Source organism: Pusillimonas sp. NJUB218, from assembly GCF_003788685.1.
Taxonomy (GTDB): Bacteria; Pseudomonadota; Gammaproteobacteria; order Burkholderiales; family Burkholderiaceae_B; genus Neopusillimonas.
Map to the genome: position 1 here is coordinate 512,249 of NZ_NQMK01000001.1, position 54,108 is coordinate 566,356.

General features: G+C 56.8%; 43 protein-coding genes and 1 tRNA gene (1 of these 44 running past the window's edge). 37 read left to right on the forward strand and 7 right to left on the reverse strand.

The window, feature by feature from the left end; all coding sequences use genetic code 11:
• From CHR62_RS02390 to gcvP, 7 genes are all read left to right on the forward strand, one after another.
• A protein-coding gene (locus tag CHR62_RS02390; protein WP_123659891.1) for a translocation/assembly module TamB domain-containing protein crosses the window boundary here: on the forward strand, positions 1-1,556 show its 3' end. It extends 1,990 nt beyond the left edge of the window; the window shows 1,556 of its 3,546 coding nt (coding positions 1,991-3,546); the start codon falls outside the window, past its left edge; it ends in the stop codon at positions 1,554-1,556.
• A 74-nt stretch (positions 1,557-1,630) separates the two neighbouring features.
• A complete protein-coding gene (gene dcd, locus CHR62_RS02395) occupies positions 1,631-2,197 on the forward strand; it encodes a dCTP deaminase (protein WP_093969670.1) in 567 nt (188 codons plus the stop codon).
• A 10-nt stretch (positions 2,198-2,207) separates the two neighbouring features.
• A complete protein-coding gene (locus CHR62_RS02400; protein ID WP_093969669.1) occupies positions 2,208-4,469 on the forward strand; it encodes an arginine/lysine/ornithine decarboxylase in 2,262 nt (753 codons plus the stop codon).
• Entirely contained in the window at positions 4,451-5,713 is a 1,263-nt protein-coding gene (locus tag CHR62_RS02405; RefSeq protein ID WP_370318034.1) for an NAD(P)/FAD-dependent oxidoreductase, read from the forward strand. Before CHR62_RS02400 ends, CHR62_RS02405 begins: the two co-directional genes overlap by 19 nt.
• 16 nt (positions 5,714-5,729) lie before the next feature.
• Positions 5,730-6,815, forward strand: a complete 1,086-nt coding sequence (gene gcvT, locus CHR62_RS02410; RefSeq protein ID WP_123659892.1) for a glycine cleavage system aminomethyltransferase GcvT — start codon at positions 5,730-5,732, stop codon at positions 6,813-6,815.
• A gap of 85 nt (positions 6,816-6,900) precedes the next feature.
• On the forward strand, positions 6,901-7,275 hold the full coding sequence (gene gcvH, locus CHR62_RS02415) for a glycine cleavage system protein GcvH (RefSeq protein ID WP_093969667.1): 375 nt from the start codon (positions 6,901-6,903) through the stop codon (positions 7,273-7,275).
• A gap of 7 nt (positions 7,276-7,282) precedes the next feature.
• Positions 7,283-10,180: an aminomethyl-transferring glycine dehydrogenase gene (gene gcvP, locus CHR62_RS02420; RefSeq protein WP_123659893.1), complete on the forward strand. Its 2,898-nt coding sequence runs from the start codon at positions 7,283-7,285 to the stop codon at positions 10,178-10,180.
• Positions 10,181-10,260: 80 nt separating this feature from the next.
• Here the strand turns inward: gcvP and CHR62_RS02425 are convergent, their stop codons facing one another.
• Genes CHR62_RS02425 through CHR62_RS02435 form a run of 3 tightly spaced genes read right to left on the reverse strand, consistent with a single transcriptional unit; the run spans position 10,261 to position 12,025 of the window.
• Complete coding sequence (locus tag CHR62_RS02425; RefSeq protein WP_123659946.1) at positions 10,261-10,764, reverse strand: dihydrofolate reductase; 504 nt, start codon at positions 10,762-10,764, stop codon at positions 10,261-10,263.
• Positions 10,765-10,800: 36 nt separating this feature from the next.
• Positions 10,801-11,595 (reverse strand): thymidylate synthase, encoded by a 795-nt coding sequence (locus tag CHR62_RS02430; protein WP_093969665.1) that lies wholly within the window; start codon positions 11,593-11,595, stop codon positions 10,801-10,803.
• 7 nt (positions 11,596-11,602) lie between these two features.
• Entirely contained in the window at positions 11,603-12,025 is a 423-nt protein-coding gene (locus tag CHR62_RS02435; protein WP_123659894.1) for an OsmC family protein, read from the reverse strand.
• A 153-nt stretch (positions 12,026-12,178) separates the two neighbouring features.
• On the opposite strand from CHR62_RS02435, the gene coq7 reads away from it, so the two are divergent.
• The 9 genes from coq7 to CHR62_RS02480 all read left to right on the forward strand — a co-directional run bounded on the left by coq7 (position 12,179) and on the right by CHR62_RS02480 (position 24,613).
• Positions 12,179-12,841, forward strand: coding sequence for a 2-polyprenyl-3-methyl-6-methoxy-1,4-benzoquinone monooxygenase (gene coq7, locus CHR62_RS02440; protein WP_123659895.1), 663 nt, complete (start codon positions 12,179-12,181; stop codon positions 12,839-12,841).
• 517 nt (positions 12,842-13,358) lie between these two features.
• A complete protein-coding gene (locus tag CHR62_RS02445; protein ID WP_123659947.1) occupies positions 13,359-14,465 on the forward strand; it encodes a glycosyltransferase in 1,107 nt (368 codons plus the stop codon).
• Positions 14,466-14,482: 17 nt separating this feature from the next.
• Positions 14,483-15,757 carry a Vi polysaccharide biosynthesis UDP-N-acetylglucosamine C-6 dehydrogenase TviB gene (gene tviB, locus CHR62_RS02450; RefSeq protein ID WP_093969661.1) on the forward strand — a complete coding sequence of 425 codons (1,275 nt, stop codon included), beginning with the start codon at positions 14,483-14,485 and terminating at the stop codon, positions 15,755-15,757.
• Positions 15,758-15,766: 9 nt separating this feature from the next.
• The gene (locus CHR62_RS02455) at positions 15,767-16,792 is read left to right on the forward strand and encodes an SDR family oxidoreductase (RefSeq protein WP_123659896.1); all 1,026 of its coding nucleotides are present in this window, start codon (positions 15,767-15,769) and stop codon (positions 16,790-16,792) included.
• A gap of 1 nt (position 16,793) precedes the next feature.
• Positions 16,794-18,125 carry a murein biosynthesis integral membrane protein MurJ gene (gene murJ, locus CHR62_RS02460; protein WP_233574813.1) on the forward strand — a complete coding sequence of 444 codons (1,332 nt, stop codon included), beginning with the start codon at positions 16,794-16,796 and terminating at the stop codon, positions 18,123-18,125.
• 70 nt (positions 18,126-18,195) lie between these two features.
• Positions 18,196-19,311, forward strand: a complete 1,116-nt coding sequence (locus tag CHR62_RS02465; protein ID WP_123659949.1) for a glycosyltransferase family 4 protein — start codon at positions 18,196-18,198, stop codon at positions 19,309-19,311.
• Between the two features lie 13 nt (positions 19,312-19,324).
• Entirely contained in the window at positions 19,325-21,235 is a 1,911-nt protein-coding gene (asnB, locus tag CHR62_RS02470) for an asparagine synthase (glutamine-hydrolyzing) (protein ID WP_123659897.1), read from the forward strand.
• A complete protein-coding gene (locus tag CHR62_RS02475; RefSeq protein ID WP_123659898.1) occupies positions 21,232-22,353 on the forward strand; it encodes a glycosyltransferase family 4 protein in 1,122 nt (373 codons plus the stop codon). The genes asnB and CHR62_RS02475 overlap by 4 nt, the downstream gene beginning before the upstream one ends.
• Positions 22,346-24,613, forward strand: a complete 2,268-nt coding sequence (locus CHR62_RS02480) for a glycosyltransferase (protein WP_123659899.1) — start codon at positions 22,346-22,348, stop codon at positions 24,611-24,613. The genes CHR62_RS02475 and CHR62_RS02480 overlap by 8 nt, the downstream gene beginning before the upstream one ends.
• On the opposite strand, the gene CHR62_RS02485 is transcribed toward CHR62_RS02480, so the two are convergent.
• On the reverse strand, positions 24,602-25,993 hold the full coding sequence (locus tag CHR62_RS02485; RefSeq protein WP_123659900.1) for a phosphomannomutase/phosphoglucomutase: 1,392 nt from the start codon (positions 25,991-25,993) through the stop codon (positions 24,602-24,604). The two genes, CHR62_RS02480 and CHR62_RS02485, sit on opposite strands and share 12 nt — an antisense overlap.
• A gap of 83 nt (positions 25,994-26,076) precedes the next feature.
• Here CHR62_RS02485 and CHR62_RS02490 point away from each other — a divergent pair, with 83 nt between their 5' ends.
• Complete coding sequence (locus CHR62_RS02490; protein WP_123659901.1) at positions 26,077-27,489, forward strand: FAD-binding oxidoreductase; 1,413 nt, start codon at positions 26,077-26,079, stop codon at positions 27,487-27,489.
• A gap of 44 nt (positions 27,490-27,533) precedes the next feature.
• On the opposite strand, the gene mutM is transcribed toward CHR62_RS02490, so the two are convergent.
• A complete protein-coding gene (mutM, locus tag CHR62_RS02495; protein ID WP_123659902.1) occupies positions 27,534-28,361 on the reverse strand; it encodes a bifunctional DNA-formamidopyrimidine glycosylase/DNA-(apurinic or apyrimidinic site) lyase in 828 nt (275 codons plus the stop codon).
• 84 nt (positions 28,362-28,445) lie between these two features.
• On the opposite strand from mutM, the gene CHR62_RS02500 reads away from it, so the two are divergent.
• From CHR62_RS02500 to CHR62_RS02580, 16 genes are all read left to right on the forward strand, one after another.
• Positions 28,446-30,218, forward strand: coding sequence for a tetratricopeptide repeat protein (locus CHR62_RS02500; protein WP_093969651.1), 1,773 nt, complete (start codon positions 28,446-28,448; stop codon positions 30,216-30,218).
• Between the two features lie 24 nt (positions 30,219-30,242).
• Entirely contained in the window at positions 30,243-30,827 is a 585-nt protein-coding gene (gene lolB / locus CHR62_RS02505; RefSeq protein WP_123659950.1) for a lipoprotein insertase outer membrane protein LolB, read from the forward strand.
• A gap of 7 nt (positions 30,828-30,834) precedes the next feature.
• Entirely contained in the window at positions 30,835-31,788 is a 954-nt protein-coding gene (ispE, locus tag CHR62_RS02510; RefSeq protein WP_123659903.1) for a 4-(cytidine 5'-diphospho)-2-C-methyl-D-erythritol kinase, read from the forward strand.
• Between the two features lie 10 nt (positions 31,789-31,798).
• Positions 31,799-31,875 (forward strand) — tRNA-Gln (locus tag CHR62_RS02515).
• A 126-nt stretch (positions 31,876-32,001) separates the two neighbouring features.
• The gene (locus CHR62_RS02520) at positions 32,002-32,952 is read left to right on the forward strand and encodes a ribose-phosphate pyrophosphokinase (RefSeq protein WP_173862506.1); all 951 of its coding nucleotides are present in this window, start codon (positions 32,002-32,004) and stop codon (positions 32,950-32,952) included.
• Between the two features lie 104 nt (positions 32,953-33,056).
• Complete coding sequence (locus CHR62_RS02525) at positions 33,057-33,647, forward strand: 50S ribosomal protein L25/general stress protein Ctc (protein WP_093969648.1); 591 nt, start codon at positions 33,057-33,059, stop codon at positions 33,645-33,647.
• 119 nt (positions 33,648-33,766) lie between these two features.
• On the forward strand, positions 33,767-34,363 hold the full coding sequence (gene pth, locus CHR62_RS02530; protein WP_123659904.1) for an aminoacyl-tRNA hydrolase: 597 nt from the start codon (positions 33,767-33,769) through the stop codon (positions 34,361-34,363).
• Positions 34,356-35,129, forward strand: coding sequence for a type II CAAX prenyl endopeptidase Rce1 family protein (locus tag CHR62_RS02535; RefSeq protein WP_123659905.1), 774 nt, complete (start codon positions 34,356-34,358; stop codon positions 35,127-35,129). The genes pth and CHR62_RS02535 overlap by 8 nt, the downstream gene beginning before the upstream one ends.
• Positions 35,130-35,164: 35 nt before the next feature.
• Positions 35,165-36,256: a redox-regulated ATPase YchF gene (gene ychF, locus CHR62_RS02540; RefSeq protein WP_093969646.1), complete on the forward strand. Its 1,092-nt coding sequence runs from the start codon at positions 35,165-35,167 to the stop codon at positions 36,254-36,256.
• Between the two features lie 255 nt (positions 36,257-36,511).
• A complete protein-coding gene (locus tag CHR62_RS15970) occupies positions 36,512-36,610 on the forward strand; it encodes an Arm DNA-binding domain-containing protein (RefSeq protein ID WP_370318029.1) in 99 nt (32 codons plus the stop codon).
• 446 nt (positions 36,611-37,056) lie between these two features.
• Positions 37,057-37,374: a helix-turn-helix domain-containing protein gene (locus CHR62_RS02555; protein WP_123659906.1), complete on the forward strand. Its 318-nt coding sequence runs from the start codon at positions 37,057-37,059 to the stop codon at positions 37,372-37,374.
• 105 nt (positions 37,375-37,479) lie between these two features.
• A complete protein-coding gene (hsdR, locus tag CHR62_RS02560) occupies positions 37,480-39,870 on the forward strand; it encodes an EcoAI/FtnUII family type I restriction enzme subunit R (RefSeq protein WP_123659907.1) in 2,391 nt (796 codons plus the stop codon).
• Positions 39,871-39,895: 25 nt separating this feature from the next.
• Positions 39,896-41,371, forward strand: coding sequence for a class I SAM-dependent DNA methyltransferase (locus CHR62_RS02565; RefSeq protein WP_123659908.1), 1,476 nt, complete (start codon positions 39,896-39,898; stop codon positions 41,369-41,371).
• Complete coding sequence (locus CHR62_RS02570; RefSeq protein WP_123659909.1) at positions 41,368-42,408, forward strand: YhcG family protein; 1,041 nt, start codon at positions 41,368-41,370, stop codon at positions 42,406-42,408. The genes CHR62_RS02565 and CHR62_RS02570 overlap by 4 nt, the downstream gene beginning before the upstream one ends.
• On the forward strand, positions 42,401-44,743 hold the full coding sequence (locus CHR62_RS02575) for a restriction endonuclease subunit S (protein ID WP_123659910.1): 2,343 nt from the start codon (positions 42,401-42,403) through the stop codon (positions 44,741-44,743). The genes CHR62_RS02570 and CHR62_RS02575 overlap by 8 nt, the downstream gene beginning before the upstream one ends.
• Before the next feature lie 85 nt (positions 44,744-44,828).
• Positions 44,829-47,867, forward strand: coding sequence for an RNA-directed DNA polymerase (locus tag CHR62_RS02580; RefSeq protein ID WP_123659911.1), 3,039 nt, complete (start codon positions 44,829-44,831; stop codon positions 47,865-47,867).
• Positions 47,868-47,900: 33 nt separating this feature from the next.
• Here CHR62_RS02580 and CHR62_RS02585 read toward each other — a convergent pair whose 3' ends face one another.
• Positions 47,901-48,287 carry a hypothetical protein gene (locus CHR62_RS02585; RefSeq protein ID WP_233574815.1) on the reverse strand — a complete coding sequence of 129 codons (387 nt, stop codon included), beginning with the start codon at positions 48,285-48,287 and terminating at the stop codon, positions 47,901-47,903.
• A gap of 297 nt (positions 48,288-48,584) precedes the next feature.
• On the opposite strand from CHR62_RS02585, the gene CHR62_RS02590 reads away from it, so the two are divergent.
• Positions 48,585-49,466, forward strand: coding sequence for a lipid A biosynthesis lauroyl acyltransferase (locus CHR62_RS02590; protein WP_093969645.1), 882 nt, complete (start codon positions 48,585-48,587; stop codon positions 49,464-49,466).
• Between the two features lie 3 nt (positions 49,467-49,469).
• On the opposite strand, the gene CHR62_RS02595 is transcribed toward CHR62_RS02590, so the two are convergent.
• Entirely contained in the window at positions 49,470-50,924 is a 1,455-nt protein-coding gene (locus CHR62_RS02595) for a 3'-5' exonuclease family protein (protein ID WP_123659912.1), read from the reverse strand.
• Positions 50,925-51,127: 203 nt separating this feature from the next.
• On the opposite strand from CHR62_RS02595, the gene dctP reads away from it, so the two are divergent.
• From dctP to CHR62_RS02610, 3 genes are read left to right on the forward strand one after another with little or no spacing between them, the layout of a single operon-like run.
• A complete protein-coding gene (gene dctP, locus CHR62_RS02600) occupies positions 51,128-52,099 on the forward strand; it encodes a TRAP transporter substrate-binding protein DctP (protein ID WP_123659913.1) in 972 nt (323 codons plus the stop codon).
• 30 nt (positions 52,100-52,129) lie between these two features.
• Complete coding sequence (locus tag CHR62_RS02605) at positions 52,130-52,639, forward strand: TRAP transporter small permease (protein ID WP_123659914.1); 510 nt, start codon at positions 52,130-52,132, stop codon at positions 52,637-52,639.
• Positions 52,640-52,651: 12 nt separating this feature from the next.
• Positions 52,652-53,971 carry a TRAP transporter large permease subunit gene (locus CHR62_RS02610; RefSeq protein ID WP_093969642.1) on the forward strand — a complete coding sequence of 440 codons (1,320 nt, stop codon included), beginning with the start codon at positions 52,652-52,654 and terminating at the stop codon, positions 53,969-53,971.
• Positions 53,972-54,108 lie beyond the last annotated feature (137 nt).

A 54,108-nucleotide genomic window follows, 5' to 3' on the forward strand; every position in this document is an offset into this window, starting at 1 on the left:
ACCCGCCGTTTCCGCTGGGTTTGCGTACTTTACAGGCCGACCTGCGTGCTCGGCCCAACGGAAATGGGTCCAGTCGTATCGACGTAGACATTAATGTTGATACCGTCAAAATGGGGCGTGCCCAGATTCAGGCCAATACGTTGCTGCGAACGACGCCCGAGGGCGGCTTTTATGTCAGTTCCAGCGATGCAACAACGGTCAATGTCAGCGCTGACGTAGCCGATTTGAGCTGGTTAAGCCTGTTTGTTGGCGATGCCACCGACATCGGCGGCCGTTTGACCGCCGATGTGCAGGCCCGCAGCCGCCCCGATGGCAGTTGGCAGACGAGTGGCACGGTAAGCGGCAGTGATATTCGTTTTGTGCGTATTGATGACGGTGTCAGGCTTGTCGAGGGCACATTGCAAGCCCATATGGAAGGCGACCGTTTTGTGCTCGACAGTCTTGAGTTCCCCGCACGGCGTCGTGCCATTCCCAAAGAGTGGCGGACCGAAGAGTGGACCCGCGCGAACCCGGATGCCCAGGGGGGCAAACTGACGTTGACGGGTTACTGGGACTTAAGCGACCAGGGCGGTAAAATCGAGGTCGACCTCTATCGTTATCCCATATTGCAGCGTTCGGATCGCTTTGCCATGGTGACGGGCAAGATCGGTGTCGATGCCCCCTCTGAGCGGCTGGATATCAATGGCGAGATTACGGTTGACGCGGGCTGGGTTGATCTGGACATGCTCAGTAGCGTGCCCACCCTTGATAGCGATGTTGTGGTTGTGCGGGCGGGGAAACCGCCGCCTAAGGCTGCGCCCATGAATATCGGGATGAATATTTCGGTAGATCTTGGGCCGCGTTTTTACATTACTGGTTATGGTGTCGACTCCGGTTTGGTCGGGGAAATGCGCATCATCATGGACGATGGCAGGCTTTCGGCCTATGGCGCCCTGCGCACGCGGGGCGGCGCCATAGAGGCTTATGGTCAACGGTTGCAGTTGCGTCGCGGTACCATCACATTCCAGGGTGATATCGCCAGCCCCGTCCTGAACATCGAAGCCTTGCGTACTGGCGTGGCCGTTGAGGCTGGCGTGCGGGTCAGCGGCACGGCGCGGCGCCCGCGCATCGATCTGATTTCTTATCCCGAAGTGGCCGATGTCCAGAAGCTGTCGTGGCTGTTGCTGGGGCGTGGCCCCGATGATTCGGGCGGCGATGCGGCACTGTTGTTCTCTGTCGGGACGTCGTTTCTGGGGGATGGCGAGCCGTTCTACAGAAAATTTGGCATAGACGAGGTCAGTATGCGTTCTGGCGAATTGGGGAGTGTGGGTAGCATCTTGCCTGCCGAGTCGGTGGTGCGCGGGCTCGATAGCGGCACTAGTGATATCGAACGTCAGTTCATGGTGGCCGCCAAGCATTTGGCCAGCGGCTTCACTGTCAGCCTCGAGCAGGCCTTGTCCGATACGGGTACAGTGGGTCGGGTCAGTTACCGTCTTGCGCGAGGGCTTTCTGCCCAATTAAGTGCCGGTACAGTCAACGGCTTGGCGCTTATTTACCGTTACGTCGCCCGTGATTGATTCATTTGTCTGTTTGCCCGCGCATTTGTCATGGGCTGGCTATAAAATAGACGCCCATTAAACAAGGGATCCCTATGTCGATTAAAAGTGACCGCTGGATTCGTCGTGTTGCGCAAGAGCACCACATGATCGAACCCTTTGAGCCCGGCCAGGTACGTAGTGTTAATGGCGGGAAAATCGTCAGCTATGGCACCAGCAGCTACGGCTACGATGTGCGCTGCGCCGACGAATTCAAGATATTTACCAATATCAACTCAACTATTGTCGACCCGAAAGCGTTCGACGAGAAGTCGTTCGTCGATTTCAAAGGCGATGTCTGCATTATTCCGCCCAATTCATTCGCATTGGCGCGCACGGTCGAATACTTTCGTATTCCCCGCAGCGTGCTGACGGTTTGCCTGGGCAAAAGCACGTATGCGCGTTGCGGCATTATCGTCAACGTGACCCCGCTCGAACCCGAGTGGGAGGGGCACGTTACACTCGAATTTTCTAACACAACACCTTTGCCGGCCAAAATTTACGCGGGCGAGGGTTGTGCACAAATGTTGTTTTTTGAAAGCGACGAGGTTTGCGAAACCTCGTACCGTGACCGTGGTGGCAAGTACCAGGGTCAGCAGGGCGTGACATTGCCACGCACATAGGAGCAGGCGCATGAAATTCCGTTTTCCCATCGTCATCATCGACGAGGATTACCGTTCCGAAAATGCTTCGGGTCTGGGTATTCGCGCGCTAGCCGCTGCAATCGAGGCTGAAGGGGTCGAAGTGCTTGGGGTGACCAGCTACGGCGACCTCAGCTCGTTCGCTCAGCAGCAAAGCCGGGCCAGCGCATTTATTTTGTCGATCGACGATGAGGAATTCGACGTTGATTCTCCGGAAGACGTCGCCAACGCCATCAAGAACTTGCGTTCTTTTATTGGCGAGCTGCGGTTTCGCAACGAAGATATCCCTATTTATTTGTACGGCGAAACCCGCACATCGCAGCATATTCCCAACGATATTCTGCGCGAATTGCATGGTTTCATTCACATGTTCGAAGACACGCCCGAATTCGTGGCGCGTCACATCATTCGCGAGGCGCGTGCCTACCTCGACGGCCTGGCGCCGCCGTTTTTCCGCGAGCTGGTCAAGTATGCATCTGACGGGTCGTATTCGTGGCACTGCCCGGGGCACTCGGGCGGGGTGGCGTTTCTGAAAAGCCCCGTCGGGCAAATGTTTCACCAGTTTTTTGGCGAGAACATGCTGCGTGCCGACGTGTGTAATGCCGTCGACGAACTGGGCCAGCTGCTCGACCATACCGGGCCGGTCGCCGAGTCCGAACGCAACGCGGCGCGTATTTTTAACGCCGACCACTGCTTTTTCGTGACCAACGGCACATCTACGTCGAACAAAATTGTGTGGCATGCCAACGTGGCCAACGACGACATCGTTGTGGTCGACCGCAATTGCCATAAATCAATTTTGCACGCCATCACCATGACGGGCGCCATCCCGGTGTTTTTGCGGCCAACCCGCAATCACCTGGGCATTATTGGCCCCATTCCACTCGAAGAATTCGAGCCCGAGTCCATCCGGGCCAAAATCGAAGCCAACCCTTTTGCGCGCGGCGTTAAAAACCAGCGTCCGCGCATCATGACCATCACGCAAAGTACTTACGACGGTGTCAGCTACAACGTCGAGATGATCAAAGAAAAGCTGGGTTCCGAAGTCGATACCCTGCACTTTGACGAGGCCTGGATCCCGCACGCGGCGTTCCACGAGTACTACAAAGACATGCACGCCATTGGTAAAGATCGGCCGCGCAGCAAAGATGCCATGGTGTTTGCCACGCACTCTATTCACAAGCTGCTGGCGGGTTTGTCGCAGGCTTCGCAAATTACAGTGCAAGAGCCCGAGAACCGTAAACTCGACCGCAACGTGTTCAACGAGGCGTACCTCATGCACACGTCGACCTCGCCGCAATACGCCATTATTGCGTCGTGCGACGTCGCCGCCGCCATGATGGAGCCCCCTGGCGGTACTGCCATGGTCGAAGAGTCCATCAAAGAGGCGCTCGATTTTCGTCGCGCCATGCGCAAGGTCGAATCCGAATTCGGCAAAAACGATTGGTGGTTCAAAGTGTGGGGCCCCAAACGCCTCGTGCCCGACGGCATTGGTAGCCGCGAAGACTGGATGCTTGAAGCCGACGACGAGTGGCATGGCTTTGGCCCGCTGGCCAAGGGCTTCAATATGCTTGACCCGATCAAGGCCACTATTGTTACGCCCGGCCTCGATATTTCAGGCACGTTCGCGCCAACGGGCATTCCGGCTGCGCTGGTGTCCAAGTACCTGGCCGAGCACGGCGTGGTCATCGAAAAGACCGGCCTTTATTCGTTCTTCATCATGTTTACCATCGGCATTACCAAAGGCCGCTGGAACACATTGCTGACTGCGCTGCAGCAGTTTAAAGATGACTACGACCGCAATCATCCGCTGTGGCGCATCTTGCCCGACTTCTGCAAAGAAAATCGCCGCTACGAGCGCATGGGCTTGCGCGATTTGTGTCAGCAAATTCATGAAGCCTATCGTGATCACGACGTCGCGCGCCTGACGACTGAAATGTATCTCAGCGACATGGTGCCGGCCATGAAGCCGTCTGACGCCTACGCCAAAATGGCCCACCGCGAGGTCGAGCGCGTTTCGATCGACGAGCTTGAAGGCCGCGTAACAGGCGTGTTGCTGACGCCTTATCCTCCCGGCATTCCATTGCTCATTCCGGGCGAACGGTTCAATTCGCGCATTGTTCATTATTTGCAGTTTGTCCGCGAATTTAACTCCCGTTTCCCGGGCTTCGAAACTTATGTGCATGGTTTGGCCGAAGATGTCGGCCCCGACGGTCAGCCTCGCTACTACGTTGACTGCTTGCGCGAAGACTAAGCGTGTCGCGCGCTGACTTCGACGTTGCCATTGTGGGGGCCGGTGCGGCCGGCATGATGGCAGCGTCTGTTGCCGGTCAAGGTGGTTTGCGCGTGGTGCTCATTGATCACGCGGCTCGCCTGGCCGAGAAAATCCGCATTTCGGGCGGGGGGCGGTGTAATTTCACCAATATTGGCACGACCCCTGCCAATTTCATTTCACAAAATCCGCACTTTTGCCGTTCGGCGCTTGCCGGTTATACCCCCGAAGACTTCCTCAAACTGGTCCGTAGCCACCGTATTGCCTGGCACGAAAAGCACCGGGGTCAGCTTTTTTGCGATGACTCCAGTGAGTCCATTATTGATATGTTGCGTGCCGAGTGCGACACGGGCCGAGTGGCCTGGCGCATGCCCTGCACGGTGCACGACATTGGTCAAGATACAGCCGGCTTTGTGTTGTCCACCGACAGTGGAACCATCCGGGCCGGGCAGTTGGTCATGGCCACCGGGGGCATGGCTATCCCGCAATTGGGGTCGACCGATTTTTCTTTGAAAATAGCGCGCCAGTTTGGGCTTAAAGTCGTTGAGCCCAGGCCTGCGCTGGTACCCCTGTTGTTCGACCCTGATCAATGGAAACCGTTTGCCGACCTTAGCGGCGTGGCGCTTGAAGTTAAAGTGAGCTGTGGCCAGACGGGGAGAAAAGGGGACGGCGGCCAGTTCGTCGAAGACTTGCTGTTCACCCATCGTGGTTTGTCGGGCCCCGCTATTTTGCAAATTTCCAGCTATTGGCAACCCGGCCAGTCCATTCATATCGATCTTGCCCCCGGTCAGTCAATCGAGCAGCTTTTGCTCGACGCACGGCCGGGGAACAAGCAGCAACTATCAACGGTGCTGGCCGGGTTGTGGCCCCGCCGCCTGGCTGAGCAGTGGTTGGCCGATATGCCAGGGTACGAAGGTCAGGCAGGCACCATACGTTTGGCCGATGCGTCAAACCGCTTTTTGCGCGACCTTTCCCAGCGCGTGCATCAATGGGTGCTTGCCCCCACGGGCACGGCTGGTTATAAAAAGGCAGAGGTCATGAAGGGCGGCGTCGACACGCAGGGCCTGAATCAAAAGTCCATGCAGGCCAAGGCGGTGCCCGGGCTTTATTTCGTTGGCGAGGCCGTCGATGTCACCGGCTGGCTTGGCGGCTATAACTTTCAATGGGCGTGGTCGTCGGCAGTGGCGTGCGCCAGGGCGCTTATTGCAACGGCGCGCCCGGTATAGGTTTGAGCGGGGTGGTATGACAAACGTTTTAAAACAAACGGCGCTGTACAACGCTCACCTGAGCGCGGGTGCGCGCATGGTCGATTTCGCAGGATGGTCGATGCCGCTGACTTATGGGTCGCAGCTTGAAGAGCATCACGCGGTACGTCGTGCTTGCGGTATGTTCGATGTCTCGCATATGCGGGCGGTCGACATTCAGGGTGATGGCAGTTTGCCGTTTTTTCGTCGGTTGTTGGCTAACGATGCCGCTCGGGTCCAGCGTCCGGGGCAGGCCATGTACAGCTGCATGCTGAACCCCGAGGGCGGCGTCATCGATGACCTGATCGTTTATCGCCATGCCGAGGGCTCGTGGCGCACGGTTTTAAACGCGGCCACCGCCGACGCCGATCTTGACTGGATGCATCGCGTTGCCCACGAAGAGCACTTCAACGTGCAGGTTATCCCGCGATCCGATTTGTCCATGCTGGCTTTGCAAGGTCCCGATGCGCGGTCGATGCTGCACCAGGCGTGGCCCCAATGGGCTGACGTTCTTTCGGCTGTGCCGTCTTTTGGCTCAACCGTTTTGCCCGATGACGTCCTGGTGGCGCGAACCGGCTATACCGGTGAAGACGGCTACGAGGTTACCGGCCCATCGGTCATGATTGTCCAGTTGTGGGCAACGCTACTCGACGCCGGGGTAAAGCCCTGTGGGTTGGGCGCGCGCGATACCTTGCGCCTAGAGGCCGCGCTTAATTTGTACGGGCAAGACATGGATGAAAGCATCAACCCCTACGAGTGCGGTCTGGGTTGGACGGTATCGTTGCTTGATCCGGACCGCGAATTCGTGGGTCGAGATGCGCTCGATATTGCCCCGAGAGATCGCGTTCGCGTCGGCCTTGAACTGCTCGAACGTGGCGTAATGCGGGCGGGGATGGCCGTTCAAACACCGCTGGGCGATGGCGAAATCACCAGCGGCACCATGTCGCCGACGCTGGGGCATTCGATCGCGTTGGCCCGGGTGCCGGCGGGCGTTTCTGTCGGTCAGGCCGTCAACGTCGAAATGCGCGATAAGTGGTTGTCTGCGCGGGTTGTCCAACTGCCGTTTGTCCGGTTGCGGGCGTAAAAACGCCAGCTACGCAGTTGGCCCTGCTTACGCTATGCTTGTTATTATTTTCCAGAACACAGTTTTCCAGAACAAAGAGGTTTGAATGAATTTGCCAAACGATCGTAAATACACCGCGTCGCACGAATGGGTTAAAGCCGATGGCGATGTTCTGGCGGTCGGTATTACCGACAATGCCCAAGACCAGTTGGGCGACCTGGTGTTCGTCGGCGACTTCAAGGTGGGCAATACACTGAAGGCCGGAGACACTGCAGGCGTGGTCGAATCCGTCAAAGCGGCGTCCGACATTTATGCGCCGGTAGCCGGTGAAATTGTCGAGTTCAATACTGCGCTTGAAGGGCAGCCCGAACTTATCAACGCGTCGGCCTACGAGGCCTGGATATTCAAGATTCGCCCCGCCAATCCGGCCGATCTCGACGGCCTTCTCGACGCCGAAGCTTATCGGCAGGCCCACGAGTAAATAGCCTATGCACCGCGGCGCCCAAAACCTCAACCCTTTTGCGGCCCGTCATATTGGGCCTTCTGCGCCCGAACAGGTGCATATGCTTTCGGTCGTTGGGGCAGAGAGCCTTAACGATCTCATCGAAAAAGTCGTACCCCAGGGCATTCGCGACTACGGTTTGTCGTTGCCCGAGCCGCTGACCGAAGCGGCTGCCTTGCGACAGGTAGCTGAACTGGCCAAGCAAAACACATTGTTTCGCAGCTATATCGGTCAGGGGTATTACGGTACGCATACGCCACCCGTCATACAACGCAACGTCCTCGAGAGCCCGGCATGGTACACGGCATACACGCCTTACCAGCCCGAAATTTCTCAGGGGCGCCTCGAAGCGCTGCTTAACTTTCAGACCATGGTGGCCGACCTTACCGCCATGGACATCGCCAATGCCTCGTTGCTTGATGAAGCAACAGCGGCAGCCGAAGCTATGGGTATGGCCCTGCGCAATGCCACCGGCCCTAGCCGTTGTTTCTTCGCGTCGGTGCATTGTCATCCGCAAACGCTGGCGGTGCTTCATACGCGAGCGCAGGCTATGGGTATCGAGCTCACTGTGGGTGACGAGGCCGAGGGCCTGCCCGAGTGCTTTGGTGTTTTATTGCAATACCCGCACTCTTTGGGCGGGGTCGTCGATTACGCCGGGTTGGTTAACCAGGCGCATCAGGCGGGCACCACGGTGGCGGTTGCCACCGACTTATTGGCGCTGGTGTTGTTGGCACCGCCAGGGCAGTGGGGCGCCGACATCGTTGTCGGCTCGGCGCAGCGCTTCGGTGTGCCTATGGCGTATGGCGGGCCGCACGCCGCCTTCATGGCCTGTCGCGAAGCCTTGCGCCGGCATTTGCCGGGGCGTCTGGTTGGGGTGTCTGTCGATTCGCAAGGCAATCCGGCATTGCGTCTGGCGCTTCAAACGCGCGAACAACACATCCGGCGCGAGAAGGCCACGTCAAATATTTGTACGGCCCAGGTGCTGTTGGCCGTGATGGCGGGCATGTATGCTTTGTGGCATGGCCCTGACGGCCTTCGGTCGATCGCCACGCACGTCGCGGCCAGTACGACATTATTGCGGCGCACACTCGAGGCCTTGGGGTGGCGCGTGGTTAATGCGAGCCAGTTCGATACGCTGCACATTGCCACAGGTCGCCAAACTTCGGCCTTAGTGCAGTCGGCGCAAGCCCGGCATATTAACTTCAGGCAACCGAGTCCCGACAGCCTTGCCATTTCGCTCGACGAAACTGTCGAGTTGACTGACGTACAAGATATTTTGGCGGTCTTTGCCGAGGTCTCGGCCGAACCCGCGCAGGCTCATGAAACGATCTCTGACTTTCTGGGGTCGTTCAAGCCTCAGACCGTCGGTGTGCTGTTGCCGCAGTTATTCCCAGCAACGTTGCAGCGTACCCGACCGGTGCTTGCCCATCCGGTGTTTTCGTCCATCAAGTCCGAAACCGACATGTTGCGCTACTTGCGCGCCTTGGCCGACAAAGACCTGGCGCTCGATCGCACGATGATCCCGCTGGGTTCGTGCACCATGAAGCTGAACGCGACGGCCGAAATGCTCCCCATTACCTGGACGGCCTTTTCACAGCTGCACCCGTTTGTACCGCTCGAGCAGGCTCAAGGTTATCAGCAATTAATTGAACGGCTGTCGGCCTGGCTATGTGAAATCACCGGTTACGACGCCATCAGTCTGCAGCCCAATTCGGGCGCCCAGGGCGAGTACGCGGGCTTGCTGGCCATCCGGGCCTGGCATCGCGCGCGTGGCCAGGGGCACCGGAATATTTGCCTTATTCCCTCATCCGCTCATGGCACCAATCCGGCCTCGGCGCAAATGGCAGGCTTCGAGGTACGTGTCGTGCAGGCCGACGAATATGGCAATATCGATATGCACGATCTTGAGCAAAAGGTGGCGCAGGCCGCCGATGCCTTGGCGGCAGTCATGATCACGTACCCTTCAACACACGGCGTATTCGAAGAGTCAGTCGTGCAACTTTGCAATATTGTGCATGGGGCAGGCGGGCAGGTTTACCTCGATGGGGCCAACATGAACGCCATGGTGGGTGTGGCCAAGCCGGGTCTGTTCGGCGCCGACGTATCGCACCTGAACCTGCACAAAACGTTTTGTATTCCGCATGGCGGCGGTGGCCCGGGTGTTGGGCCCGTAGCAGTCAAGGCTCACCTTGCCCCGTACTTGCCCGGCGTTTCCGGCGCCCAGGGTATTGCGCCCACCGACCCTTGCGGGCCAGTGTCGGCAGCGCCGTACGGGTCGGCCGGCATTTTGCCCATACCGTATTTGTACATTGCCATGATGGGCGCGCAGGGTCTGCGTGAGGCCACGGCCGTGGCCATACTAAATGCCAATTACATTGCCGCGCGTTTGCGCGACTATTATCCAATTCTGTACTCGGGGCGAGGCGGCTGGGTCGCCCACGAATGCATTATCGATTTGCGCCCGTTCAAAGACAGCGCAGGCATTCAGGTCGAAGACGTGGCCAAGCGGCTCGTCGATTACGGCTTTCATGCGCCGACCATGAGTTTCCCGGTGCCCGGCACGCTAATGATCGAACCCACCGAATCCGAAGGGCTGATCGAGCTTGACCGCTTTATCGATGCCATGATCGCCATTCGCGCGGAAATTGCCCGTATCGAATCGGGTGAGTTCGACGCCGAAAACAATATGCTTAAAAACGCGCCTCACACCGCGCAGATGCTGCTGTCAGATGCCTGGAGCGCACCGTATTCTCGCGAGCAGGCCGCGTATCCGCTGGCAACGCTCAGGCAGTCCAAATATTGGTCGCCTGTGGCTCGTGTCGATAATGTTTACGGGGACCGCAATCTGTTTTGTGCTTGCCCGCCCTGGCAGGCCGGGCAGTAGCGCGCGATAGCAATTTAATGAACGCCGGCCCGGGCGGCCTTGGTGTATTGGAGCGCCAAGACCGCAGGGCTGCGAGTGCCTTACTGGGCAGGGTCGACGCGTTTATAGGTCACAAAATCGTACGTATAGCCGTTTTCGGGAGGCTGGGGTAACCGCTCGGTTTCTTGCCATTGCCCCGTAGGCAGCTCTGGAAAGTAAACATCGCCTTCGATATCGGCATGTACCTCTGTGGCAATAATTTCGTCGATGTAGGGCAGGGCATCGGTAAATATTTGTGCGCCGCCAATAATGCAAATATCGGCTTCGTGGCTGCAGGCCGCCAGCGCTAGTTCTAGCGAGGTAAAAACTTCGGCGCCCGGCGCGTTAAAGGCTGCATCGCGGCTGATGACAATATTGCGTCGCTTGGGTAGCGGTCGGCCCAACGATTGCCAGGTTTTGCGCCCCATGATAATGGGCTGGCCCAGCGTATTCTTTTTAAAGTGTTGCAGGTCGGCCGGCAAATGCCAGGGCAGGGTATTGTCTTTGCCAATAACGCGGTTGCGCGAATACGCAACTACGCACTTGATACGGGGTAATTGGGGCATGTCGGCCAATGTCATAAACGTGTTGCGAACCTGCCGTCAGACGGCAACCGGCGCCTTGATGTGCGGGTGGTGCTGGTAGTCAAGCACTTCGAAGTCTTCATAGGCGTAGTCAAACAAGGTCGCCGGCCGACGTTTGATATTGAGCTTGGGGTACGGAAACGGCTCGCGCGAAAGCTGGGTTTCGACTTGCTCGAAGTGGTTGCTGTACAGGTGGCAGTCGCCGCCTGTCCAGACGAAGTCGCCCACTTCAAGGTCGCACTGCTGCGCCACCATATGGGTGAGTAGGGCGTAGCTGGCAATATTAAAGGGCACGCCCAGAAAAATATCGGCGCTGCGTTGGTAAAGCTGACATGACAGCTTGCCGTCGGCCACATAAAACTGGAAGAACGCATGACATGGCGGGAGCGCCATGTTGGGGATGTCGCTGACGTTCCAGGCCGACACAATCAGCCGGCGCGAATCGGGGGTGCTTTTGATTTGCTCGACAACCTGGCTGATTTGGTCGATATGGCCGCCATCGGGGGTGGGCCAGGATCGCCATTGCACGCCGTAAACGGGGCCCAGGTCGCCGTCTTCGCGTGCCCACTCGTCCCAAATGCTAACGCCGCGCTCTTTTAGCCAATTCACGTTACGCCCACCCTGCAAAAACCAAAGCAGTTCAATAAAAATACTTTTGGTGTGCAGCTTTTTTGTCGTAACCAGCGGGAAACCTTCGGCCAGATTGAAGCGCATCTGGTAGCCGAAGACCGATCGGGTACCCGTGCCTGTGCGGTCGGTTTTTTGTACCCCGTGCGTATACACGTGGTGCATGAAGGTTTCGTACTGGTTCATTGGGCGCTCAGGTATTGACGACGGTAATGGTGTGGGTGATTTCGGCCGTTTTGGCCAGCATGGCTGTCGCCGAACAGTACTTCTCGTGTGACAGCTTTACGGCGCGCTCGACGGCGGCTTCGGGCAGGTTGGCACCCGTGACGGTAAAGGCAAAGTTGATGCGCGTGAAGACTTTCGGGTCGGCGTCGGCGCGTTCGGCAGTCAGCTTGACCTGACAACCGCTTACCGCGTGTCGGCCGCGCTTTAATATGAGCACCACGTCGTACGCGGCGCAGCCGCCTGCACCGGTCAACATCATTTCCATAGGGCGCGGAGCCAGGTTGTTGCCGCCGCCTTCAGGCGCGCCGTCCATCGCGGTCACGTGCCCGCTACCGGTACGGGCAACAAAAAGCATGCCTTCGGGGCCACCCCAGTCAATTGTGCATTCCATGGCAAAAATCCAGCGTCGAAGAAAAGCTTCAATATTATCATCGCCGTTTGCCGTGCCCCGCGCTGGGCGGGTATTTTGTAGAATTCAGGTATGCCAGCCGGCCGGGCCTTTGCGACGCCTCAAGCCGCCATGTTGTCTTTAAAGGATGTTCGTATGACTGCTGTTAAACCCATGCAACGCCAGTTCAGTCCGGTCGATCAATGTCTGGCCGAGGCCGGGCGAGCGCTTGAGGTTCTGGCCGGCGCCGTTCACGCTTCAAGGCCCAATCCGGCTGGTCGGCCTACCGCAGTAGATCGCGCGCTATCCGAAACCGAACAAAAGCATGCAGCAGGCTTGATGCGAGTCAACCACGTTGGCGAGGTATGTGCGCAGGCGTTGTATCGTGGGCAGGCGCTTTTTTGTCGCGATGCTGCAACGCGAAATATGCTTTACGACGCGGCCAGCGAAGAGGTCGACCATCTGGCGTGGTGCGCCGACCGGCTTAAAGAGCTCCATAGTCGACCCAGCCATCTGAATCCGCTCTGGTATGCCGGGTCTTTTGCGCTAGGGGTGGTTGCCGGCCGTGCCGGCATAGGCCGTAACCTGGGGTTTATGGCCGAAACCGAAACCCAGGTCGAGCACCACCTTGAAAGTCATTTGTCGATGCTGCCCGATAACGATGTGCGTTCGCGCAAAATTGTCGAGCAAATGCGTGACGACGAAATCAGTCATCGCCAAACGGCCGAAAAAAACGGGGCAGTGCCGTTGCCGGGCCCGCTTAAAGCAGGCATGAAATTCATGGCCAAAATAATGACCACCACGGCATACCGTGTGTAGTGTCTCGCACGTATACGCCTTTTTTGTAACAAAACAAAAAGCTGCAAAAAAGCTATTGACCTAGGGTTTGCCCTAGTCTACAATTTGCTTAATGTTTGAAGCTTAAACGTATTTGAACAGGCCGCAGCAAGTTAAAGTGGCTGTTGTAAAAATGCAGGAAAATAAAATTTTTCTTGCAACGCAACAAAAGTTTAAATACAATGCTTCTATCGGATGTCGAAACGCAGCGCAAGGGGGTTAACCCTAGTTTTAGCGCAGTGTGGCTCAGGCAAGTGCCTTCGTAGCCCGGCATGCCCAGGTTGTCTCCTCCACCCTCCTCCTTTGGTGGATTTAGCCCGAGATCTCTCGATCTCGGGCTTTTTTTTGCCCGGGTGTTCCATTTTTAAATACGGTAACAATTTTCAGTAGCATCTTATTGCATGCAAGTGGCACCATTGTTACAGATCCACTGCATAATTAGCGTTTATCTGAATTGCGTTGTAGGTAATTTGTGAATTCTCCTCAAACTTGGGACACCTTGACGTGGCTCTACATCTGTATCGTCGCCTTCATGGTGGGCGGTCTTATTGTGGCGTCCGAGCGCTGGCACGGCAAGCTGACGGGCGATTCCGACCTGAACAAGCCTCAGGCTTCGCATTCGCGGGCCACGCCGCGCGTGGGCGGGCTTGCTGTCGTTGCGGGTAGTTTGGCGGGGTTGCTGGTATTGGGCCCCAGCAATATGACGCTTACCTGGCTTTGGCCGGTGCTGTTTATCGCAGCCATGCCAGTGTTCGTCGCGGGCCTCCTTGAAGACATCACCAAAGATATCGGCGCCAGCAAGCGTCTGTTAGCAGCCTTTTTGTCGGCTGCCATTGCTTGGTGGCTTATTGGTGGGGTTTCACGGGTCGGGTTCTCCAGCGTCGACTGGCTATTAGCGTATTGGCCAGTCTCGCTGTTGTTCACCATGGTGGCGGTGGGCGGCTGTACGCATGCGCTCAATATTGTCGATGGCATGAACGGCCTGGCTGGCATGGTGGCGACGCTCATGGCTGTATCCATCGGTTTGGTGGCGCTGCAAGTCCAAGACATCCCCATTTTTCTTATTGCTGCGGCGCTGGCGTCCGCCACGCTGGGTTTCCTTGTCTGGAACTTCCCGTTCGGGCGCGTGTTTTTGGGTGACGGCGGGGCGTATTTTCTGGGTTTTATGCTGGCCGAGCTGGCGGTCCAGCTGGTGGTCCGTAACCCCGGGGTGTCGCCTTTTTATGCCCTGGCGGTTTTGTTCTACCCCGTATTCGAAACCCTCTTCTCAATTTGGCGTCGTCGCTTCAAGCGCGGTACGCCGATCGACCAACCCGACGCCTTGCATTTGCATCAACTGGTCTTTCGTCGGCTGGTACGCGTTACGTTCAGTCGCGATGGCCGTCACGCGGTCCCCGCGTTGTGCAATGCCATGACATCCCCTTATTTGTGGGTGCTGACGCTTATTGGGCTGGTGCCGGCCACTATCTGGTGGGACAACACCCTGATCCTGTGCATCAGCCTTGTTGTGTTTGCGTCGGTCTACATCTGGATTTACTCGCGCCTTGTGTCTTGGCGTCGCCCCTCTTGGTTACTGTTGCCGTCTATCGGTCGTCACACTAAATAATTTTCTGGAGATCAATTTTGCAACTTCAAGACGTAAAACTTGCTGTGGTTGGCCTGGGCTATGTGGGCCTGCCTCTGGCCGTCGAATTCGGTAAAAAGCGTTCTGTTATTGGCTTTGATATCAATGCGCGGCGTATTGCCGAACTGAAAACGGGTAAAGATCACACGCTCGAAGTTGAAGAATCTGAACTTGCCGAAGCCAGCGGGTTGATATTCAGTCACGAAGCTTCCCAGTTGGGTCAGGCCAATGTCTTTATTGTGACGGTGCCCACGCCCATCGACGACTACAAGCAACCCGACCTGACACCGCTGATTCGTGCCAGCGAAACCATTGGTAAAGTGCTCAAGCGCGGCGATATTGTTATTTACGAGTCTACGGTTTACCCGGGGGCCACCGAAGAAGACTGCGTGCCTGTGCTCGAGCGGGTTTCGGGTTTGAAATTCAACGTCGATTTTTACGCGGGTTACAGCCCCGAGCGTATCAATCCGGGCGACAAGCAGCACCGCGTGTCCACCATCAAAAAGGTGACATCCGGCTCGACCCCCGAAGTGGCTGACCTGGTCGATGCCCTCTATGGTGAAATCATCGTGGCCGGTACGCACAAAGCGCCGTCCATCCGCGTTGCCGAGGCCGCCAAAGTTATCGAGAACACCCAGCGCGACGTCAATATCGCGCTTATCAACGAACTGGCCCTGATTTTCAACAAAATGGGCATCGACACGCAGGCTGTACTCGAAGCAGCAGGCACCAAATGGAACTTCCTGCCGTTCCGCCCGGGTTTGGTGGGTGGGCATTGCATTGGCGTTGATCCTTACTACCTTACCCACAAGGCGCAGGCTATCGGCTATCACCCCGAAATCATTCTGGCGGGCCGACGCCTTAACGACGCCATGGGCAGCTATGTCGTTTCTCAGCTGGTCAAGGCCATGACCAAAAAGCGCATTCAGGTGCAGGGTTCGCGTGTGCTCGTGATGGGTCTTACCTTCAAAGAGAACTGCCCCGATCTACGTAATACCCGCGTGGTCGATATCGTTCGTGAACTTGGCGAATACAACATTGAGGTCGATGTTTACGACCCATGGGTGTCGGCAGAAGAGGCTGTGCACGAATACGGCATTACGCCTGTACCATCGGCCGTCAATGGCAAGTACGACGCTATCATTCTCGCGGTCTCGCACCATCAGTTTGTCGAAATGGGCGCGCAGGCCATTCGCGCTTTGGGTAAGCCCGATCATGTGCTTTACGACCTGAAGTATGTGTTGTCGGCCGACGAAGCCGATCTGCGTCTGTAAGGGGCGGGCATGACGACACGTTATTCAGAAGTCCTCGATAACCTGCGTGCCCAGCCGAAACGTTGGCTGGTCACCGGGTGTGCCGGGTTTATCGGTTCCAACCTCGTCGAAGCCTTGCTTGAGCAGGGCCAGTCCGTGGTCGGGCTGGATAATTTCGCTACGGGTCACCAGCGCAACCTCGACGAGGTCAGCAAAAACGTGGGTCAGCAAGCCTGGGCACGATTCAGTTTTATCGAAGGCGATATCCGTAATCTTGACGCCTGCCGTCAGGCCGTGCAGGGCGCAGACTACGTTTTACATCAGGCAGCACTGGGGTCGGTTCCTCGCTCGCTGAACGACCCCATCACCAGCAACGAGGTGAATGTTTCCGGCTTTTTGAATATGCTGGTCGCAGCCCGCGATGCGCAGGTCAGCTCGTTTGTTTACGCGGCCTCTAGTTCTACTTACGGCGACCACGAGGCCTTGCCTAAGGTCGAAGAACGTATTGGTCGCCCGCTGTCGCCCTACGCTGTCACAAAGTACGTTAACGAACTTTATGCCGACGTATTCGCGCGTTCGTACGGGTTCAATACCATTGGTCTGCGCTACTTTAATGTGTTTGGCCGTCGGCAAGACCCCAATGGCGCCTATGCCGCAGTCATCCCGAAATGGGTGGCCGCCATGATCAAAAATCAAGACGTCACCATTAATGGCGACGGCGAAACCAGCCGAGACTTCTGCTTCATCGAAAATGTCATTCAGGCCAATATATTGTCGGCCGTCGCAACGGGTGAAGCTGTTAATCAGGTTTATAACGTTGCCTTCAATGCGCGTACCAGCCTGAACCAGTTGTTCGGGTATCTGGCGCAAACATTGTCCGAGAACGGCATCCAGTATGCAAAGTCTCCTGTTTACGGCAATTTCCGTGCCGGCGACGTTCGCCATTCGCAAGCCGACATTGGCAAGGCTGGACGCTTGCTGGGTTATGCCCCGGCTTACGATATTGTCAACGGCTTGAAAAAGGCCATGCCTTGGTACGTTCAATTCCTGGGTTGATTTGAGTTTCCTGTCCCAAAAACTTGCCCGGCTGGGTCACGATCACCAGCGCATCGCCAAAGCAGCACTGCGGGTCGCGATGTTTTTGTTGCTGGGCAAGTTTGCGGGGGCGGCCAAAGAAATGGCCGTGGCCTACCGTTATGGCGTGTCCGATGCGGTCGATGCCTATCAGTTCACCTTGACGCTGGCCAGTTGGCTGCCCGTCACGTTAGTGGGTGTCCTGTCGGTTGTTCTCATCCCTGTATTGGTTCGCACGCGGCGCGAACCCGAGCAGGCGCGTAACCGGTTCTTGTCCGAACTTCAGGCCTGGTCCATTGCGCTGGGCACGGTATTGGCCGTATTGATTTACTTGGCGTGGCCTTGGGTACTCCAGATTGCTGGGCAAGGGTTAAGCCCTCAAACCCGTGCCATGAGTTTGCAGCTGACCTGGGCGTTTGCGCCAGCGGCGCTGCTGACCCTGGTTGCAGGGATTAGTGCTGCCCGTTTGCGTGCCCACGAGCGGCATCTGAATACGTTGCTTGATAGTGTGCCGGCAGTGGTTATTTTGATCTGGGTCTTGCTGGCCGGAGTCGTCGACAACGTGGGGCCGCTGTTGTGGGGTACGCTGGTCGGGTACTTTTTGCAGTCGGTACTGTTGCTCTGGTTGGCGGGGCGGGCTGATAAAACATTGGCCATGCCGCGATTCGGGTTTGGGTCTTCGCACTGGCCCGAATTGGTCAAGGCGGCAGGCGTCATGCTTATCGGGCAGGTGGCCATGAGTTTCGTCGGCCCCATCGATCAATACACAGCGGCGTCGCTGGGCGACAACACCAACGCCACGCTTGGCTATGCTACGCGCTTGTTGGCCTTAGTGCTTGGCGTGGGTGCGGCGTCGGTTGGGCGGGCGGCTTTGCCCGTGTTGGCCGATATTCATAGCCGGGGCGACGCTCTTTACGGAAGGCGCGTTGCGCTTAAGTGGTCGGTGGTCATGCTGGCCGCGGGTGTCGTCGCGACGGCAGCCGGCTGGTGGCTGTCGCCCTATGGGGTCGCGCTGTTGTTCGAGCGTGGTGCTTTTAGCGCCGACGATACGCAGCGCGTAACCGAAGTATTGCGATGGGGGCTGTTGCAGTTGCCCTTCTATTTCGGGGTGTTGATTCTGGTGCAGTTGCTGGCCAGTCAAAATCGTTATCGTGTCATGGCGGCCATTGCAGTGGCAAACTTTGCCGTAAAGGCGGCCATGAACGCGGTTCTGGCGCCAGTGTATGGCGCGCAGGGCATCATGTTGGCCACCGCCTTCATGTATGCGTCGTCCTATGTATGCTATGCGGTTGCGGCCTTGCGGTACCGGCCTTAAACCGTATGGTTTTCAATGTATTTTTGGGTTGTGTTGGGTTGTGTCTAAAAAGAAGTCTGCGCCGCATTTGATGATTGTGATTCACTCCCTGAGTGGGGGTGGGGCCGAGCGCGTCACAGCCGACCTGGGGGCCTATTGGTACCACCAGGGCTATCGGGTCACCGTGGTTACCCAGGCCGATGCGTCGTCCGATGCCTATCCACTGCAAGCGGGCATTAGCCGTATTGTGCTGGGTACAGCCGGGGCCAGCCGGGGGCGGGTCAGTGCGTTGTTGGCCAACATGCGTCGTGTGATGAAATTACGCCGCGTGATCCGGCGTGTGCGGCCTACGCTCGTGCTGGGCATGATGACGACGTCATCGGTCTTGGCTGTGGCCGCTGCGCGGGGGTTGCCGTGTCGGGTCATTGCCACCGAACACACGCACCCGCCATCGCAAGAGCTGTCAACCTTCTGGTTGCGCATGCGTCGCTGGGCCTATCCTCGCGCTGCACGGGTGGTCGCGCTTACATCGGGCACGGCGCAATGGTTGTCGCAGCATGTGCCGGGCTCGAAGGTTTGCGTCATCCCCAATGCGGTACGCTGGCCGCTTGATGCGACCGATCCGTGCGTCGAACCGCCCGAGCGGCACGGTCGCAAGCGTTTACTTGCGGTTGGCCGTCTGCACCCGCACAAAGGGTTTGATCTTCTATTGAACGCGTTCGCCGCCATTGCAAAGTATTTGCCCGATTGGGACTTGACCTTGTTGGGCGAGGGGCCCGAGCGCGAAAACCTACAAGCGCAAATCGAAGCGCTGGGTCTGGCCGACAGGGTTACGATGCCAGGTCGCGTCGGTAACGTCGGCCACTGGTACGAGCAGTCCGATCTTTACGTCCTCAGCTCGAGGGTTGAAGGGTTGTCGAATACTTTGCTAGAAGCGATGGCCAGTGGGTTGGCCGCTGTAGCTTTCGATTGTGAAACAGGCCCGAGGGAAATCGTCCGTGACGGCATTGATGGTGTTTTGGTCAGCCCGTCTGAAGATGTCGATGCCTTGGCGGCCCATTTGTCCGACCTGATGTCCCGCGTGCAAAAACGCGAAGCCATGGCCAGGCGCGCCATCGATGTGCGCGACCGCTTTTCGTCGGCCCGGGTCATGGCGCTGTGGCGTCAGGTATTTGTCGACGCCGCCGATCCGGGTAAAACAGCCTGAAAAAAGGGTAATTATGTGTGGAATTGTTGGGGCCTGGGGCCCGCTGAACGACCGGCAGAATGTTCTGGCTAACAGCCGCAAGGTGATGAAGCATCGTGGGCCGGACAGTCAGGGCTATTGGGAGGACGCCGACGCCAATATTGGTCTGGGTCATGTGCGGCTGGCCATCATCGACTTATCCGAAGCCGGTCATCAGCCCATGGTGTCGGCTTGCGGCCGTTATGTGGTTGTGCTCAACGGCGAAATTTACAATCATCTGGCATTGCGCGAGCTGTTGCAGGTGCAAAGTCAGGCGCCCGACTGGCGGGGCCACTCCGACACCGAAACCCTGCTCGCAGCCATTGCCGCCTGGGGGCTCGAAACCACATTGCGGTCGTTGGTGGGTATGTTTGCTTTTGCGGTCTGGGATCGCGATGCCCGAACGCTCTCGTTGGCACGCGACCGCATGGGCGAAAAGCCGCTGTATTGGGGCCATGCCGGCGAAGCGCTGGTTTTTGCTTCCGAGCTCAAGGCACTGCGCGGTATGCCCGGTTTCAACACCGCACTCGACAAAACCGCACTGACGCTGATGATGCGTCACAACTATATTCCGGCGCCATTCAGCGTATACGAAGACATTAAAAAGCTGCCGCCCGGACACTACATTACGCTGACCGTCGAAGACTGCCGGCAGCGCAATTTGCCGCCGGCCTCGGCGTATTGGTCGGCGCGACAGGTGGCCGAAGAAAGCAAGTCGCAGGCGCTGAGTTTTTCGCGCGAAGAGGATGCCGTTGACGCGCTTGAAGAAGTGTTGATGACGGCGATTCGCGGTCAAATGATGGCCGACGTGCCTTTGGGTGCCTTTTTGTCCGGTGGTGTCGACTCGTCGCTGGTTGTAGCCCTGATGCAAGCGCTGAGCGCCAACGCCGTCAATACATACGCCATTGGTTTCGACGAGCCCGCCTTCAACGAGGCCGAATATGCGCGTGAGGTGGCTGCGCACCTGGGAACACGGCACACCGAATTGTATGTGTCGGCACAAGATGCCCTGGATGTCGTCCCGCGGTTGCCTGACATTTACGACGAACCTTTTGCCGACTCTTCCCAGATCCCCACCGTGTTGCTGATGCAAATGGCCAGTCAGCACGTGACGGTCGCTTTGTCGGGCGATGGGGGCGATGAGCTTTTCGGCGGTTATTCGCGTTATCAGCGTGCGCAGCGCTGGTGGGACAAGCGCAGCAGCATGCCGGGTTTGATGCGCAGGCCATTTGGCTCGCTGGCACAAACGCTCGGTCGCGCTTGGCCTGGCAACGGTGCCGGGCAGCTCGATAAATTCGGTCGTCTGATGCACGCCGAGGGCTCGGGGCCGTTTTATCGTCAGTTTGTGTCGTATTGGGAAGACCCTTCTGCCGTGATTAACGGCGGTCGTCTGGCGCCCACAGTGTTCGACCAGCCTAGTGGCCTGCCGTTTTCCGATCACATGATGCTGCTCGATACATTGACTTATCTGCCTGATGACATCCTCGTAAAGGTCGACCGAGCCGCAATGGCCGCCAGCCTGGAAACGCGCGTCCCTTTACTGGACCACCGCGTGTATGCGTTTTCGCAGCGTCTGACGCCGCAATACAAGTTTCGCGATGGGCAGGGCAAATGGTTGTTGCGGCAAGTGCTTTATCGCCGTGTGCCCGAAGTGCTCATTGACCGGCCCAAGAAGGGGTTTGGCGTACCTGTCGGGCAGTGGCTGCGCGGTCCGTTAAAAGACTGGGCGCAAAGTTTGCTCGACCCAGCGCACCTGGCGCGCCATAGTGTTTTCAATGCCGAGCCTGTCACGAAAAAATGGCAGTCGCATTTAGCGGGGCATCATGATTGGAGCGCCCATTTATGGGGGGTGTTAATGACGCAGGCCTGGCTTGACGCGCAATCGAACGAAGGCCTCTCGGCATGAAAATCGTGCTCCTGGTCAGCTCGATGAATGCAGGCGGTGCCGAACGTGTTGCGGCAACGCTGTGCAACGCCTGGGCGTCGCAGGGGCATCACGTGCTGCTCATGCCGACCTACCCCGTCAAGGGACATAGTTTTTATCCGCTGGCATCAAATGTGCGGGTTGAATGGTTGGCTGATCGATTAGGTGCCGGCGCTCGTTCGTGGCGTTCCCCGTTTTTAAAGTTACGCCAGATGCGCCGGTTTGTGTCCGACGAGCAGCCTGATGTTGTTGTTTCCTTCCTGACCAATGTCAACGTCATGACGTTATTGGCCACTTGGGGGCTGACTGTGCCTGTCGTGGTATGCGAGCGTACCAATCCGGCATTCAGCGACAGTAGTGGGCCTGTATTGTCGATGTTGCGCCGATGGCTGTACCGACGCGCAGCGGCGGTTTGCGTTCAAACCCAGGCAACGGCCAGCGCTTTTGCACAGATGGTGCCGCACATGCCCAGTCTCGACGTACTGCCCAATCCGATGCCGCCGGAACTCGACGGCATGGCGCTTTCGTCGCTTATGCCCGATGACAGCGGTCGTTTCCGTCTTGTCGCCATGGGTCGGTTTATGCCCAACAAGCAATTCGACCGTTTGATTGACATGTTTTCGCGCATTCACACCGATTTCCCGCAGTGGGATCTTTATATTTTTGGCGACGGCCCCATGCGTGAAGGGCTCGAATTAAAGGTCCAGCAAATGGGGCTTTCGGGTAGGGTGCATATGCCGGGGCGCACGACGTCGCCGTGGATCGAGCTGCAAAAGGCCAGTGCGTTTGTCATGACGTCCTCTGTAGAGGGGTTTCCCAATGTATTACTCGAGGCGATGGCGCTTGGGCTACCCGCTGTTGTGTACGACTGCCCCAGTGGTCCGCGTGAACTGACCGAAGACGGTCAACATGCTGTGTTGGTGGCGTTAGGCGACGAAGACAAGTTTGTCGCGGGTTTGCGCGCCTTGCTGGGCGATGCCGCTCAACGGCAAAAGCTGGGTAAAGTGGCGGCGCAGTCGGTGCGGGCCCGATTCAGCCTGCCTGCTGTGGTCAAGCAATGGGGCGGGGTTCTTTCCAGGGTTACAAAGCACAATGACTGATACGACCGTTCTGCACATCGTTCATATCATTTCGGGGCTGGGGCACGGTGGTGCCGAAACCGTGTTGCACCGTTTGTTGACGGCACCCGAACAAAAAGATCGTCATACCGTCATTTCCATGACCGACGCCGGCGTGTTTGGTCCCCGATTACGCGAGGCCGGCGTTAATGTGCTGACGCTTGACATGCCCTCTGGCAGGCTGACCTGGTCTGGTCTGCGCGAAATGTATCGCTTGTTGCGCCAGTTGTCGCCCGATGTCGTACAAACCTGGATGTACCACGCCGATCTGGTGGGCGGCGTGGTTGCGCGCCTCGCCGGTATTCGGGCGGTGTCCTGGGGTATTCGCAACTCGGGCGCCAACTTGCACAAGGCCAGTCGTGTCAGTCGGGCCATTGCGTGGCTGTGCGCTCGTACTTCAGGCGTTATTCCTGCGGGCATTGTGGCTTGCGCCGATAACGCCGCCCACCGTCATAAGTCGTGGGGATACCGGGCCAACCTTTTTCGCGTTATCCCCAACGGATACGACCTGTCGCGTTGGAAACCCGACCCTGAGGTGCGTTTGCGCATGCGGTCGCAGCTGCATGTGTCGCTCGATACACCTTTGGTGGGGTGTATTGCGCGCTGGAACCCACTGAAAGATCACGCCAATTTATTGGCTGCCGTTGCGCGTAGTGCGCAAACGCACCCCAAACTAAAGTTGGTACTGGTCGGCCATCAGGTTGACGAAAACAATACACAGCTCATGTCGCTTATTGAACGGTATGGCCTGCGCGACAGGGTATTGCTGCTGGGGCGTCGCGACGATGTGCCCGACATCATGAAAGCGCTTGATATTCATGTGTTGTCCAGTTGCGCTGAAGGGTTTCCCAACGTGGTGGCCGAAGCCATGGCCGTGGGCGTTGCCAATGTGGTTACCGATGTCGGCGATGCGTCGCGCATTGTCAGTACCCTGGGTTGGGTTGCGCCTGCTCAAAACAGCGAGGCCTTGTCCGACGCGCTAAATCAGGCCTTGGCGCAATTGGGAACGCCCGATATGGCAACCCGCCTTCAAAAAGGGCGTGAGCGTGTGGCGCGATTCTTCAGTTTGTCGGCGATGGTCGAAGCCTACCGTGCGCATTGGCACGAATTGGCTGGTCGCCGTCGCCTGATGTTTGCGATCAATAACCCCGCCTTTTTCCTGTCGCACCGCTTGCCCTTGGCGCTAGCCGCGCGCGAGGCTGGGTTCGACGTGCATGTCGCGACCATGGATGGCCCGACTGTGCCGCAAATCCAGGCTTTGGGTTTCCGCCACCATGTCATCCCCATGTCGCGCAGCGGGCGCAACCCGTTTCGCGAATTTCTGACCATGTTGGCGTTTCGCCGTTTGTTTATTCAGCAGCGTCCCGCCATCGTTCATGCCGTCACGATCAAGCCTTTGTTATACGGCGGGATAGCGGCGCGCCTGGCTAAAGTGCCGGCCTTTATCGGGGCGGTGTCCGGGCTTGGCTTTGTGTTTACCGGGGGCGACCCTAAACGTAACCTTATTCGTTGGGCGGCAACACGTTTGTACCGATTGGCGCTCGGCCACCCCCACAGTCGGGTCATATTCCAGAATAGTGGTGACCGCGATATGTTGCAGGCAGCCGGGGCATTAAGGCCGGGGCAGGTGGTCATGATCCGCGGGTCGGGGGTCGATCTGAACGAGTTTCCTGCATTGCCCGAGCCTAGTGGCGCGCCCGTGGCCATTATGGTGTCGCGCTTGTTGCACGACAAAGGGGTCAACGAGTTCGTCGAGGCAGCGCGTCTCACGCGTGGGCATCCGTCGGGTTTACGTTGGGTACTGGTAGGTAGCCCCGACGTGATCAACCCTGCCAGCGTCAACGAAGAGACGCTGAAAGCCTGGCAACAAGAGGGCGTGGTCGAGTGTTTGGGCGAGCGCACGGATATTGCCGAGCTGTACCAGTCGTCGCATATCGCTGTACTGCCTTCGTACCGAGAGGGTCTGCCCAAGTCGTTGATTGAAGCGGCGGCCAGCGGCCGCGCGGTGGTGACGACCGACGTACCGGGTTGCCGCGATGCCATTGAGCCTGGCGAAACCGGGGTGCTGGTGCCCGCGCGCGACGCGCAGGCGCTGGCCGAGGCGGTGGTGCGCTTGGCCGAAAACCCTGAATTACGCCAACAAATGGGCCGAGCCGGCCGACAACTGGCCGAACGCGTGTTTGATATTCGGCTAGTGCAGCAGGCCCATTTGCAGTTGTACGAGTCGTTGTTAAAACGGTAACTGGGCGTGAGGCGCCAAGGCCGAAAGCGCTTGACGGAACTCGGCCTGGATGCGTTCCAGCGCTTGCGCATTGTCGCCCTCAAAGCGCAGCACCACAACCGGGGTGGTGTTCGAGGCGCGAGCCAACCCGAAACCATCGTTATATTCGGCGCGAACGCCGTCGATTGTGTTTATTTCGGTTGCCGTTGCGAAACGCCCGTCGGCTTGAAGTCGCGCAATCAATGCGTGCGGCTCACCTTCATTCATCTCAATCTTCAGCTCGGGTGTTGACACACCCTGAGGCAGCGCCTCTAGTAGTGCGGATGCGTCGGCCTGACGAGACACGATTTCCAGCAGTCGGGCACCGGTGTACAAGCCGTCGTCGAACCCAAACCAGCGCTCTTTGAAGAAGGTATGGCCGCTCATTTCGCCGGCCAGTGGCGCGCCGGTTTCGGCCAGTTTGGCCTTGATCATCGAATGACCGGTTTGCCACATGAGCGGTTGCCCGCCGGCGGCACGAATAGACTGGGCAACGTGGCGGCTGCATTTCACATCAAAAATAATGGTGGCGCCGGGCTCGCGTCGCAGTACGTCTTGAGCATACAAAATGAGTTGGCGGTCGGGCCAGATGATTTCCCCTGACTTGGTGACCACGCCCAGCCGGTCGGCGTCCCCGTCAAAGGCCAGGCCCAGTTCGCAGTCGGTGGCTTTAACCGTTTGGATCAAGTCCTCGAGGTTGTGCGGGTCGGCCGGGTCGGGGTGGTGATTGGGGAAATTGCCGTCCACTTCACAGAACAGTTCGGTAACGTCGCAACCCAACGCCCGGAACAGCTCGGGCGCCACGGCGCCGCCGACACCGTTGCCGCAATCGATGGCAATTTTCATGGGCCGTGCCAGTTTGATGTCGCCGACAATGCGCTGGATGTAGTCGGCAATGGGGGCGTAATTTGCGCCCTTGCCGGGTGTCGCAGCAACGTGCAAGCCATCTTGGTTCATGGAGGCTTTCAGTGCTTGCACACCCGCGCCATATAGCGTTTTCCCGGCCATCATCATTTTGAAACCGTTGTAATTGGGCGGGTTGTGGCTGCCTGTAATTGCCACGCCCGAGCCGGTTTTTTTAGTGTGTGCAGCAAAGTAAACCAGTGGCGTAGGTACGCAACCCAGGTCCAGCGTGTTGACGCCGCCCGCCTGAATGCCCCCTCGCAGCGCTTGCGACAACGCAGGGCTGCTCAGACGACCGTCGTAACCCACGACCAGCGTATCAACGCCTTCGCTGATGGCTTGCTGAGCCAGCGCCAGACCCAGGTGATGGGCAAAGTCGGGGTTAATCTGTTCGGGGACTGTGCCACGAATATCGTAGGCTTTAAAAACAGCGTCGGGAAAGGAAGAGGTCGTCACAATAGATCCTGATGAACCGTGGGGTTAAAAGCGGTCCAATTATGGCATAGGCTTAAAATGGAAAATGTATGTCTACGAGGTAAGCCATGACCCAGCTTGATGAACTTGTGCGCCTGCTTGGCGCACCCAATGTCCTGACCGGCGCCGATGCCGAAAGTTATTTAACCGACTGGCGAGGCCGTTATACCGGCGCCGCGCTGGCCGTGGTCCGGCCGGGCTCGACTCAAGAGGTCGCAGCCGTTATGCAATGGTGCAATCAACATAACGTGCCGGTGGTGCCGCAAGGGGGTAACACCGGCTTGTGCGGCGGGGCCACACCCGACCACTCTGGCCGCGCCGTGGTCTTGTCGCTGGGTAGGCTCAATCGCATCCGCAGTATCGACGTCGACAACGACACCATGGTCGTCGAGGCGGGGTGCATCTTGCAGACGGTGCAGCAGGCGGCCCGCGATGCCGACCGCCTGTTTCCCCTGTCGCTGGCTGCCGAGGGCAGCTGCACCATTGGCGGTAATCTGGCCACCAATGCCGGGGGTACGCAGGTGTTGCGTTACGGCAATGCGCGCGACCTGGTGCTGGGGCTTGAAGTCGTTACGGCCGATGGCCAGATCTGGCAGGGCTTACGCGGCTTGCGCAAAGACAACACCGGTTACGATCTTCGCGACCTGTTCATCGGCAGCGAAGGCACTTTGGGTGTCATTACAGCGGCAACGCTCAAGCTTTACCCTTTACCTGTCGCGCAATGCACGGCGTTGGTGGGGGTTAACAGCGTGCAAGACGCGGTGGCTCTGCTGTCGGTGGCCCGCAAGGGTTTTGGGCCCGCCCTGACCGGGTTCGAACTGATCGCCGGTAATTGCCTCAAAGCGGTCAACGATTGCTTCCCGCAACAGCGGTTGCCGTTCGAAGGGGCGTCGGCGCAACTGCCCTGGTATGCCTTGCTCGAGCTTTCCGACGCCGAAAGTGCAGATCACGCCCGCGAACGTTTCGAGACCATTATTGGCAGCGCCATCGAGTCCGGTCTGGTCATCGACGCTGTCATTGCCGAAAACATCGCCCAAAGCAAGGCCCTGTGGCACTTGCGTGAAAGCATTCCGCTGGCCGAAAAAATGCAGGGTAAAAGCATCAAGCACGACGTGTCGGTACCTGTGTCGCTAATGGCCGAGTTCATCGAAACGACAAACAAGGCTGTGCAGGCTCGTTTTCCAGGGTTGGGGCACGTTATTTTTGGCCATCTGGGCGACGGCAATCTGCACTACAACATTACGCGTGGTAGCAAGCTATCAGAAGATGATTTGCTGGCGTTGCAAGACCAGGTTTACGAACTGGTGCACAACAGCGTGTATCGGTTAGGCGGTTCGATCAGTGCCGAGCATGGCGTGGGTCAGCTCAAGCGCGATGTCTTGCCCCAGTATAAAGATCCGGTCGAAATGACGCTGATGCACCGTATCAAGGCGGTGTTCGACCCCAAAGGGATCATGAATCCGGGCAAGGTGCTGGTGTAGCTTGCCAACCTCTAGTCCGCACTTCTTGGGCTGCAGCGTCGCTATCAACGGCGCTGGCAGTTTGGGCAATAGTAGGTGGCGCGCTGCCCTTGCACAATGCGCTTGATGGGTGTTTGGCACACGCGGCAAGGTTGGCCGACGCGGTCGTATACGGCCGCGTGTATCTCGAAATAACTGCCTGGCGTACCCGTGGCATTAACGTAGTCGCGAAGCGTGCTGCCGCCCGAGGTCAGCGCGTCTGACAATGTCGACTTGATGCTTGCCCACAGGCGTTCGGCGCGCGCCAGCGAAAGGCTGCCGGCCTTGATGCGCGGGTTGATGCGGGCCCTGAACAAGGCTTCAGAGGCGTAAATATTACCCACCCCCACCACAATATCGCCACTTAGCAGGGCCTGCTTGATGTTTTGTGTGCGGCCGCGCAACCCGTTAAATAAATATTGGGGCGTAAAGGCGTTGTCAAAGGGCTCGATGCCCAGCTTGGCCAGCAACGGGTGCGTCAGCACGGGCCCATCGGCCAGGTCGTGCCATAGCACTGCGCCAAACCGACGGGGGTCGTGCAGTAAAAACCGGGCATCGTCAAACAGCCATTCGATATGGTCGTGCTTTTTTGCCGGTTCGTCGGGCAGGGCCCGGCGCAACGACCCAGACATCCCTAAATGGACGATCATTACGCCATGATCAAACGCAATCAGCAGGTACTTTCCGCGCCTTTCGCAAGCCCGTACGACCTGGTTTTTGACCCGGTCTGGTAAGTCGGAGGGAACCGGCCAGCGTAAACGCGGCTCAAAGACATTAAGGGCTCTGAGCGCTTGTCCGGGCATGACCGTCGCAATTCCGCGACGGGTAGTTTCAACTTCAGGTAATTCGGGCATATTGGGGGGCTACGGTCTATGCGGCTTTATGTTATTTTGCCATCAGGCGCAGTATTATCGGCGCAATTGTGACGGTTCTTGTTAATGAAACTTTCGATTTCCCTGCTGTCCTCTGTTGTGGCGGCGGCATTGCTGCAGTTTTCTGCTGCGGCGCACGCGGCGCCCGGCGATGCGCCTTCCACACCTGTCGAGCAAATCCATTTGCGGCCTAATGCGTTGCCCACGGTCACGCTAACGCCCGAACTGCTATACCGCCTGATGGTGGCCGAATTTGCGGTTCAGCGTGGCGACCTTACCTTGGGTAGCGAATTGCTGCTCGGCGCGGCGCGCGATACCTCCGATCCGCGTTTGGCCAAACGTGCGTTCCAGTTTGCCATGGTGAGTCGCAATTTTGGGCTGGCCGATCAGGCTGCTCAGTTGTGGTCTCTAATGGCGCCCAACGACCCCGAAGCCGTTGCCAGCGCACTGGCCTTGTCCGCATCTAACGGGAAAACCGAAGGGTTGGCCGCCGCACTCTGGACGCGCATCGAAAAGGCCGACGATAAAGACGCTGCAGTGGGTCAGGCGGCGGCTATTGTCAGCAAGCTGGCCGACAAGCGCGCAGCCTATCAAGTGCTCGACGCCGCTTTGCGCGAGCCGGTTCGCAAACTGCCTATTACCTATCTGGCGCTGGCCGATGCCGCGTGGGCGGGGGGCGATACGCAGCGCGCGCTAGGCGATGCCCGTCGTGCACTCGAACTCGATCCCTCGTCCGAGCAGGCTGCCCAGCGCATCCTCGAATACGGTCTTAAGGTCGACCCGCAGGCGGCCATTGCCGCTACCCAAGCCTTTATTGCTCGCAACCCGCAAAGCGGGCGGCTTGGCCTGATGCTGGTGTCGCGGCTTGCCGAGCGCGGCGATTATGCCGCCGCGTTGCGGCAAGTCCAGCAAATGCGCCGAAGCAGCCCCGAAAATTTCGACTTGCTCTACACCGAAGCCGAAGTTAATTTCAGGGCCGGTAATAACAGTGCGGCCAAGGCTTTGCTTAACGAGTACATCAATGTGCAAACCCAGCGGCGCCAGTCGCTCGACGACAAGGCCAGTAATGCCATCGCCGATACGTCTGACGCCCGGCTGATGCTCGTGCGTATTGCCGAGCAAGAAAACAACTTGCCCGAAGCTATTGCGCAGTTGCGCAAAATCGATGAGCCTGCGCTTGAGTTTCAGGTGCGCGTGCATGAAGCCGTGCTGTATGGCCGCATGGGCAATCTGACTGCAGCTCGTAAAACCATCGACGCCATTTCGCCTCAAAGCGAAAATGAGCGTGCCGTGCTGGCCATGTCGATGGCGTCCATATATCGCGACGGCGGTCGCACCGACCTGGCCATCGACACCTTGGCCAAGGCCAACGCGGCGGTGCCTAATAGCGCCGAAATCAAATACGATCTGGCCATGCTTTACGAACGCCAGGGCAATTTCGAGGCGTTCGAGCGCCTCATGCGTGAAGTCATGGTGCTCGAGCCCGACGATGCCAATGCCTTTAATTCGTTGGGGTACACCTTTGCCGACCAGAATATCCGTCTGGACGAGGCGCAGGCCTTGCTCGAAAGGGCGCTTCAGCTAGAGCCCAATAACCCCTATATTCTGGATAGCGTTGGTTGGTACTTGTACCGTACGGGCGATTACGCCGCGGCGGTGCAATACCTCGAGCGTTCATTCCGCGCCTTGCCCGCCGCCGACGTTGCAGCGCATCTGGGCGAGGTCTATTGGGCCATGGGGCGCAAAGACGATGCCCTGAAAATCTGGGAGCAAGGTCGCGAAAAAGACCCGAATAACGACACCTTGCTGAAAACGCTTAGTCGTTTCGGGGTGAAGTAATTGGCTGTCGGCACGGGTCTATCAATGCGCCTTGGGCGTTACCGTCTTTGGTTTCGCAGTGTTCTGGTCGTCTGGGTTGCCGCCATTTTGGCGGCGTGCGCTACCCCCGCGGCCATTCAGGTGCAGTCCGCCGATCCGGCTTTTCAGCGTAGCGGCCGGTTCGCTGTGTCGGTCGAAGAGGTCGGCGTCAATCCGCAAGCCGTGCAGGGTGGTTTTGCCTGGTATGACGCGGGCCACCGTTTGTTGCTTGACCTGGCCAACCCGCTGGGCAGCACCTTGGCTCGGGTTGAAGTATTGCCTGGGCAGGCCGTGTTAACGCGCAGCAATGGCACAACGCAAACGGCGCCTAACGCCGATGCCCTGGTGCAAGAAGTCGTCGGCGTGGCTATTCCGGTTGCGGGTCTGCGCGACTGGCTTAGGGGGCGTACGGGGCAGGGGTTGGTGCAGTCGCGCGAAACTGATGCCGAAGGCCGCCTGACGCGTTTTGTGCAAGACGGTTGGTCGGTGACGTTGTCGCGTTACGACAACCTGGGGCCAGGCTTGTTGCAGCTTAAGCGTACCGAAGGCCAAAGGTCGATCAGCGTACGCCTGGTTGTCGACGCTTCTTAAGGCTGTCATGGTGTTGCAAGCCCCCGCGCCTGGTGTCACAGCGTTATACGACGTACCGGCCCCCGCTAAGTTAAACCTCTTTCTGCATGTGGTGGGGCGTCGTCCCGACGGCTATCATCTTCTGCAAACCGTCTTTCGTTTTATTGGCCTCTACGATTACCTCGATTTCGATCTGCGCACCGATGGTCGCATCGTATGTGAAACCACCTTTCCGGGCATTGCGCCCGAAGATGATCTGGTGGTTAAGGCCGCGATGGCTTTGCAAAAGGCATCGGGTACTTCATTTGGTGCACAAATCAGCTACAGAAAAAACATTCCGTCAGGGGGCGGTTTGGGCGGGGGCTCCAGCGACGCGGCAAGTACGCTCATTGCGCTTAACCGGTTGTGGGGTACCGGCTTGACCCGTCACCAACTCATGCAGCTTGCGTTGCCCTTGGGGGCCGACGTGCCTGTTTTTATTTTTGGGCAGCCCGCGTTTGCCGAAGGCATAGGCGAAGTTCTTAGCCCGGTGCCCATGCCTGACCGGGCTTATGTTGTTGTGCAACCGACGCAGTCTGTGCCCACCGCAGGAATTTTTTCGTCGCCCGATTTGACAAGGAATACAGATTACGTCAAAATAACGGTCTTTACTGATTGGCAAGAATCGGTTGAGCAAAAAAAGAAGGTTGGCAGTAATGCAAACAACGCTTTATTTGGTCGAAACGATTTGCAGCCCGTTGTTTTTGGAAAGTACCCGGCGGTACAAAATGCCAGCCGCTTTATCGAAAGCCTTGGGGTAACACCACGAATGACAGGATCAGGCGCTTGTCTTTTTGTCGAGTTTGTAACATTAAGCCAGGCCGAAGCCTTTCAGGAAAAAATTGTCGGTAAAATAGCGTGCTATGAAAACGGCAGCACAGCGGCAGTGAGTAGTACTTGGGTATGCCCCGGGTTAGCTAATCACCCGTTGTACAACTGGTAAAACAGTCAGGTGGGGAATCGCCAAGCTGGTTAAGGCACTGGATTTTGATTCCAGCATGCGAAGGTTCGAATCCTTCTTCCCCAGCCAAAAATTTGGTGTAAAGCCTTTCAAAGGCTTGCAGTTAATACAAGCTGTTGAGTCGGCCCCATAAAAAAGGGTGTGCGGGTCAACAGCTTTTGTTATTTAACGCTTCGCAACTACCTCCCATCCATCATGGCACAAGACAGATTCATGATTTTTACCGGCACGGCTAATCCTCGCCTTGCCGTCGACGTCGTCAACCACCTCGACATGTCCCTCGGGAAAATGACAGTAGGCCGGTTCTCCGACGGCGAAGTCATGGTTGAAATCAATGAAAATGTCCGGGGTAAAGATGTTTTCGTGTTGCAGCCTACGTGCGCACCCACGAACGACAACCTCATGGAAATCATGGTCATGGTCGACGCCCTGCGTCGTGCTTCCGCCGGTCGTATTACGGCGGCGCTGCCGTATTTTGGTTATGCGCGCCAAGACCGCCGCCCGCGCTCTGCGCGTGTGTCAATTTCGGCCAAGGTCGTGGCCAACATGCTTCAGGTTGTGGGCGTCGATCGCGTCATGACCATGGACCTGCACGCCGACCAAATTCAGGGTTTTTTCGATATCCCTGTCGACAACGTCTACGCCGGCCCCATTTTGTTGGGCGATATCTGGCGTCGTAACTACAAAGATGTCGTTGTTGTTTCGCCCGATATTGGTGGCGTGGTGCGTGCTCGTGCACTGGCCAAGCAACTCGAGGCCGACCTTGCCATTATTGACAAGCGTCGTCCGCGTGCCAATGTGTCCGAAGTCATGAACATCATTGGCGAAATCGAAGGCCGTACCTGCATCATCATGGACGACATGGTTGATACCGCCGGTACGCTTTGCAAAGCAGCGCAAGCGCTTAAAGAGCGTGGTGCGTTGGGCGTATATGCTTACTGTACCCACCCGGTTTTGTCCGGTCAGGCCGTCGAGCGCATCACGTCGTCCGATCTCGACGAACTTGTCGTCACCGACACCATCCCGCTGTCTGAAGCCGCCCGCAATTGCGGCAAAATCCGTCAGCTGTCGTGCGCGTCGTTGCTGGGCGAAACCATTCTGCGTATTTCAAACGCCGAATCGGTCAGTTCGTTGTTTGTCGATTAAATTTTTTACTGCGGGTTTGCTGGTCGCGGCAGCCCGCAGGTAACTGCAGCCTTCATGGCTGTTTTTTAACGGGGCGTAGTGCCCTTTATTCCGGAGCTTTATCCATGAAATTTAATGCCACTTTGCGTAGCGTCCAAGGTACGAGTGCGAGCCGCCGCCTGCGCAACGCCGGTCGTGTTCCAGCCATTGTTTACGGCGGCCCCGAGGCCCCTATCAACATCGAGCTCGATCACAACGAAATCTATCACGCACTTCGTAAAGAAGAATTCCACGCGTCGATTCTCGAAATGGACCTCGAAGGCAAATCGCAAAAAGTTTTGCTGCGTGCTGTGCAATGGCACCCCTTCAAGCAGTTGGTCCTGCACGTCGACTTCCAGCGCGTCGATGCCAGCCACATCATCCACACTAAAGTGCCTCTGCACTTCATCAACGGCGATGCATCGCCTGCGGTCAAACTGGGTGGTGCGCTCATCAGCCAAGTCATGAACGAGCTCGAAATCAGCTGCCTGCCAGGCAACCTGCCCCAGTTCATCGAAGTTGACCTGGGCAAAATGATTGCCGGCGAAACTGTTCACCTGGCCGACATTACACTGCCTAAAGGTGTAACGTTTGTTGCTCACGGTGGCGATGCCAACCCCGCTTTGGCTGTTGCCATGGTCAAGGGTGGTGCAGCTGGCGAAGCTGCAGCCGAGTAATCGCTTGCACTGTTGTGTCGTACCCGTGTGCGTAGTCACCGGGTGCAAAAAAACCCCTGACGGTTCTCCGCCAGGGGTTTTGTTTTACGATAGCCCCTTTATACTTTTTGTTGGCAGCAATGAAGCCTCCGATTCGCCTGATTATCGGCCTGGGTAACCCCGGTGCCGAATACGAGAAAACGCGTCATAACGCCGGTTTCTGGTTGGCCGACCAACTGGCCGACGATTTTCGCGCCAGTTTTACACTCGAGAAAGCTTTCTTTGCCTGGGTGGCCAAGGCGCGGGTGGCGGGTGAGCAGGTTATCGTAGCCAAGCCAACCACCTTCATGAACCGATCCGGACAGTCGGCTGGCGCACTCATGCGGTTTTATAAGCTCACCCCCCCCGAAGTGCTGGTCTTGCATGACGAGCTCGATCTGATGCCGGGCAGTGTCAAGCTTAAGCAGGGTGGTGGGCATGCCGGCCATAATGGCCTGCGCGATATCCAGGCTGTGTTTGGCAGTGCCGATTTCTGGCGCTTGCGTATTGGTATTGGTCACCCGCGCACATTGGGTTTGGCGCAGCAGGTCGCGGCGTTTGTGCTTAATGCGCCGCGTCGCGAAGAGCTCGATCAAATCGAGCAATCGCTAGAACGTTGTCGTGCCGTCATGCCGGCGCTCCTCGAAGGTCGATATCCGCAAGCCATGAACCAATTGCACGAGGCCAACAGTGGCTAGGCCATCTGTCGCAGACGGTTGGCCTAATTTCGGCATCGAATTCCGTGACTTTGTGCGTTTTGTGCGCCGTCCCGATTTCGGTCGACTGCCTGGGCGTCACGCCCGTGACGGCTGGGTCGAAGACTGGTTTCCAAGTTTGCGTATCGGGCGACTGTTTCAGTGGGCCGGTTTGTTGTGGTTGTTAAACATGTTGGTGCTCGGGCCAATCGCCGTCGCTGCCGCCGGGTTAGGGGGTGCCGAGCACCGTCTTCGGCTCGACAGCATTCCGTGGCTTCAAGCCGTGTTGTGGGCGCCCCTGGTCGAAGAGCTGGTGTTTCGTTACGGGCTGCGCCGCCTTTGGCAGTTGTGGTGGCTATTGCCCGCCGCATTGTGTGCCTTGTTTGTCGGGCCGCAAGCGTTAACCATTGCTTTGGTTGCGTTGGTGTTGCTGGCCGCGTGGTGGCCGGTTAACGCGCGTGCCACAGCCCGGTTTTCAGCCGGGATGTGGCATCGTCGAAAAAAGTATCGCGCTGTATTTTTCTGGGTTATTCATTTGTCTTGCCTGGCATTTGCCGCGATTCATCTGGGTAATTTTTCGTACAACGCAACGCCCTTATGGGTCATGCCCATGCTGGTTTTGCCACAGTGGCTTACCGGCCTGGTTTTGGCCTGGATCCGCGTACGCCGTGGGTTTGGGGCAGCGGTAGCGCTACATGCCATATTCAATGCAGGCCCGCTCCTCGTGATATGGCTGATCTTGTCGTCGGTCTCGGGGCAGCCAAGTTAAAATAGCCCTTTTATTGTTCAAATTTCAGGATACTCATGGCTTTGCAATGTGGCATCGTTGGTTTGCCCAACGTTGGTAAATCTACTCTTTTCAATGCGCTCACCAAAGCAGGCATTGCCGCCGAAAACTACCCGTTCTGCACCATCGAGCCCAACGTCGGCGTGGTCGAAGTGCCCGATCCACGTCTCGATGCTTTGGCCGAAATCGTCAAGCCCGAACGCGTGTTGCCGGCTGTCGTCGAGTTCGTAGACATTGCGGGTTTGGTGGCCGGGGCGTCTAAGGGCGAGGGGCTGGGTAATCAGTTTTTGGCCAACATCCGCGAAACCGATGCCATTGTGCACGTCGTGCGCTGCTTCGAAGACGAAAACGTCATTCACGTTGCAGGGCGCGTCGACCCAATTTCCGACATCGAAGTCATCAACACTGAATTGGCGCTTGCCGACCTGACGGCTGCCGAAAAGGCGTTGCTGCGTCACCAGAAAACGGCGCGTGCAGGCGACAAAGAAGCCATCAAAATGGTGGCCCTGCTTGAAAAGGTTATTCCGGCGCTTAACGAAGCCCGGCCCATCCGGTCTTTGGGTCTCGATGCCGACGACCTGGCTTTGCTTAAGCCCCTGTGTTTTATTACGGCCAAGCCCAGCATGTACGTTGCCAACGTTATCGAAAGCGGGTTCGAAAACAACCCGCACCTAGCCGCAGTGCAAGAGTACGCCAAGGCCGAAAACGCGCCCGTTGTGGCCGTATGTGCTGCCGTCGAAGCCGAAATCGCCGACCTCGACGATGAAGACCGCAACGTATTTTTGGCCGACATGGGTATGGACGAGCCCGGCCTGAACCGCGTGATTCGTGCCGGTTTCCGGTTGCTGGGTTTGCAAACTTACTTCACTGCCGGCGTCAAAGAAGTCCGCGCCTGGACGATCCATATTGGCGATACTGCGCCGCAAGCCGCCGGTGTTATTCACACCGACTTCGAACGCGGCTTTATTCGTGCCCAAACCATTGCCTATGAAGACTACATCGCTCACAAGGGCGAACAAGGTGCCAAAGAAGCCGGCAAAATGCGGGCCGAAGGCAAAGAGTATGTGGTCAAAGACGGGGATGTGTTGAACTTCTTGTTCAACGTCTGACGATTTTTTGGGAACTCAGGAGCGTTCAGTAGCGCTTGGTGGATTGATCAGGCCTTTTGAAATCAAGGGCTTGCCAAAAAATACGTTCTACTGAGCGTTCCTATTGTTCATTGAGGTCTGAAAAATTCGGGGGTAGCGCTGGAGGTACATCTCCCCGCAGTGGAGTCCAACGATGCACGAAAGTCTACTCACCGACGCCAAGATCAGGTCGGCCAAATCAACTGATCGAGATTGGAAACTCTCAGACGGCGGGGCTTGTTCCTGCTGCTTAAGCCCACCGGCGGCAAGCTCTGGCGGTGGAAATACCGCCTGCAAGGCAAGGAGAGCCTCTTTGCGATTGGCGGCTTTCCTTAAGTAAGCCTCGCAGAGGTACTCTGCCCGAGAGAAAGCGCGGTGTGATCATGCCGGTTTGTTGTCCACGCATGCTATCGTGGTGCTGAAAGACTTGCAGCACATAACGGGTGGCGGGCGCTATCTGTTTCCGCCCCTAAGCGCAAAGGGCTTCACTACGCCCAGTCGGCTCACCTACGCGATCTGGGTCGATGCACGACGCCGCACTGCTGGCGGGCGACCTTTTCCTTTTCTGGATAGGGCTGTTGCCCCTCGAGTGAAATTCCCTTGCCGTTTGTCTTTGCCGAAGGATGGGCGTATGTAATGGGGTAGTCACTTTGGCGTGTTGAGGTAATTTTTATTGGATGACCCCATTTTGTGTTGCCTTATCAAGGCTTCCCTTGGTAGTTCGTCAACGATTATCAGTAAGTGATATCATTGTAAGCCAACGTGTCTTTGGACTTATGCGCATGAAACGCTGCATTGTCGGTGTTCGGCAACTGGATCGCCCGGCCCAGCAGGACGGCGAGGTTCCTAGCATCTGGTTCCCATCCTTGGCGTCGCTGGCCGCCGTGCTGTCGGACGACAACCGCCGTCTGCTGCGCCTGATCCATGATAAACAACCCAAGTCCCTGACCGAACTGGCCAAACTCAGCGGCCGCAAGGTACCGAACCTGTCGCGCACCCTGCGGATGATGTCGGATTACGGCCTGGTTTCGCTGCAGCGCAATGTTCGGGATGTTCAGCCGACAGCGCTGGCGACTGAGTTTCTGGTTGTGCTGGATTGAGTGTCATGGATACATGGGGGATGAGATCGCTGCGAGAGTCGCGACGCCGGGCATCTAATGACAAGCAGACACAAGGGAAAGCCAGCATGGAGGGAGTTACATCCTATGAATAAGCAGACGCTCAGCGAACGCGACATCTGCACCAAGTTCATCACGCCTGCCCTAGAAAAATCCGGATGGGATGTCCTGACTCAAGTACGCGAAGAGTTCCTGCTGACCAAGGGGCGCATCATCGTGCGCGGCAAACTGCACACACGAGGTCAGCACAAGCGCGCCGACTACGTGCTGTTCCACAAGCCCAACCTGCCCATCGCCGTCATCGAAGCCAAAGACAACAAGCATGCCATCGGCTCGGGCATGCAACAGGCCCTCGGTTATGCCGAAATGCTGCAAGTGCCTTTCGTATTCAGCAGCAATGGAGACGGCTTCCTGTTTCACAACAAGATCGCCAAGGACGGTGTGATCGAGCGCGAACTGAGCCTGGATGAGTTCCCCTGTGCCGATACGCTGTGGCACTGGTGGGCAGAGCATCAAGGGCTGAGTACGCAGCAACAGGCCCTGGTGGCCCAGGACTACTACAGCGATGGCAGCAACAAGACGCCCCGTTACTACCAATTGCTCGCCATCAACAAGAGCATCGAGGCGATTGCCAAGGAGCAGAAGCGCATTCTGCTGGTGATGGCCACGGGCACAGGCAAGACCTATACCGCCTTCCAGATCATCTGGCGGTTGTGGAAGTCGCGTGCCAAGAAACGCATTCTGTTCCTGGCTGACCGCAACATCCTGGTCGATCAGACCATGACCAACGACTTCAAGCCGTTCGGCGCAGCGATGACCAAGATCCAAAAGCGGCAGGCCAACAAGTCGTATGAGATTTACCTGTCGCTTTACCAGGCCGTCACCGGTAACGAAGAAGAACGGAACATCTACAAACAGTTCAGCCCGGAATTCTTCGATCTGATCGTGATCGACGAATGTCACCGAGGTAGCGCTGCCGAAGATTCGGCCTGGCGCGAGATCCTGACGTATTTCCACTCTGCCACACAGATCGGCCTGACCGCGACGCCCAAGGAAACCAAGGACGTATCCAACATCGACTACTTCGGCGAGCCCATCTACACCTACTCGCTACGCCAGGGCATCGACGATGGCTTTCTCGCGCCCTACAAGGTGGTGCGCATCGATCTGGACAAAGACCTGACCGGCTGGCGTCCCGACAAGGGCATGCTCGACAAGCACGGTAACGAGATCGAAGACCGTATCTACAACCAGCGTGATTTTGACAAGACACTGGTACTGGAACAGCGCACGCACGTGGTTGCGCGCAAGATCAGCGAATACCTGAAAGCCAGCAACCGCTTCGACAAGACCATCGTCTTTTGCGACAACATCGACCATGCCGAGCGCATGCGCCAGGCCCTGGTCAACGAAAACGCCGATTTGGTGGCGCAAAACCACCGCTATGTCGTGCGCATCACTGGCGACAATGAAGAAGGCAAGATGGAGTTGGACAACTTCATCTTTCCGGAAAGCAAATACCCCGTCATCGCCACCACCTCCAAGCTGATGACCACGGGCGTCGACGCTCAGACCTGCAAGCTCATCGTGCTGGATCAACGTATCCAGTCCATGACCGAATTCAAGCAGATCATCGGTCGCGGAACGCGCATCAATGAAGACTTCGACAAGTACTGGTTCACCATCCTCGACTTCAAGAAAGCGACCGAACTGTTCGCCGATCCGGCTTTCGACGGCGATCCTGTGCAAATTTATGAGCCAGGCCCCGGCGAGCCAGCGCTTCCTCCAGATGAAGAAGGTGGGGAGGGGTCACCTGACGATGAGTTCACCTACCCCACGCCGGACGACAAGCCCATGTCTCCTGGTGGCATAGCCGAACCCCTGCCGGGCGATGAAGGCAGCAGCGTGCGCCGTTACGTTGTCGCCAATGTCGAGGTCAAGGTGGTGGCCGAGCGGGTGCAGTACTTCGACGCCAACGGCAAACTGATCACCGAGTCCCTGAAGGATTACACCCGTAACACCCTGGCCAAGGAGTTCGCGTCACTCGACGATTTCCTGCGCCATTGGAGCAAGGCCGAGAAGAAGCAGGTCATCATCGACGAGCTGGCTCATCAAGGCATCTTTTTCGAGGCTTTGGCCGACGAGGTGGACAAGCAATCCGGCAAGGATTTCGACCCCTTCGATCTGCTATGCCACGTGGCCTGGGACCAGCCCCCACTCACGCGCAAGGAGCGGGCCGAGCAGGTCAAGAAGCGCCATTACTTCGCCAGGTATGGCGAGCAGGCGCAAAAGGTGCTCGAAGCCCTGCTCGACAAGTATGCCGACGAAGGCGTGGCCGCCATCGAGGAAACGCAGATCCTCGCCATCGCTCCCTTCAACCGCCTGGGCACACCGATCGAACTGGTGCGTGCCTTTGGCGGCAAGACCCAATACCAACAGGCCGTGGGCGAGCTCGAGCGTGAGCTCTACCGTGCCTGACCGGAACTAGACCCAGGAAGTATTCATGTCACTTGCTACTCTTATCAAAGCCATCCAGGACATCATGCGTAAGGATGTTGGCGTCGATGGCGACGCCCAGCGCATCAGCCAGATTTGCTGGCTGTTGTTCTTGAAGATCTTTGACGACAAGGAACAGGAGTGGGAACTGACCCAGTCCGGCTACCGCTCGCCGCTGCAAAGCCGCTTTCGCTGGAGCAACTGGGCCAAGGATCCGGAAGGCATGACCGGCGAAGAGCTGATCGACTTCGTCAACAACGACCTCTTTCCTGCCTTGAAACAGCTTGCCACCAAGGCGGGCGTGTCCGCGCAAGGCCGGGTGGTCGGCTCAGTGTTCGAGGATGCCTACAACTACATGAAGTCCGGCACGCTGCTGCGCCAGGTGATCAACTCCATTGAAGAGGGCGTGGATTTCAACTCGTCCAGCGACCGGCACCTGTTCAACGATATCTACGAAAAAATCCTCGCCGACCTGCAGTCGGCCGGCAACGCGGGTGAGTACTACACGCCACGCTCGGTCACGCAGTTCATGGTCGATATCCTCGATCCGAAACTCGGCGAGAGCATTCTCGACCCGGCTTGCGGCACGGGCGGCTTTCTGATTTGCGCGATTGAGCATCTGAAGAAACAGGAAGCGACCACTGACGACCGTAAGCTTCTGGCCGAACAGATTCGTGGCGTTGAAAAGAAGCCCCTGCCGCACATGCTGGCCATGACCAACATGATGCTGCACGACATCGACGTTCCCAAAATCACGCATGGAAACACGCTGGCGCGCCCCCTCCAGGATTACAGCCCACGCGACCGGGTGGACATCATCATCACCAACCCACCCTTCGGTGGCATGGAAGAGGATGGCATCGAGAAGAATTTTCTCGCCAAGTACCGCACCCGAGAAACCGCTGATCTGTTCATGGCGTTGATCATGCACCTGCTCAGGCACGACACCGGCCGCGCCGCCGTGGTGCTGCCGGATGGCTTCTTGTTTGGCGAGGGGGTGAAGACTACGCTCAAGCGCGAACTGCTGGATGAGTTCAACCTGCACACCATCGTGCGCCTGCCCAAAGGCGTGTTCGCCCCCTACACCAGCATCGCCACCAACATCCTGTTCTTCGAGAAGGGCGGCCCTACAAAGGACGTATGGTTCTTCGAGCATCCCTACCCGGCAGGCTATAAGAGCTACTCGCGCTCCAAGCCGTTGACCATTGAGGAATTCGATCTTGAGAAAACCTGGTGGGGCGGCCCGCAACGCAAGGGGCGCAAGACCTCCGAACATGCCTGGAAGGTCTCGGCCAAGGATCTTACCGCTCGCAACTACAACCTAGACTGCAAGAACCCGCACGAGGTGGCCGTCGAATTCGGTGACCCGGACGAACTGATGGCCGAATACCAGGCCATCACCCGTCAGTTGCAGGCCGCTCAGCAAGCGCTGAAAACCGAACTGCTGGCCGCGCTCAAGGCCACCAGCCAGGAGGCGGAATGAGCGACAAGCCCGTCTCCCTCGTTCCAGCCCCGGAAGGCTACGCCAACTGGTTGGGCGAGCTGAAGAACCGCATCCATAGTGCCCAGCAGCGGGCCGCGCTTGCCGTCAACCGCGAGCTGGTGCAGCTTTACTGGCAGATCGGCCGTGACATCCTGCAGCGGCAGGCCGAGCAAGGCTGGGGGGGCAAGGTCATCGAGCGGCTAGCGCACGACCTCAGGACAGCCTTTCCCGAGATGAAGGGCTTTTCCCGCGCCAACCTGATGTATATGCGCTCCTTCGCCGACGCTTGGCCGGACGCAGCAATTGTCCAACAGGCTGTTGGACAATTGCCCTGGGGCCACAACCTGGTGTTGCTGGCCAGGCTGAAGCAGCCAGAACAACGCCTGGCCTATGCCCAGCGCGCCGTGGAGCACGGCTGGTCTCGCGCCACACTGGAAATCCATATCGAATCCCGCCTGCTGGAGCGGGAAGGCCAGGCGATCACCAACTTCGCCGACTGTCTCCCCGCGTCGGGAACCGATCTGGCTCGGCAAGCCCTTAAGGATCCTTACCTGTTCGACTTCCTGGATATTGGCCAGGAAGCCAACGAGCGGGAAATCGAGTCAGCGCTGGTCAAGCACATCACCCAGTTCTTGTTGGAACTGGGTGCGGGTTTCGCCTTCGTTGGTCGCCAGGTTCATCTGGAAGTGGGCGGTGACGACTTTTACATCGACCTGTTGTTCTACCACCTCAAACTGCGCTGCTACGTGGTCATCGAGCTGAAAGCCGAGAAGTTCAAACCGGAACACCTCGGCCAGTTGAGCTTCTACCTCACCGCAGTCGATATGCAGGTCAAGGCCGAACAGGACAACCCCACCATCGGTCTGTTGCTCTGCAAGAGCAAGAACACCGTGGTGGCTGAATACGCATTGCGCGACAAGACCCAGCCCATCGGCGTGGCGGAATACCAATTGATCGAATCCCTGCCTGAAGAACTACAAACCAGCCTGCCTAGCATCGAACAGATCGAACGCGAACTGGGGGGCGAGCATGAATAAGCACACTACCGAATTACTAGAAACGCATTTTGACACTGCCTTTGCCGCACCCGACGGCGTCAAGAAACTCCGCGAGTTGATCCTGACGTTGGCTATGCAGGGCAAGCTGGTGCCGCAAGCTCCGAACGAGCAGCCTGCTAGCGAACTGCTGAACGAGATCGAAGTCGAGAAACAGCGGCTGGTGAAGGAAGGCAAGATCAAGAAACCCAAGCCCTTGCCACCGGTGACGGAAGAAGAAAGGCCTTATTCGCTACCGCAGGGGTGGGAGTGGGTGCGTTTTGGAGAAATTGCCCAGCACAACTCTGGCAAAACCCTTGATGGCGGTAGAAATACTGGACTTCCGAGGAAGTACATCACTACATCTAATGTTTACTGGGGAAAATTTCAGCTGAATAACATCCGGGAAATGCTAATTCGTGAAGATGAATTAGATAAATGCTCTGCACGAAAAGGTGACTTGCTCATCTGTGAAGGTGGAGAGGCGGGGCGCGCTGCTGTCTGGGAGCTACCTGAAGAAATTTGTTTCCAGAACCATGTGCATCGTGCACGGCTATACAAAGACGTTAACCCATATTTTGCTTATCGCTTTTTTGAGAAGATTAACGCCAGCGGAGAAATAAATAGTTATAGAAAGGGGGTTGGAATATCTAATATGTCGAGCAAGGCACTTGCTTCGATTGCTTTTCCCCTGCCTCCAAACTCGGAGCAACACCGCATCATCGCCAAAATCGACGAACTGATGGCACGTTGTGATGAGCTGGAAAAACTGCGTAGTGCACAGCAGGGAGCACGTTTGACCGTTCATGCCACAGCCATCAAGCAACTGCTGAACATCGCCGAACCCGACCAACACCAGTTCGCCCAAACCTTCCTCGCTGAACACTTCGGCGAGCTCTACGCAGTCAAGGAAAACGTCGCCGAACTGCGCAAGGCCATCCTGCAACTGGCGGTGATGGGCAAACTCGTCCCGCAGAACTCTGACGATCAGCCTGCCAGCGAACTGCTGAAAGAGATCGAGGCCGAGAAACAGCGGCTGGTAAAGGAAGGCAAGATCAAAAAGCCCAAGCCCTTGCCACCAGTGACAGAAGGAGAAAAGCCGTACGCGTTGCCGCAGGGGTGGGAGTGGGTAAGATTTTTCGCCCCCAACACAGTAAAGTCTGAACTAGTCTCCGCTGGGGATTGCCCAGACGAGAATCAGATTGCGCCTGACTCGATCGAAAAAGATATGGGCAGATTGTTGTTGCATAGAACAGTTGCAGAGTCAGGGGCCACTGGCCCTAATAACCGTTTTTACAAAGGGCAAATTCTTTACTCGAAAATTCGTCCTTCATTGAACAAGGCTGTTGTCGCACCATACGATGGTCTTTGCAGTGCAGACATGTATCCAATCGTATGTCATGCACACACAGATTTTATGCTCAAAGTTATTCTGTCCGAAACGTTTTTGACTCAAGTGCGGCTGGCTGAGAATCGTGTAAAAATGCCGAAGCTAAACCTTGAGAGTCTTGGACAATTTTTAATTCCACTCCCACCCCTAGCAGAACAACACCACATCGTCGCTCGCATCGATCAGCTGATGAATTTATGCGATTCGCTGGATCAACAGATCGACGCCGCCACATGCAAGCAGACAGAATTGCTTAGTGCTCTGATTCGTGCGCAATCGCAAGGTGGAGCTGTTGAAGACACTCAGCGATTATCACGTTCAACAACCCAAGTTATTGACCTCGCCACCTACCGCGCGAGCATCGGCTGCTATGTGATCAACAAACTTGCCAACGCCCAATACTTCGGCCGAACTGCTGCCGCCAAGATGATGTACCTAGCGCAAGCGCATATTGGCCTGGATCTGGATCTGAAGCCCGAGCGTGAAGCTGCAGGACCACTGGATACCTGGATTTATGATTTCGAGCGACAAGGTCAGGGCAAGAGCTGGTTCGAGGTCGATGAAAAGACCTTGGCCAACGGCAGGAAAAAGACGGAGTACCGCTGCTTGCCAGCATTATTGGAGCCTGCTGCGAAAGCCGAAGCCCTGATGACGCCCAGCCAGAAGACTGAATTTGACCGTCTGATCTACTCCCTGGCAGACAAGAAGACCGAAGAAGTCGAAATCATCGCCACACTTTTCGCGGTCTGGAACGACTTTTTAATCGACGGTGTTCAACCGACTGATATGCAGATCATCTCCGATGTTCGCGAAAACTGGCACGAACGCAAAGCACGCTTCACCCCAGCCGAGCTTGGTCGATGGCTTGATTGGCTGCGCAGAGAGCACATCATTCCTCAAGGACTGCCACCGAGAACCGTGCAGCAATCAAGGTTGGGCTTTGATTAACGGTGAATTTTGCATGGTAGGGAAAGACACGTTCGCAAGGCTGGGATGTGCCCAAAAAGACTCACGCCGGTAATGAGATTATCAAATGACTAACCTACAAGATCTGGGCCTCGCCTATCGCAAAGCGAAAGTGGATCTCTATTATTCGTCTAATGCTTCGCTGGATGCAATTGCGAGTTATGAAGAGAGTTTGCACCCCAACCTTTCTGCGCTGCAGGATAAGATCAATGGCGAGGATGAAGCCTGGGTGACATCCCCGGAATTCATCGGCACTTGGACGCTGGCTACCAAGTCTGTCGAGATGGACTGCTGGGCGAAGTACAAGAAAGAAAATAGCAATGGATTGATTTTCTCTTCACCCAATGATGAGTGGGAACATGCGCTGAAAGCATTGGCGGAGAAGGAGCTGCCAGAAAAGCCCAAAGCCGAATTCCGAATAATGGCTCGATGTAGCCTGGACTTTCATGTGCTCTCCACCTTATGGATGCTGGAAGTCGGGCAGTTATTCGATGCAAGATTGAGCGAGTGCGCATATGGCAACCGCTTGCGCCGCACGCAAAATGGCAAAGACATCAATAAGCTGTCGCTTGGCTCGTTCCAGCCTTATCTGAAGCCCTTCCGCGACTGGCGTGACAAGGGCATTGCCGCCATGCGTGCCGCGCTGGATGCCGACAAAAAGATTGTGGCATTAACGGCGGATGTCAGTTCCTTCTATCACGAGCTGAATCCAGGCTTCATGCTTCACCCGGATTTTATCAATGACGTACTGAAACTTGAGCTAACTGAATTCCAAGTCAAGCTCCATCGCTTGTTCATACGTGCCCTGCAGGCGTGGGCGGCTGCAACACCGCTGAAGAAGGGTTTACCCGTGGGGCTGCCAGCATCGGCCATTGTCGCCAACATGGCGCTGGTTGAGCTGGATCGCTGTATAGAGCAACAGGTTGCCCCCATTTATTACGGGCGCTACGTCGATGACATCTTGCTGGTCATGGAAAACGGAGCGAACTTCGCGTCGACGGCGTTGCTGTGGGAATGGTTGTTTGGACGGTCGCGGGAGACGCTAGGCTGGGTGGACCAGGGCAAAATGCAGATTGGCTATAAGCCGACATACCTCAGCGAGGGTGAAGGGAAAAGCCAGGTGCATTTCGCCAATGGCAAAAACAAGGTATTCATCCTGGTAGGCGAGACGGGCAAGACTTTGGTGGACGCCATTGCGCATCAGATTCATGAACGCGCCAGTGAGTGGCGGGCCATGCCGCGGCTGCCGCGGTCCGCTACGCATGTCGGCACCGACCTGTTGGCCGCCACACAAAGCGACGGCGAGGCCGCCGACAATCTGCGCAAGGCGGATGCGCTCACCATGCGTCGGGCTGGTTTCGCCATCAAACTGCGCGACTTCGAAGCATATGAACGCGATCTGTTGCCCGAAGCCTGGGCAGCACATCGTCGTGCGTTCTTCCGTGCCTTCACCCAGCACGTGCTTGTATTACCGCAGTTCTTCGACCTTGCTGTCTATCTGCCCCGAGTCATTCGCCTAGCCACCGCATGTGAAGACTTTGCAGATCTGCGCCGGATCATCGAAGCGCTACAGAGACTCTGCCATCAGGTACAGGAGCAATGCGATATCGTGGTCAAAGCGTGGCCCGAAGGGGAGGATAGGCCGAACGCTGCGCAGATGCTGGGGCGCTGGAAAGGGCAGCTCTTTACCAGCATCCGAGAAAGCATAACAGCCGCATTCCCACCCCGCTTATCCAAAGCGGGAAAGCAGGCGTGGCAAACCTATATGGCCAACTGTCATCCTGCCATCGACCTGAATGTCTTTCTGGCTTGGCCATTATCTATCAAAGGCTTTCAAACACAGCAAGCCCGTCTGTTCTCGCTTGACCTCGCCCATATGCCATTCCGTTTCATCGGCCTGCCGAAGGAGATGGTGGCCCAGCGCGGTATTCCTGCTAAAAAGAGCGTTGTAGGTTGCGACAGTGCTGCTGATTTGCTGCCTGACTCTGTACTAAAAGGAACGCGGACTCTCGCCCAGTGGATTGGTTTTAAGGATTTGCCCCAGGGGCTGCCGTTTGCGACCCGCCCCTTCAATCTGCCTGAGCTGTTTATCCTGAATCGCCAAGCCTATTCAGAAGTGACACAGGACGACATGCAGGCGGTGGTGCTGTCTGTACGAGGCTTTGAGCTGGGCGATAAAGCGCCTCTTTTCGATAAAAACGACATACTGCAGATACCAGATGGTGTCACCCCAAGGAAATACGGTATTGCCGTCTCCAGTTGGCAGACAAATTTGGACAGCTGGACAGCCAGTGTGATGCGCATGCCGGATCCTGATGGCGAACGCTATGTTCGCCTCTGCCGTCTGTTGGATGGCGTAATTGCCCAGCCAAGAGACAGCCGCTACCTGATTCTGCCAGAGTTGGCACTGCCCGCGCACTGGTTCATCCGTATCGCTCGCAAGCTGCAAGGTCGAGGCATTTCGCTGATTACCGGCATCGAATACCTGCACGCTAGCAAGTCGCGAGTTCGCAACCAGGTTTGGGCTGCGCTGTCCCATGACGGTCTGGGCTTTCCCTCGTTGATGATTTACCGTCAGGACAAGCAGCGACCCGCCCTACGTGAGGAGCAGGAGTTACAGCGCCTGGCCGGTTTGGAAATGAAGCCGGACAAGGCGTGGAAAACACCGCCCATCATTCAGCACGGCGACTTACGCTTCACCATGTTGATTTGCAGTGAACTGACCAACATTCGCTATCGCGCTGATCTGCGTGGCAAAGTGGATGCGCTGTTCGTGCCGGAATGGAATCCAGATACCGAAACCTTCAATGCATTGGTTGAGTCCGCAGCATTGGATATCCATGCCTATATCATCCAGTGCAATGATAGACAGTACGGCGACAGCCGCATCCGGGCCCCTTACAAGGACAGTTGGAAGCGTGATGTGCTGCGGGTCAAAGGTGGTGTCACCGACTACTGCGTGATTGGCGAAATTGATGTGCAAACTTTGCGTCAATTCCAAAGCAGTCACCGTTCACCAGGAACACCCTTCAAACCGGTGCCGGATGGGTTCAACGATGCGATGGACTACCAACGCAAAGTGTTGCCTACAGTTGATAGCGTGTGACTCTGAACACTAGCTTGGTTAGCTCATTGAATTTCAGATTTCCAGATGCGTCGACGTCACTTTCAGCCGTTCGTGCCCGGTGTGTTGCGGAACAAGCGTGCCGCTAGCGGAATCGCCAGATAATGGCAGTGGGTTGGTAGCCTCGCTCGCCTGCGACGGCGGAGCCGGGGGTAAATCATCGTCATCGCGGAATTGATCGTTGGTCGCAATGGAGGCAGCCTCCGGCGCATGCGCCAGCGAGGACTGAATGTGAATGGCCACCCGCTCCACCTGGTTGTTTTCGTGGCCGATATAGGCTTGTAATAGCGCGGGCAGACTGGCATCGAGCGCGCGGGTCTGCTGGCAGTGCAGGGCGCTTTCGTGAACCTGATATAGCTCGCTGAGTAGATGGCCGGTTAGAGGGTCGTGGTGCTGGCCCACCAGACTGATCCACTCCGTCAGCCGAAGCACGACTGGAACGCGCTGGACCGTTTCCTACCCAGCCCGCTGCCCCAGCGAGTTGTGGCGGGTGTGGTCGTCTGACATGAGCGTTCTCCAAAGAACGGGCCATAGCGGCCCGTTTCCCTGCACCTCATCGCGTATTGATCCAGGCTTCAGCGGTCTGCGTCATAACCGTTTTATCCTGCCCTATGCAGCGATGACACATTCATCCTGTATCCTGTCAGGTCATACTTCACCCGGGATAAACCACCCGGTATACCTTCCTGAGCACCCGTCTTGAGTGAAAAAATCCAGCACGTACTTATTTCCGGCCTGTTGCGGCTGCTAGCCAGCCTGCCCTACCGATGGGTCGCAAGAACGGGGCACGCTCTGGGCTCCCTGCTTTACCGCCTCCCCGGAAAACGCAAACGCATCCTGCAAACCAATCTTCGGCTGTGCTTTCCGGAAAAAAGCGAACAGGAACTGGATACTTTGGGAAGGGCGACTTTCCAGCACGTGATTCGCAGCTACCTTGAGCGCGGCGTGCAATGGTATGGCAGGGGACAGACGCTGCTTGACCTGAGCACACTGGAAAGCGCCATTGAACTGGCGGACAGTTACGAACAACCCACGATTTTTCTGGGCTTTCATTTTGCCGCGATTGAAGCCGGCTGTATGTATTACTCCATCTTGCACGGCGTGGCTTCGCTGTACACGCCTATGTCAAACAAGGCGATGGAAACAATTGCCTATACGCAACGATCGCGGTTTGGAACTGTGATGCTACCCCGCAGTGCCAGTGCCCGCCAGACCCTGAGCGTTTTGAAAACAGGCAAGCCTATTATGCTTGCCGCCGATATGGATTTTGGCCTGCGAGACTCGGTATTTGTTCCCTTCTTTGGCATTCAAACCTGCACCCTGACGGCGGTTTCCCGTCTGGCCAAGATCAGCGGTGCCCGCGTGGTCCCGTTTGTGACCGAGGTGCGGCCCGATTACCAGGGCTATGCACTGAAAATCTTTGAACCCTTGCAAAACTACCCCAGCGGGGACGACAAAGCCGACGCGATAACCACCAATCAGTTTCTTGAAGAACAAATCAGACGGATACCAGAACAATACTATTGGGTGCATCGCAGGTTTAAGCGACGCCCTGACGCTGAGCCTTCCGTTTACCTGTAAGCACTAGAAGCTTCGGCCTCGGTTGCTAATTTGTTCATCCATGTTCTCAAGAAATGTTGCGGCGTCAGCTAGTTCAGACTGGAATGCGGCTGGCAGGCGCTGCATTTTCGCTTGGTGCTTGATCAAAATCCGGTAGGTGTCGCGGTCAAAGCCTGGTCGGCCGTTGCTCAGGCAGGTCCGTAGCTCCTCGTCAGAGCGGGCTGTGCCCAAATGACACCAGCCATCAATGACATGAACCGCATTGCCTTCCCGCAAAATGGCAGGGCCTTCAAAGGGCCAGGACTTAACCCGCAAGCCAGCCAGGGCATCCAATAGCCGCACGTAATGCTGCGCGGCCGACTCTTCGCCGCAACACGCGCCGCGGCAGCGCTTTAGCTGTCGGGCAAAGCAGGGTTTGCCTTCAGCGCCTTTTTCAAGGCCCAGCACCATTGGGCACAGGCCGGCTTCTTTAACAATAGCGTTCAATGTTTTTTTTGCTTCGGCGCCCGAGTTAAACAGTCCGAATAAGTTGGGCTGGTGCCCTGGGTCAAGATCTCGGCCATACACTAGGCGGGGCGCGTGCTGATCAATGCTTTCGGCAGGTACCAGCCACGAGCATAGTTCCCGGTTGCGTCGCAATTGCCGGTTGAGTGTAGGTTGTAGCGTTTTGACCAGCCGTGCTTCGGTAATGAGGGCATCAATCTCGCCAGCGCATTCCTGCCATTCAATATGGCGGGCTTGCTGCGACAAGGTCAGTTCTTTGGCGATGGCATGGTCGGCCGAAAAATGCGACAACACACGCTGACGTAGCCGGTTGGCTTTGCCCACGTAAATGGGCAAGTCGTTTTCGCCATAGAACAGGTAAACGCCATGACGGTCAGGAATGCTGTCGATCAGATCGGGGTCGATATGACTGGGTAGTGCCGGACGAGACAGCAAGGCTTTGCGCACAGACTCCAGGTGGTCAGTCGCAAACTGTGCTTCGGTCAGGCGCCAGAAATCAAAAATGGCTTGTGCATCGCCCAAGGCACGGTGGCGCTGGCTAACTTTAAGTCCATGACGTTCGATGAGGACGTCGAGATTGTGTTTGTGGTGCTCTGGGAACAGGCGACGCGAATACTTTACCGTGCAAAGCACCGGGGCCCGAAAATCAATGCCGACGCGGCGAAATTCGTTTTTTAAAAATGCGTAGTCAAAGCGTGCGTTGTGTGCAATGAAAACGTGGCCTTGTAGTCGGGCCGCCAGGTCGTGGGCGATGTCTGCAAAACGCGGTGCGTTGGCAACCATGAGGTTGTCGATGCCCGTTATCGACGTGATTAAATCCGGAATACGGGTTTCGGGGTTGACCAGTTGCGACCATGTAGTGGTGTCAACACCGTCCCATGTAATCACGGCAACCTCTGTTACCCGATCTCGGGTCGCAGTTGCACCGGTTGTTTCAATGTCGACAAAAGCAAGGGGGCGGTCAGGGGCAGGCATATCACTCGCAGGCAGTGTACGCACATGATAGCGGGGGATGTTGCCAACAACGGTATTTTTGCCCGAATTTAACGTGACAATGTTTTGCAACAAGACAGTCGGCCTGACTTTTCACTTCATGGGGCAACCCCTAGTGTTCATTTGTCTTGCAGTGTGCAAGACTTGAGAAAACACTCAAAGTCGTCAAGACACAGGAGACAACCATGAAGCTACTCAACAAGCTTGCGGCCGCTTTGGCTGTAGGTATGCTGTTCAGCGCGGCCCCTGCCGCGGCCCAAGAAGTCACGCTACGCGCGGTTACTGCATTCCAGCCCGGGTCTACCGTGGCGAGGCCCTTCGAACGCTTCGTTGAGAAAGTCAATGCCGAGGGTAAAGGCCTCGTAAAAATTAACCTTATTGGTGGGCCTTCAGCTATTCCACCCTTTGAAATCGGCAACGCGGTTTCTGCCGGTGTGGTCGATATGGCGTTCGTAACGACTGCGTTTTATTCCAACCTTCTGCCCGAGGGCGATGCCCTCAAGTTGTCAGACTACACCATGCAAGAGCTGCGTAAAAACGGCGGTTGGGAACTGATCAACGAGCTGCACAATAAAAAAATGAATACCTGGTATCTGGCGCGTACCGGCGACGGTGTTCCGTTCCATTTGTATGTCAACAAGCCCGTCACCAAGGCAGATCTGTCTGGCTTAACGCTGCGGGTTACGCCGGTTTACCGCGCCTTCTTCGAAGCGCTCAATGGCAACAGTATTCAAACCCCGCCCTCCGAGGTCTACACAACGCTTGAGCGCGGTGTGGCCGACGGCTACGGTTGGCCTATCCAGGGCATTCTCGACCTGGGTTGGCACGAAGTTACCAAAGCACGCGTCGACCCGGGCTTTTATAACGTCGACGTCAACGTTCTGCTTAATCTCGACAAATGGAAGAGCTTAAACGACGATCAGCGTGCCTTTCTCAACAAGATGGCCGAATGGCTCGAGTCGACCAACGCCGAAAATGCAGCCATTAACGCCGAAGAGGTCAAGAAGCAGGCCGCTGCAGGCATGAAGGTTTACACGCTTGAAGGCGCCGAGCGCGAGAAGTGGCTGAACACTGCCCGGGAAGCTGGCTGGGCACAGGTGACAAAGGTTGCCCCTGACTCCGCCGCGCGCTTGCGCGAAAAACTCAGTAAGAACTAATCGCGTTTCAACGTAAAAAACAAAACCTATATGTCGTCTCAGCACATTGTTGGCCAGGCCTATAACGCAGTGGTTACAGGTCTGGCCATTATTTCGGGTGCCATTTTTGGTTTGATGGCGGTGTTTATTGGCGCCGATGTCTTAATGCGCAACGTCACCGGTGCCGGCCTGGCCTGGGTCATCGAACTCATGGAATATGCCATCTATGTGGCTACGGTGTTTGCTGCGCCCTGGGTGTTGCGCGAAGGGGCGCACGTCAGTGTCGACATTATCACTTCGACCTTGCCCAGAAGCGCGGCGCGTTGGGTGGGGGTGGTTGCGGCGCTACTGGGTAGTGTCATTTGTTTTATTGTTTTTTACTACAGTGCACTGGCGACCTGGCGTGCCTTCGAGCGCGGTAGCCTGGTGTACAAGTCTTTCACGGTACCCGAGTGGCTCGTGACCTTTTTCGTGCCTTTTGGCATGTTCTTCATGGTCATCGAGTTTTTGTTGTTGGTCAAAGCCCGGCTTGGCCGGAATGCTGTTACCGATTCCCGCTAACCGGACTTCACTATGGATTGGACCTCTGCTTTAGCTTTGCTTGTCGGTGCGCTGGCGTTTTTTCTGTTGTTGGGCTTGCCGGTTGCCGTGACCTTTTTTGGTGTAAACGTTATTGGCGCCATTGTGTTTTTAAATGGTGAAATTGGCTTGGTGCAAATGACACGCAATGTCGTCACAGCCATCACCAATTACAACCTCGCGCCCATTCCATTATTCATTTTAATGGGCGAAATTCTCCTGCATTCGGGTATGGCGTTCAAGGCCATTGACGCCATCGAGCGCCTGATCACGCGCGTGCCAGGTCGCATGGCTGTGGTGTCCGTTGTGGCGGGTACAGTGTTTTCCACGTTGTCGGGCTCTACCATTGCTAACACCGCCATGCTGGGGCGTTCGTTGATGCCCGAAATGCTGCGGCGCGGCTATCACCCCACGCTTTCTATGGGGCCGATTATGGCTACGGGTGCTATAGCCATGCTTATTCCACCGTCGGCACTGGCCGTACTGGTGGGTAGTCTGGCGGGTATATCTATTTCGCGGTTGCTCATGGCCGGCATCATTCCTGCCCTGATCATGGCCGTTTTGTTCTTTGGCTACATCGTCGTGCGCGCCAAAATGCGGCCGCAAGATGCCCCCGCCGACGAACCGGTGCAACGCACCATGGCCGAGCGATGGATGCCGTTCCTTATTCACGTCGTACCGCTGTCGGGTATTTTGGTGGTTGTGGTGGGGTCGTTGCTGGCCGGTATTGCTACACCAACCGAGTCAGCAGCGCTGGGTGTAATAGCTTCGTTTGTGGCCGCGGCCTGCTATCGCTGCCTTAACCTTAAGGTCATCAAAGACACCCTGTCTGAAACGGCTAAAACCAGCACCATGATTCTGTTCATCATCATGGCGTCAACCACGTTCAGTCAAATTTTGGCGTTTTCGGGTGCCACCAGTGGCATGGTCAGTCTGATTACCAGTGCCGGGGCCGACCCGTTCACTGTCGTGCTCATGATGATGCTGATTTTGCTGGTGTTGGGGTGCTTCATTGATCAGGTCAGCATGGTCATGATTACCGTACCTCTGTTCATCCCGGTAGCTAACGCGTTGGGTATCGACCTGGTCTGGTTAGGGGTTATTTATCTCATCACCATGGAGATGGGCTTTTTAACGCCGCCGTTTGGACTGTTGTTGTTCGTCATGAAGGGCATTGCGCCGCCCGAAGTAGGTATTACAACGGTGTACAAGGCCGCCATGCCTTTTATCATCATCGAAATGGGCGTTTTGCTGGCGGTCTTGTTTTTCCCCGAAATTGGGCTTTGGTTGCCCAGCTTAATACAAAAAGGCTAGGGAACCTCTGAACAAGTCCAACGAACCTGTCAGAATATAAGTTATTGAAAACAGCCCGATCCGAGTGAACCCGATGAGCCAGTTGAGTTTTTCCGAAGCCGAGTACGTCGGCAAACGCAAGAAAACGCGCCGTGAGA

What these genes read in the sequence shown, in the direction of transcription:
- asnB (WP_123659897.1), top strand. Translation starts at nt 19,325, where the DNA reads ATGTGTGGAATTGTTGGGGCCTGGGGCCCGCTGAACGACCGGCAGAAT.
- CHR62_RS02520 (WP_173862506.1), top strand. Translation starts at nt 32,002, where the DNA reads ATGGCACAAGACAGATTCATGATTTTTACCGGCACGGCTAATCCTCGC.
- CHR62_RS02605 (WP_123659914.1), top strand. Translation starts at nt 52,130, where the DNA reads ATGTCGTCTCAGCACATTGTTGGCCAGGCCTATAACGCAGTGGTTACA.
- CHR62_RS02430 (WP_093969665.1), bottom strand. Translation starts at nt 11,595, where the DNA reads ATGAACCAGTACGAAACCTTCATGCACCACGTGTATACGCACGGGGTA.
- CHR62_RS02570 (WP_123659909.1), top strand. Translation starts at nt 41,368, where the DNA reads ATGAGCGACAAGCCCGTCTCCCTCGTTCCAGCCCCGGAAGGCTACGCC.
- CHR62_RS02575 (WP_123659910.1), top strand. Translation starts at nt 42,401, where the DNA reads ATGAATAAGCACACTACCGAATTACTAGAAACGCATTTTGACACTGCC.
- hsdR (WP_123659907.1), top strand. Translation starts at nt 37,480, where the DNA reads ATGAATAAGCAGACGCTCAGCGAACGCGACATCTGCACCAAGTTCATC.
- CHR62_RS02580 (WP_123659911.1), top strand. Translation starts at nt 44,829, where the DNA reads ATGACTAACCTACAAGATCTGGGCCTCGCCTATCGCAAAGCGAAAGTG.
- pth (WP_123659904.1), top strand. Translation starts at nt 33,767, where the DNA reads ATGAAGCCTCCGATTCGCCTGATTATCGGCCTGGGTAACCCCGGTGCC.
- CHR62_RS02490 (WP_123659901.1), top strand. Translation starts at nt 26,077, where the DNA reads ATGACCCAGCTTGATGAACTTGTGCGCCTGCTTGGCGCACCCAATGTC.
- CHR62_RS02475 (WP_123659898.1), top strand. Translation starts at nt 21,232, where the DNA reads ATGAAAATCGTGCTCCTGGTCAGCTCGATGAATGCAGGCGGTGCCGAA.
- gcvT (WP_123659892.1), top strand. Translation starts at nt 5,730, where the DNA reads ATGACAAACGTTTTAAAACAAACGGCGCTGTACAACGCTCACCTGAGC.
- gcvH (WP_093969667.1), top strand. Translation starts at nt 6,901, where the DNA reads ATGAATTTGCCAAACGATCGTAAATACACCGCGTCGCACGAATGGGTT.
- CHR62_RS02425 (WP_123659946.1), bottom strand. Translation starts at nt 10,764, where the DNA reads ATGCCCCAATTACCCCGTATCAAGTGCGTAGTTGCGTATTCGCGCAAC.
- ychF (WP_093969646.1), top strand. Translation starts at nt 35,165, where the DNA reads ATGGCTTTGCAATGTGGCATCGTTGGTTTGCCCAACGTTGGTAAATCT.
- CHR62_RS02525 (WP_093969648.1), top strand. Translation starts at nt 33,057, where the DNA reads ATGAAATTTAATGCCACTTTGCGTAGCGTCCAAGGTACGAGTGCGAGC.
- CHR62_RS02400 (WP_093969669.1), top strand. Translation starts at nt 2,208, where the DNA reads ATGAAATTCCGTTTTCCCATCGTCATCATCGACGAGGATTACCGTTCC.
- CHR62_RS02465 (WP_123659949.1), top strand. Translation starts at nt 18,196, where the DNA reads ATGATTGTGATTCACTCCCTGAGTGGGGGTGGGGCCGAGCGCGTCACA.
- gcvP (WP_123659893.1), top strand. Translation starts at nt 7,283, where the DNA reads ATGCACCGCGGCGCCCAAAACCTCAACCCTTTTGCGGCCCGTCATATT.
- dctP (WP_123659913.1), top strand. Translation starts at nt 51,128, where the DNA reads ATGAAGCTACTCAACAAGCTTGCGGCCGCTTTGGCTGTAGGTATGCTG.
- CHR62_RS02610 (WP_093969642.1), top strand. Translation starts at nt 52,652, where the DNA reads ATGGATTGGACCTCTGCTTTAGCTTTGCTTGTCGGTGCGCTGGCGTTT.
- CHR62_RS02500 (WP_093969651.1), top strand. Translation starts at nt 28,446, where the DNA reads ATGAAACTTTCGATTTCCCTGCTGTCCTCTGTTGTGGCGGCGGCATTG.
- CHR62_RS02555 (WP_123659906.1), top strand. Translation starts at nt 37,057, where the DNA reads ATGAAACGCTGCATTGTCGGTGTTCGGCAACTGGATCGCCCGGCCCAG.
- lolB (WP_123659950.1), top strand. Translation starts at nt 30,243, where the DNA reads ATGCGCCTTGGGCGTTACCGTCTTTGGTTTCGCAGTGTTCTGGTCGTC.
- dcd (WP_093969670.1), top strand. Translation starts at nt 1,631, where the DNA reads ATGTCGATTAAAAGTGACCGCTGGATTCGTCGTGTTGCGCAAGAGCAC.
- ispE (WP_123659903.1), top strand. Translation starts at nt 30,835, where the DNA reads ATGGTGTTGCAAGCCCCCGCGCCTGGTGTCACAGCGTTATACGACGTA.
- mutM (WP_123659902.1), bottom strand. Translation starts at nt 28,361, where the DNA reads ATGCCCGAATTACCTGAAGTTGAAACTACCCGTCGCGGAATTGCGACG.
- CHR62_RS02595 (WP_123659912.1), bottom strand. Translation starts at nt 50,924, where the DNA reads ATGCCTGCCCCTGACCGCCCCCTTGCTTTTGTCGACATTGAAACAACC.
- CHR62_RS02565 (WP_123659908.1), top strand. Translation starts at nt 39,896, where the DNA reads ATGTCACTTGCTACTCTTATCAAAGCCATCCAGGACATCATGCGTAAG.
- CHR62_RS02435 (WP_123659894.1), bottom strand. Translation starts at nt 12,025, where the DNA reads ATGGAATGCACAATTGACTGGGGTGGCCCCGAAGGCATGCTTTTTGTT.
- CHR62_RS02455 (WP_123659896.1), top strand. Translation starts at nt 15,767, where the DNA reads ATGACGACACGTTATTCAGAAGTCCTCGATAACCTGCGTGCCCAGCCG.
- CHR62_RS02480 (WP_123659899.1), top strand. Translation starts at nt 22,346, where the DNA reads ATGACTGATACGACCGTTCTGCACATCGTTCATATCATTTCGGGGCTG.
- coq7 (WP_123659895.1), top strand. Translation starts at nt 12,179, where the DNA reads ATGACTGCTGTTAAACCCATGCAACGCCAGTTCAGTCCGGTCGATCAA.